This window comes from Rubidibacter lacunae KORDI 51-2 (genome assembly GCF_000473895.1).
GTDB lineage: Bacteria > Cyanobacteriota > Cyanobacteriia > Cyanobacteriales > Rubidibacteraceae > Rubidibacter > Rubidibacter lacunae.
This window is the reverse complement of sequence record NZ_ASSJ01000079.1, coordinates 115,343-172,299: the sequence shown is the minus strand read 5'-3', so window position 1 is coordinate 172,299 and position 56,957 is coordinate 115,343. Positions and strand designations below refer to the sequence as shown.

The window sequence follows — 56,957 nt, the reverse complement described above, 5'->3', positions numbered from 1 at the left end:
GTTCGACTGTTCGGTGCATTCAAACTAAGGTGCTTGAGCCTTAACAGCACTGCGATTGCCGGCCGCTTCTTCTAGGGCAGCCAACAGCACGGCTTCGCCTTGCTCGCGCCATTGTAAGTAAGTGGCGCGTCCTTGTCGGGCGGTGCGCTCGCGCTCGGCTGGGGCGAGCAGGGCCCGAAACGCAGCAACGTAATCGGCTAGCGTGCGACAGCTCCAGAATACGCCGGGATGGGGCGGGAACCCTCGCAGCGCTTCCGGTGCGGCCACAACCGGGAGCCCCGAGGCAATTGCCTCAACCACCTTCAGCTTGCAACCCCATCCGTAGCTTACGGGAACGCACATGATGTCGACCCCGGTGAGAAAGCCAGACAAGTCTTCAACGAAGTCGTGAATGTTCACATTGGGAGCGCTTGGAACGGGCAGTTGCTCGCGCGCGCACCGCCCCAACAAGTTGAATCGGAAACGCCCCGGCATAGCAGCCTCTACAGCCGGTGCGACGCGCTCGATGAGGTCCAGTGCCCCAGCCCGGTTGACATTGTTAGTGTAGACACCTCCGAGATATGCAACCTCAAGAACATCTTTTTCCGGCTTCACGGGGACCGGCGCGCGTTCCAGAAAAGGAATCACCCAATCGTTTGGTACGCGATTCCCGTACAGTTGCGTCATGGCACGGCGATCGCCCTCGGAGATAAAAAACAAGCGATCGGCAATACGATGCATCAACCGTTCGCCTGGATACACCAGCCGGATAGTCTGGATCCCATTGACGAGTGCGCGCCCAATCGCCACCGGCCACCCAACAGCATCGAGATCGCCTTTTCGCCGCGAAAGACGCAGCGTTGCGATGCTTTTGTCGAGCTTGTGAGCGGCTTCAAAGTTGTGTGGGCGGAACCATAAATGCGCGCCGCGGCGGTCCAGGCCAGCTGCCAGCCGGGCTAGATCGGCATACTCGCACCAGATTGCCTGGGGGCGCTCGCGATCGATCAGTGCCTGCAGCCGAGCGATCGCCTCGGGAAGCTCGCGCGGCGACCAGCGCGGTGCCCGCTCGATGAAAAAACAGTTTACCGGCCCAAGTGGGAGCGGTAGGGGCTGGTTTAGGTCCGCCTGTGACTCGGCCAGGTTTGCAGTCTGGCAAATTGCCAGCACGATCCGCCAGCCGCAGCGCTGGAAAAACTGCAAGCGGCCCCACAAATCCACCCGTGTTCCGTTATCTGGCGGATATGGGAAATAAGGCGTAACGAACAGCAGCGTCAGTGTCATGATGGCGGCGCGGGTTGCGGGCGACGCGCGCGGCGATCGGCGATCGCGCGTTCGAGAATCTGCAGGACGTCACCGCCGACTTTTTCCCAATTGAGGTCGCGCTCGGCTGTCTGGCGAGCGGCACGACCCATGTCCGGGCGGCGCGGCACGATGGCTTTAACTGCAGTGGCAATGGACTGAGGGTCCATGCGCGGAACTATATAACCGTTGCTGCCCTCGGTCAGGACTTCTGCCGAACCGACTGTTTCCGTAGCCACTACCGGGCAAGCACAAGCCAGTGCCTCGAGCAGCACGTTGGGGTAGGGGTCGAACCAAATTGACGGCACGATCGTTGCAATCGCACCGCTGTAAGCGCTGACCAGCTCCTCGGTCTTGAGAAAGCCCGTAAAGACGACGCGTTCGCGCAGCTTCAGGCGCTCGATGGTCGCGCGCGCGCGCTGCGTGTGGATGTTGTCTTCGTGCTTCGGTCCCGTGAATAAGCTCGAATTGCCGGCCAGCACGAGCTGAATATCGTCCGGCAACCCAGCCAGCGCCGCGATTGCCCAGTCTTGCCCTTTGGATTCGTGGATGCGGCTGGTGACGAGCACGTAACGCTCGCCGACTCCGTATTTCTGGCGGAATGAGCTGGCATCAACAGGACGAAACGTCTCGGTATCGATGCCATAGCGCGGCGCGTAGATCGGGCGATCGCCCCGGAAAAACTGCATCCAAGCCGGTGCTTGCACCACCAACGCGTCCGCACTTTCGAGCAGTGCTTGATAGCGGTCGTAGCGCGCGACGCGCTCACTCACTTGCTGGCGGATAGAGTCGGGACGAATGAGGCGATGGAGTGCATTCAATGCCGACCGCACGCCGGTCACGCGATCCAAGTTCGTCATTTCCCGGCGGCATGCCAGGCAGTTGTCGACGCTGCGCTCGTTGTAACACAAGGACTTGTCGGGTTTAAGGAAGCGGATGCGCTGCGGGCAAAGCAATCCCGTACCGTGGTAGCCGTAAACAACCGGTAAATCTAGATGGCGAGCGATTTCGATCGCCGCAACCGACGTGTGGTGGTTGGCAAAAATGATATCCGGCGCGATCGCCTCGACCAGTGGCACCATGTGCGGCCAGCGTGCCAGCACCGGAGCTGGGTCGCGGATAGCTCCGTTAAGCAACCTCGTCCGCACGACCTCGATTCCCTGCCAAATTTCGCGCTCGGGGCAACCATCATGACCGGCCGTCAGCATCGCGACGTCTGCACCGCGCCGTTGCAGTTCGGCGGCCAGCCCCTTGAGATATTGCTCTATGCCGCCGCCAATGGGATACCACTGGTCGCTAAATAACAGGATTTTCATAGTTGCTTTCACGTTAGCTATGCTGACCCTTCTGCTTCAGTATCTGCCCCTGAATCGGTCAGCAGCCACTCTTCGGCTGACTGTAACAACTCGCGATCGCGGGTCATCGCTACCCAAACCCCCCCCATAAATCCGATGATCTGGAACGGCAGGGCGCTTACCTTACCATCCCGGATCAAGATTGCCGCTCCCGGACTGGCCGAGCGGCCGAAGAACAGCTGGACGAATGCCCAAACGGGAAGCTTCAACCACTCCCGCGCCTCCAACATGGCTTTGACGGCCATGTAGCTATGCGCGGCAGCGTAGTCGCGCTGCACCTTACGATTGCGCTTAGTCGCGCGCGGGGGCAGAGAGCTGTCGCGTTGGGCGATGCGGTGCCAGAAACTGACATGGTTGGTGTAATAGAGTCGGAAGCCACAAGCTCGGGCGCGGACTAAAAAGTCCGTCTCCTCGCGCAGCGATCCTTTCGTTCCCACGCGCGTGTAGTTTCCATCCCAGTTTCCAGTTCGTTCTAGGACGACGCGGCGATAGGCCAAGTAGCAGCTGCGGCAGGCGTCGATGCGATACAGCCCTTCCGGCTGGCTGGCAATGACCGGCCAGCCGCGTGTCAGTCCGTAAAACCCGTCCACGCGCCCGATGCCTTTCTGATACTCGTCCTGCTTGTGGAGGTCTGCTGTCGCGCAGGCACCAAAACACGCTACCTGCGCTCGCACGTCGTCCAGGGATTGCCCCCGTAACTCCAGCCCGCCCAGCATATCCACGTCCGGGAAGCGATCGAAGATCGCAGCCGTGCGCGACAGCGCGCTGGTATCGAGCAGCGAGATATCGTCATCGACTTGGACGATAACGTTCCCGCGGGCCAGTAGATTGCCTAGGCTGCGCGCGTAGGTCACGCCAGCGAGAGTCGTGCGGTAGTATCGCACCTCCTGCGGATGGCGTCCGCACACGCGCTCCACCAGCGTGCGCGTTCCGTCCGTGGACGGTCCGTTATCGACGACGACAATTTCGTAGTGCGAGTAATCCTGCTCCAGTAGAGAGGCAAACGTCAGTTCCAGATCGGTGGCGCGGTTGAAGGTGGGGATGACGATTGAGAGGAATACAGTCAATGGTCGCGATCTCCTACGGAGCAATCTACGAGGCAACTTCGGCGTAGAGCTGCTGGCACTGACTGGCGAGGGCCTGCCAGTCATAATACCAGGCATCTTCAGCAGCCTGTCCTGCTAAGTCATGCCGCAGCTGGGGTTCGCGCGCGAGGCGTTGCATCCCATCTAAAAAGCTGGCATCATCGCGCTCGGGATAGACCAAGGCGTTGCGTTCGTGATGGAGGTACTCGTCCGTTCCGCCCGAAGCGGTGGCGACAATTGGCAATCCGGCTGCCAATGCTTCGAGATAAACCAACGGCATCCCTTCGCGATCGCTGCAAAGCACGAACGCGTCCGCCAAGCGATACAAGTGGGGCAGAATTTCAGATTGATATCCGAGGAGACGGATGTTGGTCAATTGGCGATCGCGAATCCAGGCGGCCGCGAGATCGCGGTTCGGACCGTCGCCGCACACCAGCAACTCGTAGTCGGAGAACTCGCGGGCAAACTCGACAAACATCTCCATTAGGGCAAACGTTCGCTTTTTATCCACCAACTGATGGACCGACAGCAGGTAATTCTTATCGGGCGACAAGCCCAACGTCTGCCGTGCCACCTCTGGGTCGCCTTCCCGGAAACGCCGGACGTCCACGCCATTGGGGACAATCGCGATCCGGTCGCCGTCGATACCGTTGTCGATCAGGCTATTGCGCGTGCGCGCCGAGATCGCCAGGATACGCTGCGCGCCAGCGAGCGTCTGGGCCCAATAGCGATTCAGTCGATCCCGGTACTGAAAGTAACGGCTGCAGTCCTGGGTCTGCAAGTCAACGATCGTGGGAATCTTGACTTTCAACCCCGCCCAACCACTCGGACCGTGGGCGTGGACCACGTCGTAGTCTTGTCGATGGCGCTGCAGCCACAATCGGCAGAGTTCGGTGAATGCCACTTCCGATCGCGCTTTCCAGCGCCATCCCAGGGAATATGGATGCACTGGTAACCAGAGATTGAGCTCGCGGAACTTCTTTGGGTGTGGGTAAGGTCCGGCCAGAGGCGATCGCGCGCAGAGCAGGTCCACGGATTCTCCGCACGCGCTAAGAGTATTGGAGAACTCGTGGGCGCGGCGCTCGACGCCACCAAAGAACAGGCGCGCCAGCCATGATATTGTTAGAACCCGCATGGCGCTAAGCGGCCGTGAGAACGAACGCCGCTTGCTCGAATGCCGGACAGTAACCCAGGCACCAAGCCGACACATTAGGATGTGTGGCGAGGTATTCCTGGAAAGCCTTGTACTCGTGCTCGCGCCAGTCCGGGTAGTTGAAGTACTCGTCGAAAACGATAATGGCTGTCTGGGCAAACAGCAGCGTATCGAACAGATATTTTGCCGACGAGTATAGGTCGCTGTCCATATGGCAGAACACGACCGGTTCCGGATGCAATTCTAAGAACCCCGGTACCGTTTCGTTAAACCAGCCTTTAACGAGTTTGACGTTGTCCTCGACATCCATATTCACGTCCTTGCCGAAGATCTCGCTCTGAGCCTCGATGCCGCTATAGGAGCCGCGCTTCCAGAACTCGGGCAAGCCTTCAAACGAGTCGAAGCCGAAGATCGTCTTGCCGGGAATGCGCTTGGCCAGCAAGTTGATCGATGCGCCCTTGCTAACGCCAAACTCCGCATACAAACCGTCGCCGAGTTTGTCGCGCGCGTAATCGACTGCCAGTTCGAGCAACTCAAAGCGATCGCGGCAGCGGGTAGCGCTGCTGCCAAATAGCTCGGTTTCGAGGCTTAACGATTCCAAGCGCGCGCTCAGCAGCTCCTGGTTCGTGCGATTTTTCAGTACTTCATCGATCACGACGCGGCGCGCGATCTGTTTGACACGCGACACAAACTGCTGCTTCAACGATGCCGGCACCAACTTCGAGAATCCTTGCCACATGGAGCACTCCTTCGCACGTTAGGCGGGCAGTTGGGGGTAATTATACTCGGCCAGGTTTAACTCGCGCGAGCGCGCGAGCGCCCGATTGTCCGCATCATAGTAGGCTGCGAGGCGCTTTTGCCAGATGGGCGACACCTGCGGGTCGGCTTCGCTGGCGAGAGCCGCTGAAAACGGATTGAGGCGATCGAGCGCCGTTTGCAAGCGGAATACAATGCGGGCGAGGGGGCTGCCGTCTATTCGGATGAGGCGGCAGCGGGTAATTGCTTCGGGGCCTTTATTTTCCCAAGCATCGGCAAGCAATGCTTGGGTTTCTTCGACATCGACGCCGATGAAATCGCACAACATTTGCACCGTTGCCGTGCGACGGTACTTGAAGTCCTCGAACAGCCAGACGCAAACGTTCTCTGCACCGAACTGCGCTTCAAAGGCCGCGATCGCCGGACCGTACTGGTAGCGACTTAGCAAGCCACCTAGGTCGCGCGTGTCCCACAAAAATTGGAGCCAGGACTCAAAGTCCACGAAGCGACCGGCGATCCCACTGACAGGAGGGATCCGGTAACCGTTGGTGTAGTTGGTGCGTGCGCGACAGCCATTTTTGAAATACATCGAAACAACGATATCGAGTTGATTGCGAATCGCGACGAGCACTTTCGCCGGGCCGAAGAGGTCGCGCAAGCGTTGGGCTGCCAGACCGCGATCGCCGATAGTGTTGCCCACGCCAATGCCTTCAACTGACAGAACAGTTGTTTTGCCGGACGCGATCGCGGGAGCAAGCGTGCGTTCGAATAGGTCACGGCTGACCTGCGGACAATAGAACAAACTTTCTTTGTGTAATAGCTCGCAGACGAGCTGATATACGGGATCGTTTTCAGTCACGGGCGGTCCGAAGTAGGCGATCTGGGAGTGGCAGGCAAACCAACACTTTTGCAGTGTTGAAGTAGCGGTGCGCGGGAAGCCGATGTGAATGACCGGCAGGGTAGTGGGCGTCGAGCTTGAGGTTGAGGTCATCGTACCCGGTGTCTCCCTTGAGTTGCTGGAGGGCAATCGCACTCTGCCGCTGCCCAAACGGGCGAGTTGGCGGGCCGGACCATTTACGGTTACTGCCAGTTCCCGGTGCCGTCGGCTTCTGGCGATCGCCCCATCAGAAGTTGGCTGGGAGCTATTATAGGTGCTTAAGTTTGCCGCTAAGCTGCATTGGGAATGCGGTCCACTCGCTCGCCACTTGTCAGCAGCGGTATGACAAAGCAACCTCGAATCTGGGTTGAAGAGTTGTTTGAAGACCTGGAAGCAATGGGTGGGATTTCGGTATTGCCTTTGAAAGAGGAGCAATCCTCGAGCCCTTGAGACCAAACCAGGGAATACAATCCCTGCTTTTCAGAGCTTCAGAACCGATGTGTCGCTGACTTTTCCAGTTATCTTTTGGCGAGTAAAATCGGCAGGTCTTCGGGGCGCTCGAAAGCCTTATTTTCCCGTTGTGCGATCTCAATTGACTCAGCTTGCTGGGAATCGCCACAAGGCTTGAAACCCTTGCTGTACAATAGTTGCAGACTTGGCGGGAAAAGTTAGATGTGTCGAGAGCAGGCTGTTGATTCGGAGATCGTCGAACAGGTGGCGATTTAGCGACCGCCGGCAGCAGAAGACAATGGGGGGATGCTGAGGGCTGGGTTTTCACCGATACCCTAAGGAGTTAGGCGCGTGAGGTCGCCTCGATCGAACTCAGCCTCGATGAAGATGAAAGCGTTGTTGGCATCGCACCAGCTCAAACACGACTACGTTTCGGCGGCGTTTCCTCTGCTTGCACGACGCCGGGGAACCCGAGGATACGCGTCACTTCCTGTTCGCTGAGGGGTTCGGGCTATAAGCTGTGTTGGTAGAGTGCCGCCCAAGTGTGCTTGCTGAGGACGCCACAGGCTCTCGTTGCAGTCGACGGCACGACCGGCATCTGGCGGCGCGTTTGCTGCCGTTCTGGAGTTGTCGGCGAATCAGGGGAGGGATTGGGGTTAGGCTCGGATATCGTCGGTGGCACAGACGGCGGAGCAGCTTTGCAAACGTCAAGGACGATCCGGTTGCCATCGAGCATATCCGTGAAACAGTCGGGCGGGTCTTGAGCGACGCAGGGCTCGCTGCCGCGATCGCACCGACGATTGCCCCCAGCCCCAATCAGCATAAGCTGTGGCGATGCGAGGAGTTCGACTCGTGGCAGCTCGGTCAAAAACGGTGATAATACCCTAGCTTGCCGGCACTGTAGCAAGCGGGGTTCGTGCTGGCAACTGCGCCTCACGACCGTCCGGCGTTGCAAAAGGTTGCGCTGCCGGTCCGAGCGACTGGGATGGGATTTAGATACCGCCTTACCGCTCGCGATGCCATTCCTTGCCCCGAACAAACACGCGCGCTGCCCAGGTCGGGTCGACGCGTGCGTAGTCGGTGCGGAAGTGTCCGCCGCGACTTTCCGTTCGAAAAACCGCACTCTTTAGGATCAAGTAAGCTGCATCGAGCAAGTTGCGCGTTTCGGTATAGGCGCGCAGCTGACAGGCTGCCGTCGGTACCAATCGCCGCGCTAACTGGGGAGCCAACTCGTCGAAGAACCGACCGATAGCCATCTCCGTACACTCATTCTGCCACGCCGCCACGTTGGCGAGCGCGCGCGCCAGATCCCGGCCATTGCGGCAGATCCCGGCACTGTCCCAGACCAACACGGGTAACTGCTGTCGGATTGCCGCCGCGCGATCGCTGTCGCGTTCCGGCCAAGGTGCGATCGGGTCGGCAGACGGAGCGATCGCGATCGAACGTCCCGTTGCCTCGCGCCCGAACTCAATATGTTGCAACTGCGCACCGAACACCAAGCACTCCAGCAGCGAGTTGCTTGCCAGGCGGTTTGCACCGTGGACGCCCGTACAGGCTACTTCCCCGACAGCATAAAGCCCCGGCACTGATGTCTGACACTCTAAATCCACCGCTACGCCGCCCATCCAGTAGTGGGCTGCTGGCGCTACTGGAATGGGTTCGGACTGAGGATCGACACCCCATCGCAAACAGTTGCGGATGATATTCGGAAATCGCCGACGCAAGCGCTCGGGAGCGATGACTCGCAGGTCGAGGAACGCCCGTGCTTCGGCTGGATCGGGAGCCGTCTTCTGCAAATGAGTATAGATGGCGCGACTGACCACATCGCGCGGCGCGAGCTCGCCGTCAGAATGGTAGGCAAACGCAAAGCGATCTCCCCGCGCGTCAATCAGATGCGCTCCCTCGCCGCGGACGGCTTCACTGATCAAAAAACGCGGTGCGCCCGAAACGCTCAATGCCGTTGGATGAAATTGCACGAACTCCAGATCTTGCAGCAGTGCTCCCGCCCGCCACGCTAAAGCTACGCCATCGCCCGTGCTCACTGCCGGGTTTGTGGTGTGCGCGAACACCTGACCGCCTCCACCGGTCGCCAAAACGATCGCGCGTGCCTCCAGCCACAGCATCTGCTCTTGCCACAGCAAACTGACGCCTCGACAGCGCGTTGGGACCTGTCCTAGGTGAGGCTCCTGCCACAATTCCAGCACCAGTGCCTGGGGAATAGCCAGAATATTCGGGCGTGCTAGCACCCGTTCTGTCAGCGTTGCCACGATCGCGCGGCCGGTCGTATCGGCTGCGTGCAGGACGCGCGGTCGCGAATGGGCGGCTTCCAGCGTCATGGCCAGCTGTCCGTGGTGGCGGTCAAACTCCACGCCGAGCCGTATCAGATGCTCAATACTGTCCGAGGCATGGTCGACCAGAAACCGGACTGCCTCGGGATCGCACAACCCTGCTCCCGCCTGCAGGGTGTCATCCCAGTGCAACTGCGGCGAATCGTCAGAACCGACGGCTGCCGCAATACCGCCTTGTGCCCAATCGCTGGCCCCGACCTGTAAAGCTTCCTTGGAAATGATCACCACCTGCAGTTCGGGCGGCAAACAAAGGGCAGCGTAAAGCCCGGCCGCGCCTGCCCCAACAACGATCGCATCGATATCAGCCGGCAAATCGGAAAGCTGAGTGGCAAGCAACGGCGATATCCCTTCCGGAAGTGAAACGCGCAACGCATTGCAATGGGGGTACATGCTGCAAATTGCCAGCAGCATTCACATCCAGTCCATTGTCGTCGGATGCCATAGGGCAAGACGCGCAGCAATTCTCTTGATTCTAACTAGTGCGTTTTCTAGTGCCGCGCCGTTGCAGGATGGGGATGCTCCGAAGTGCAAAAAATAAGGAGTTGCTAAAGCAACCCCTTTTAGGTTCCGCTCGCGCCGAACGAATGCTCGTTCGGCGCCCGGTTTTAGTAAATGGGCTAGTTGTAGATTCCGTTGTTAAGGCGATCGCCGCCTTCAATGTAGACATCGGCCGGAGGCGTCACGACAAATTCGCCGATACTTGCTTCCAGGCGCTGGCGCTGGCTATCGGATAGGTCTTCGATCTCGAGCACGTCCTCGACGTTCTCGTAGGGTGCGTTGAGAATCACTTTGCGCGCCAGCGTCGGATAGAAGCCGCGCAGCTTTCGGAACTGACGCAAGTTGGTGTTATTGAGGTCGATTTTATTGCCGATCGCCTCGCGCTTGGCATCGGCTGCATTCTGTCCCCCCGCTTGAGCCAAGATGGGAAAAGATGTGCTGTTAAAATCTCCAAGGTTGAGAGCTGTTGCTGCCTGGGTGCTGCCAATCGCAATCGCGACGGCAAACACGACAGCAACAACTGTGCGAACTAAAGTCTTCATGATGTCGGTCTCCTCCTGCAGTTGCTGCTTGCTCCGTTAAAGCCGAGCTCGCGTGAAGCTTAACAATGGCTTCATATTTTCTCATCATAACGGTGGAGCCAGCAAGAGCGTTGGAGCGCTAATCCAGGCGATCGCACGCTGGATTGGACTGTCAATCGCCTCCAGACCCGAGACGTATAATGAGAAAGACCGAAAACCCGACCGGAAAGCCGGGGATTAGCGGACCGCCTACCCGATGGCGTTCCGCAGATCGGCTTGCAAACGAACTGCTTACTGCTCACGGAGAAAATCATGGTTCTGCAACTTGGCGATACCGTTCCCGACTTTACCCAAGCATCGACGAAAGGGGAAATCTCCTTCTACGACTGGGCGGGCGATAGCTGGGTAGTGTTGTTCTCGCACCCGGCGGACTTCACGCCGGTTTGCACGACGGAACTTGGCGAAGTCGCTCGACTGAAGCCTGAATTCGACAAGCGCGGCGTCAAAACAGTAGCGTTGAGCGTGGATGATGTCGAGTCCCACGCGGGCTGGACGAAGGACATTGAAGAAACTCAAAGCGTGTCGCTCAACTATCCGATTCTGGCCGACGGCGATCGCAAGGTATCCGACCTTTACGGCATGATCCACCCCAACGCCAGCAATACGCTGACGGTGCGCTCGGTGTTCATCATCGACCCGCAGAAGAAACTGCGCCTGACACTGACTTATCCGGCCAGCACCGGACGCAACTTCCCCGAGATCCTGCGCGTTATCGACTCGCTGCAGCTGACCGACAACTATAAGGTAGCAACGCCGGTCAACTGGCAAGATGGTGGAGACTGCGTCATTGTCCCCTCAATCAAGGACGAGGCAGAGCTAAAAGAGCGTTTCCCCAAAGGCTATACCGTGGTTAAGCCTTACCTGCGGATGACGCCTCAGCCAAACAAGTAAGCCATCTGATTTCAGGTTGCTATTGCAGTGCGTCTGCAAGGTTGCATGTCAGCTATAGCACGTCCGCGAGCGGCGGTTGGCGACCTCACAATCTAGAAATTGGGGCAAAGCCACCTTGTTCCTGCTACATCGCCTGGGAGTAACCGATTGTGGTTGCTCCCATGTTTTTTCCTTGTGAATGGGAGTCGATGTGCTTGCTTAGCCCATAAGCGGAATAAGGGTGGCTTCATAGCAATAAAGCAACCCCTACCCGACGACGAACCGTAACGATCGTTTTGGGGGCAGACGGGATTAAGCGGCTGACTTTGCGATTTGGCATTTCCGAAGGGTCAGCGAGTCTCGAGGTTGTGTGCCACTTCGAGGGAGACAGCTTCTGACGGGTACGCTGTTTGTTAAAATATCGGGGTTCAATGCACGCGCGAACTCTGCAACCCCTTGAGTCAATCCGCAGAAATCCAACTCGACACGCTGACCCAGGAACTGGCAGCTATCCAGCAAACCGGGTCGAAGCGACTGGCATTACTCGGGTCCCGCCACGTCCCGATCACGCACCAACAACTGATCGAGATCATGAGCTATGCCCTCGTTCTCGGCGGTAACCGCGTCGTCACCTCTGGTGCCATCGGCACCAACTCTGCCGTAATCAAGGGAGCTATGCGTGCCGACCCGAACTTGTTAACGGTAATTTTGCCTCAGAGTCTGAAGCGGCAGCCACGCGAATCCCGCGAGCAGCTAGAGCAAGTCGTCCATCTCGTCGAAAATCCCGACAACGATTCACTGTCCTTGGGAGAAGCCAGCGCCCTGTGCAACCGCGAGATCGTTTCGCGCTGCCAACAGCTTGTTTGCTTTGCATTCCACGACAGTCGGACGTTATTACAAACCTGTCAGGAAGCAGAAGAGCAGCGCAAACTCGTAACTCTGTTTTACTTCGACTAAGAGTCGTCGTCACCGCTGTTCGCGATTGGACAGGTGGCTAGATAGTTGCCACCAAGCCATTTGGTATGGCGATCGCGATCGAGTCCAGCAACGATTAGAAGATTGCATTTTGCGCATCCTCACCGGGCGCGACCGTAACTCGACCGTTCTCACTCAACACGGCCATGAACCCAGACGCAGTCGTCCACAACCTACCAATTCCCCTACCCGCACTGCTACTGTATTCGATTGTCGGTGCGGTCCTGCTAGTTTACTTACCATACGGACTGGTTGCATTCGGTCGTTTCCAAGTTGGCTACGATGCCAGAGCGCCCCGCACGATGTTCGACAAGCTACCTGCGTATGCTCAGCGAGCAACGTGGGCGCACCAGAATGGCTTCGAATCTCTCACGATTTACGTACCGGCGGCGCTGATGGCCTACGTCACGCATGTCGACTCGTCGTTGGCGGCGATCGCGGCGATCGGATATTTGGGCGCGCGCCTGCTTTATCCGTTGGGCTATGTTGCCAATCTGCCGATCTTGCGTTCGCTGGCCTACGCGATCGGTGTGACGGGCATCGTCGTGCTCTTCGCTTTGAGTTTGCAACGGGCAGCAGCGATATGAACGCAATTAAGAGCGGCAGCGAGTTTCTAGACGATCGGTATGACGATCTGGCCGGCTCTAACAACGACCCAGATGCGTCCCTACAAGCGCTGCTGAGTGCTGTTGCTGCTGGCAAGATCGCGCCCGACGATGCGCGCGATCGCCTGCGTCACTTTGACTTCGAACCGGTCGATGACTTTGCCAAAGTCGATCACCATCGCAGTCTGCGGACGGGGTTTCCCGAAGCAATCTGGGGACCTGGTAAAACCCCCGAGCAAATTGTTGCAATTTTCCGCACCATGAGCGAGCGCGTCCCAGTGGCGCTAGCGACGCGCATCGAGCCCGAGGTTTTCCAACAGCTTCAAGTGCGGTTGCCCGAACTGCACTACCATCCGACAGCTCGCATCTGTGTTCTCCAAACTGCCGACCCGCCACAATATCCTGGCGCGATTGGCATCCTAACAGCCGGTACCGTCGATATTCCCGTTGCCGAAGAAGCCGCCGTCACGGCCGAACTCAGCGGCTTTGAGGTCCAGCGCCTCTGGGATGTGGGTGTTGCTGGCATCCATCGTCTGCTCAGCCATCGCACCCTGCTCGACCGCGTTGATGTGGCGATTGTTGTGGCGGGTATGGAAGGCGCGTTACCAAGCGTTGTTGCGGGGATGGCAGCTTGTCCGGTGATTGCCGTCCCCACTAGCGTTGGCTACGGCACAAGCTTCGGCGGCATTGCTCCTTTGCTGACCATGCTCAATTCTTGTGCAACGGGTATCGGCGTGATGAACGTCGACAATGGTTTCGGTGCAGCAATGCTGGCAGGGAAAATCTTGCGGACAGCTGCACGGTTGCATGCGTGCGAAGGGGATACGAAACGCCAGCGATCTCAGTAAAAGCATTCGGCATCGCGAACTCCTGACATTGGAGTTCGTGGGGTATAACTGAGGCAACTTGACCCGCGATCGCGCGTTCAGAATTGCTTTTGAGGAGTGCTATGAAGCTCGGCCAGTGGTTGGGACTGATGGGTCTGACTGTGTCCCTGTTCGTGCTGTGGCAGATCCGCGGACTCTTGCTGTTGATGTTTACAGCAGCGGTGCTGGCGACTGTGCTCAATACGCTTGTGCTGCGCCTGCAACGTTGGTTAAAAGTCCCGCGCGGCTGGGCTGTTGGTGCAATCGTCGTCGGAATGATAGTGCTCGCAGGCGTGCTCGGGGTGGCGCTCGTTCCACCGTTAGTCGAGCAGTTTCAAGAGCTGCTCAAGTTACTGCCGGTTGCTTTTCAACGTCTTGCGGGTTGGCTGGAAAACTTGCTGGTCTCAGACTTTTTTGGCTCGCCACCAAGCTTGCTTGACCCGAATACACTATTAAACGATATTCCAGCCCTTTTGCAGCAATCAATATCGCAGCTGCTTAGCTTTTTCTCCAATTCCTTAGCCTATGTGCTGCAGCCTATACTGGTACTGGTGTTCACGCTTATGCTACTGGCCGATCCACAACCCTATCGACGCGGAGCCTTGCGCCTGTTCCCGTCGTTTTATCGGCGACGTGCCGATGACATCTTGACGAAGTGCGCTCGAGGGTTGTCGAGTTGGTTCGCCGGCATTACGATTAACTGCGCGTTTATTGGAACGCTGAGCGGCATCGGGTTGTTGATTTTGCAAGTCGATCTCGTACTCGTCCACGCACTGCTGGCTGGCTTGCTTAACTTCATCCCGAATATCGGTCCGACGCTGAGCGTAGTGTTTCCGTTTTCGATCGCTTTACTAGACGCCCCCTGGAAAGCATTTGGCGTGATCGTCCTTTACCTCATTATTCAGAACATCGAAAGCTATTGGCTGACACCAACGGTCATGGCAGCAAGGGTGTCGCTGCTGCCAGCGGTGACCTTGGGCGCACAGATTCTATTTGCAAGCTTCTTCGGTTTAGCAGGGTTGATCTTGGCGCTGCCACTTGCTGTTGTCTCGAAGATTTGGATTGAAGAAGCCTTGCTTGGCGACGTGCTCGATCGCTGGGGTGGAAAGCGTGGTGGCAGTGAAGGTGCCGAAGGTGTCCAACCATCAGCACACCCCCATCAGGGGCAACACCTTGCCTCCAGGACGTGAATTCGACTGCGTGAGAGATGGCAAGTCCATACTTGAATTGCCTTGTTGGGGTCGCCCAATGGAATTGATTCTGCTCAAGAGTTGCCATTGGTTGCGAAAAGTAGTCTTTATTCTCGTCCCTCTTCAGTTCATTGATTAATTCAAGGGTCGGCCTAAAAAGTTACTCCGTTCTCCCTCCGTCTTCATAAAGATGTCCGAAACGACTCAAACGAAGATCTGTCGATGCAGCTATTCTCTTTCCGTAGCAGAAAAAAAACAGAGCTCGTGCCAACTCTAGGAAGAGCTGCGACAGATGACAGATTGAGATCCTCTTCTTTCGGGAATGTTTGCCTATTCTGTCTTAGGTATTGTGCAAATTGGTATCAAGCTAGCGATGCCCGAACCAGTCTTTAACTGCCATACCCATATCTTCTCGACGCTTGGGAGAATCTGCCTGCCTCAACTTTGCAGCCATTGCCGGTTGTTCGCTATGGCTGCGCCCAAAGCGGAACGTATTGCCAGGCTGCGCGTAACTCTGCCCGCCGCCGAGCACAGTCGGGGAGCTTTGCCTCCACAAGCTGCCAGAAGCGATGTGAATGATCCAAGTGGACGGTATGACACAGTTCGTGAACAAGTACGTAATGTACTAATGGGGCAGGTAGGAACAAAAGTTGCTGGTTGAGACTGATCGTCCCGCGAGCCGAACAACTACCCCATCGTGTTTTCTGATTGCGAATTGCCGCATTGCGACAGCTTAATTCGCACTCCTGTCCGACTCGTTCTAACCACGGCACTAGATACGATCGTGCCTGCCGGCTTAACCAATACTGCAGCAGTTCCCGACAGGCCCTAAGATCGTTTGTCGCGCCCCGAACGATCAACTCGCTATCGGACTCGTCGAGGCGGATGCGCGGCGTTGCTGCTGTAAAATAGCGCACTGACCGTTGCTGTCCGATCGCGAGGAGCGCAATCACCTCGGGTAGATCGGGCTGTGTGGCATACACCTGCTCCTGTGCGGCTGCATTTGCCAGTGCGCGTTCGATCCAGCGATGGCGGCGTGCGAGTAACTCCGGCAAACGCTCGATGTCGAATCCCTGAGGTACCACAACTTCGAGTCCGTCGCGAGCCGAAACCCGAATGCGGGCGTGGCGAGCGCGTGCGCTTACGCGAACTGTGTATGGGGGCAGCTCCATAATTGAGCGATCGAGCACTTACCGAATCGAGCTTATCTCGTACTCGTGCGAATCGCGATCACAAAGATGACTCTGCCGCTGCTCGGAGTAACCACCGCGCTAACGATTCTGGCAACGACATGCGCCACTTCTGCCGCGAATGCACGCAAACGTGACGTGTCTGTGCTCGCACCGCCAATCGTGCGGGCAGGAAAGTAACTTCATAACTGAGGGCAAATTCTGTCTCGTCAATCGATTGGGGCCGTAAGGAAATGATCAAGTCTTGGCCGTAAGTCAGTGGCTGAAGATAATCTGCTTCTGCACGAACTATCGGCAGCAAAACCGCCCCATTGCGGAGCATTTCTCCAATATCAATGCCAGCATCTGCCAGAGCTGCCTCGTAAGCTTCGTGGCACATTTCTAGGATGCGAGAGAAGTAAACGACCCCTGCAGCGTCCGTGTCGGCTAAACGCACGACCCGCCGGTAAATAAATGCCACCCTCAGCTGACCTAACGCGGATTGGGGGCAACTAAGGAACCTGCTTCCAGTTCGGGTAGAGCCAAGACCGGCCGATCCAAAGAGATTGCCAACGCTCCAGAGGACAGAGCCGGTTGGGGCGATCGCGCCAGACGTAAGACCGATGACTCGCCGCCCACGAGCCAAGCAAAAGTGCCTACCAGTAACGCGGCTGCTGCACTTCCGCCCCAGAGCCACCGACGCCGACGACGACACACAGTCCAAACGCGCCCTTCCAAGGCGGCGACCGACTGCTCGCGAGGCACCGCTACCTGGCGAAGGGCGGCTCGCAACTTCAGTTGCTGACGATAGAATCGCTCGGCTGCTGGAGAAGAAGCAATCAGGGCTTGCGCGCGGGCTTCTTCCTCTTGAGTGACCTCGCCATCGAGGTACGCACTAAGAAGTTCTAATACGAGCTGACTGCATCCACCGAATTCGTCTTCGTGCTGCACGTTCGTAGCCATCGAAATCCTCGGACCCCTACTAAAGTGTCTTTAGTGAGCGCCTCCGACCGTATTTGCTACTAGAGCCTAGCCAAGTCGGATGACTAACCCACACTCGTCTAAGCACGTCCGCTGAAACGAGCGCGTCCCTCTATAACCAACTTAGTCGATCGCGAGATAACTTTGCAGTTTTACTTGCAAGCGGGCTCGGGCACGAGCGATCCGCGACTTGACAGTCCCGAGTGAAACCCTGGTAACTTCGGCAATTTCTTCGTAAGCCAGACCTTCGATCTCGCGCAGGATGATCGTCGTCCGGAAGACTTCCGGAAGATCGGCAATCGCCTGCTGAAGTTGTTCGTAGAACTCCTGAGTCGAGAGATCTTCATCCGGGCTTGGTGCGTCGGACGGCACCTCCCAATCGAGAAAGCCGTCCTCCATCTGGCGTGGAGCATCCAGAGATAAAGGGTTACGAACGCGCTTGCGCTTGCGCAGCTCGTCGTAGAACAAGTTAGTTGCAATCCGACTGAGCCAGCCGCGGAACTTAACCGGTTCGTTCAAACGCTTAATGTTGCGATATACCCGAATCCACACTTCCTGAGCCAAGTCGGCACGATCCCCCCAATCGGGGGCAAGGTGATACAGGATTTTCTCGACGTGAGGCTGGAACCTCCGCAACAACTCGGAAAAAGCATCGCGTTCCGGTTTTGCCCCTTCCTGACAACGGGCGATCAGCTCGGTGTTGGAGAGTTTATCTGGAGACACGGATTCCAAAGGCAGGCCGAGATCGGCCGCCGGCCAGCAGACTGCAAGGGAATGGCTCATGGATCTTTACTTACGTCCGGGTTTGGTGGGCGTTACCCCTAAAGCCTAAAGGACCGCGGACATCCGCATAAGGTTTCCATTTCCACCCATTTGCGAACTTTGCCAAGGTTAGGGGGACATCCTCAGCATCCGCAATAAATGCACGTCAGTGATTTAGAACTCGAGCGAGTGAGCGACAACTTCCTTGTTCCCAGAGAACAAGCTTGTCGATGTCAATACCGAGGGACTCCGTGGCAGAGAGCGATAGCATTGGGTAGAACCCCGCACAGCTGGTTTCATTGTACGCTAGATGTGGCTCGTAAATCTTAAGATGCGTTACATTTAGCGTGCCCTGGGTACCAGGAGGGAATTTTCTCGAGCCAGTAGGTAAGCCCTAGCCTGATTTGCAATGAGTTCGCGCCCAGTGCGAGCGGAATCACGCCGAAATCTGCCGCCAGGGTATCAGAATTGTTAGCTCGCAGACCTTATTACTCTCGTGGGGGAGCCACCGGTGTTAGTCGGTGGTGCCAAAGGCATTGGCTTGCGAGCAGCTGCCTTGAACTTCTTCTGTTGTCTAATGCTCGAGCTTTTTTGGGCTTTGATACCGATGACGAACCTAATGACTCTGGAACGCCGCCAAGTCCATCTCGACATTGCCACCGAGGCCGCTTCAACTGCTGGCGCAATCCTGCGCGAACACTTCGGCAAGCTAGCCTCCATCGAAGACAAACGTCCGGGCGATCTCGTTACAGATGCCGATAAGGCCTCTGAAGCGGCTATTCTCGAAGTTCTGCAGCGCCACTTGCCCGACCACGCCATCCTCGCCGAGGAATCAGGTCGATTGGGCAATCTCGATAGCAACTATTGCTGGGCAATCGATCCCCTCGATGGCACGACTAACTATGCCCATCAACTGCCGATTGCTAGCGTGTCGATTGCTTTGCTTGTCGATGATGTTCCCTGCGTCGGCGTTGTTTACAATCCCTTTCGTAACGAATTATTCCGTGCGGCAACGGGGCTGGGGGCAACGCGCAATCGCCAGCCGATGTCAGTCACGACAACGGCTTCATTAGATCGGAGTCTGTTAGTGACGGGATTTGCCTACGACCGCCGTGAGACCTCCGATAACAACTATGCGGAGTTTTGCTATCTGACGCATTTAACTCGCGGAGTCCGGCGCCTCGGATCGGCGGCACTCGACCTGGCCGATGTTGCCTGCGGTCGCCTTGACGGTTATTGGGAGCGAGGACTGTCGTTGTGGGATATTGCCGCTGGTGTCGTCCTAGTGCGCGAAGCTGGTGGTTGCGTTACGGCCTACGATGGTAGCCCAGTCGATTTGGCAAGCGGGCGCTTGATGGCAACCAACGGAGTGCTTCACGTCGAACTCGGTAATGCCTTGGCACGCGCTCCTCAGGAAGCAAGTCGCTTAGTTTACCGGTCATAGATAGTTTAATCTGGCTAAGTGGGAACACTTACCTTCAAAGCGATCGAGGTCGCAGTCAAAGCGGAAGATTTGCGGGTAAGCATCCCGCAACTGTGGATTTTCGCGAAACGCCGATTGCTCGGGATATAGCATTACCGACGTCTTGGAACCAAGTCAGCCTCAAATGGTTATGAGGGCGGCTCGCGTCGTTTCCACGGCGATCGAAATGTGTTTTTGCGGATAGCACATACTAGTCAGAAGCTCGGACGCTTGAAGGCAGCTTGCACGGAATTTATCTCTCATGCCTATTACTGCTATTAGAGTTGAGCGTGGTTTATTCAAGTACGACATCATCGATTACCATGCTATCCTCGGGCTGCCCATTGGGGCGAAAGTGGACGTTGCCCGCAAACAGTTTCTGAGAATCACGCGCATTTTATACCCCGATATCCGCAAGATTGCGGATCCAGAAGAGCAGCGGCTGGCCGACGCTCTTTTGTCTAAGCTAGTCAATCCAGCCTACGAAAATTTGTGCAAAGGCAAGGAGCGTCGCCAGGAGCACATCCTGATTCTGAATCAAATGAGGGCGCGTTTAGCAGCAGAGGGCGGCAGCCTGGCAGTGGAAAGCGATGCGGCAAAAGAGCTGATGGTTGCTCGCGGCCCATTAGAGCAGGCCTACTTCAAGCTCATGCGGCCGATTACAGCAGAGCTTTACGAACGGATGCACCAAGTGCCGGATCGGATTGCAACGATCAGCGAACTGAATTTAGTTTATATGACGCGCAAGCCCGCGCATTTAAATGCGGCGAGCAGTCGAACACCGCAGAACTTAGATAGTGGTATCGGCATTAACGGCAACAAGCAAGCTGCAGTGGCGACGGAGAGTCAGGCGAATAAGCGTCGCGCAAGTTCTCCGATGGAGCCCTGCCGTCGTCGCGCGCAAGGGTATCTCGAAACAAAAAACTACGTCCTAGCAATTCGGGAATTGCGCGAGGCCCTAGAAGTGGACAAGCACGATAGCAGCTGCCATGCCTTGCTCGGCATCGCATATCTGGGTCAGAAGTCGTTTGGCATGGCGCGCGTTCATATCCGCAAAGCAATTGCGAGCGATCCCAATAATCCCCAGGCAAAAGTGGCCCAACAAATGATCGACCAGCTCGTGGATCGCCAGAAACAAACGATTCAGCAACCGCTACCGCCGTCATCGACTAACGTTGACACGGATAGTAAGGGCAGCAAGCGCAGCTTCCTAGGGGGTTTATTTGGCAACGGTAAGTAGGGCTTGCTGAAAAAGGCTGGAATCCCTGCAATGAAAGGATCTCAGCGTTTTCTATGCCAGAAAAGTGCAAGGTTATAGGCACCAGAGCCTCAAAACCCTTGCACTTGGGCCGAGAATCCGAGGCAAAAAGCTGGGGATAGATGGTAAATGCCAGATTCCATAAGCTCTCTGCCTCCTAAATTCGTTTTGTGTACTTTTTCAGCAAACCCTAAGTAGGTAGGGCAGAGGTATAAAGGGAACTTACTGCTTTCGAACTCGCTGTCCCGGGATAGCATCACGATCGGCTCTTGTGATTAACTGAGTAGCAGTAAATTTCGCTGTTCTGCCGCAACCGAATAAAACGGTGCGACATTGAGTTGCCTTTGACGCGTTGCCATTGACAACGTGGGTTTTATGACTGCTACTCCTCAGCCCCCGGCCAGCGCTCGCGACTGGCTGCCCCTTGAAGTCGAACAAAAACTTTGGATCGGCGATCGCTTGCAGCAGGTATTTCGGCAATGGGGCTATCAACGCGTGGTGACCTCAACCCTAGAACGCTTAGAGACCCTAGAGGCAGGCGGCGCGATCCAGCCACAGACCGTAATTCAGGTTCAGGATATATCGGAAGGCATTCTGGGGTTGCGGCCGGAGCTGACAGCCTCGCTGGCCAGAGCTTGTATGGCGCGCATGGCAAACAAGTCCTCGCCACTGCGACTGTACTATGCTTCGAATGTGTTTCGGCGGTCGGTCAGCCACCACGGACGGCAGGTGGAGTTTTACCAACTTGGCGTCGAGCTGCTGGGTGCTGGCAGCGTTTTAGCAGATGCTGAAGTGTTGCTATTAGCAATTGCTTGCGTGCAGGCAGTAGGCCTGCCGAACTGGCAAATCGTGCTCGGTGAAGCCAGCTTAACGCGGGCATTGCTGCAGCCGTTTCCGGAGCAGCTGAGATCGCGCGTACGCTATTGTTTGGCACACCTAGATCGCGTCACGCTGGCCCAGTTACCGTTAGATCCGAGCTTGCTCGATCGTGCACTGCGGTTGTTCGACTTGCGCGGCCGACCGGCTGAGGTGCTGCAGCGCGTAGCCGGTCTAGAACTCGATGTAGAGGCACGAGCGGCAACCGAACGCCTCAAATCCTTGATCGAAATCTTGGCACAGACGACAACGGAAGTAACGCTCTTGCTCGATTTAAGCCTCGTGCAAACGATTGACTATTACACCGGGGCGACGTTTGAAGTGGCAGTTCAGACAGCAACTGGCGCGCGCGTGCTGGGTTCGGGCGGGCGCTACGATCGCCTGCTGGAGCTGTATCATCCGCGCGGCGAGCGGCGAGCGGGGATGGGGTTCGCTTTTGGCTTGGAAGAATTACATGCCGCATTGTTGCCAACCCAACAGTTGCCGCAGATGGCAGCAACGAGCGATTGGTTGGTAGTCCCGCTGGAATCTGCAGCCGAGGTAGCTGCGTTCAAACGCGCGCGCGCCCTGCGGCAAACGACGCCTACCTCGAAGGTGGAACTGGAGCTGGACGCAAGCACGCAAGCAGAGGCACGCGATCGCGCACGAATTTGCGGCATCAAGAATATTGTATGGGTTGGAGCCGACGGTTCTTTCGAAACAGAGGCGATCGCCGTGCAGTAAAAATTAAATAACTTGATGTGTTGGTTGCCCGCTTGGAGGAACCTTCGACCGTCTAAACACAGTCTGGACTGGCGGAGCTGGACTCCAGAGGGACCACGCTGAATCTGTAGGGACTATACTCACAGAACCAGCGTGGATGTATCGGCGTTTCTGACGCAAACCGCCCCTTCAGTTCCAGAAAATGAGTCACTCCTGTCCAGGGGGCGGCAACCACGCCAAAAGCGTGACCGCTGAGCAATCAATCTAGAGTGCTGCCATTACTTCGCGGGCTGCTGTCAGCGTGAGATCGATATCCGCATCTGTGTGCGCTAGCGACATGAAGCCGGCTTCGAATTGGGATGGTGCTAGGTAGATCCCGCGCTCTAACATGCCGCGATGAAAGCGACCAAACTTTGCCAAATCCGAAGTTTTTGCATCTTCGAAGTTGTGAATCGGCCGATCGGTAAAGAACATTCCAAACATGCCGCTGATGCTACCGCAAGTTGTTGCCTGACCCGTTTCCTGGGAAATTTCCTTTAGTCCGGCAATTAGCTTCGACGTCACTCGATCCAGATGCTCGTATACGCCCGGACGTTGGAGAAGCTCCAACGTCTTGATGCCTGCTGTCATGGCTAGCGGGTTGCCCGAAAGCGTCCCGGCTTGGTACATCGGCCCGGCCGGTGCCACCATTTCCATAATTTTTTTGGGACCGCCGTAGGCACCCACCGGCAGGCCGCCACCGATGATCTTGCCTAGCGTCGTCAGGTCGGGCGTAATGCCGAATTTCTCCTGCGCTCCGCCGTAGGCAATGCGAAATCCAGTCATGACCTCGTCGAAAACCAATAGCGCTCCATTCTCCTGGGTAATCTCGCGCAGTCCTTCCAAGAAGCCTGCATCGGGGACGATGAACCCGGAGTTGCCTACCACTGGCTCCAGAATTACGCCGGAAATCTCGTCGGGGTTCTCCGCAAACAGAGCTTTCACCGCTTCGAGGTCGTTATAGGGCGCCGCCAGCGTGTTGCTCGTTGCGGCTTTTGGAACGCCAGGTGAATCGGGCAGCCCCAATGTTGCGACACCTGAGCCGGCTTGCACTAAAAACATGTCGCCACTGCCGTGGTAGCAACCTTGAAACTTAATAACCTTGTCTCGACCGGTATACGCACGCATAAGGCGCAGTACCGCCATGCACGCTTCGGTGCCCGAGTTGACGAATCGCACCATCTCGACGCTGGGCACGGCGGCAATAACCATCTCGGCTAGCACGTTTTCTAACGCGCACGGCGCGCCGAAGCTAGTACCTTTGTCGAGGACGTTGTGGAGGGCGGCAATCACTTCTGGGTGGGCATGACCGCAAATTGCTGGGCCCCAGGTACCCACGTAATCGATGTACTCGTTTCCATCGACATCCCATATGCGGCTACCCGACACGCGATCGAAAACGATCGGTTGGCCGCCGACGGATTTGAAGGCGCGCACTGGCGAGCTAACGCCGCCGGGCATAAGTTTTTGGGCAGCGCTAAAAATGGCTTCTGATTGAGTGGTTTTAAACGCAGCTGTTGTAGTCAAGGCCTTCTCCTATGCAAACGCAAATGGGCTGGGCAAATGGGCTGGCTGCAATCTCGGCAAGCGGGGCGAAGTAAACCCAACTGCAATGCTCGCCGCACGACTGCAGTGCGCGACTGCTTGCGCTCCCCATGTCAGCCATAAGTTCTTCCTATCCTAATTGAGCGATCGCGGCGGGAAAGACGGCCGAACGTGAAGCAAATCTTAAAAACTTTCTTTGGAACTGTCAGTTCGGACGCGTCGAAGGAACTTGCAGCGACCCGTTCCGCCCGCTAAATTTGGACTTCCCTGGCAAAGCTGGTACGTCGGACGAAGTGAAACGGCCCGGCAATTGTGCCCCAGACGCGCTCGTCGGTCTCCAGGTCGCGGCCGCGATCGAGGTTGACGAGCTTATCGGCATCGATCTCGAATGTGCTATCGAGATAAGTTTTCTTTCCGTTTCGAACCACAATACAAGCTTTGCCGGGCTCCACCTCACCCTTGAAACTGTCCCCGGTCCAAGACACAATCGAGTTACAGCCAGTAAGTTTGTCCAGTTGGTCCGCGCGTAGCTGACCCAACCGGTCGCGATCGCGCGTAGCACCGTGGAACTTCTCGGGCTCGCGAAGTGTATAGTTTTCGATTTCGATGCGATCGTCAGTGACGACAAACTTAAGGGCGCGAATACGATAGGGTTGGCTCACCATGTAGTCGTAGGCCTGCTCGAGCAATAGGCTCGGCCCTGACAGCAAGTCCAACGGTAGGGGTCGCATGCACACTCGAATGTGTGCGAAGAACGGTGGATTTTCCAGTGCTTGGGCCTGATTGCTGAAGTCAGCGGCCATCCACTGCACTAGTGTTCTGAGGTCGGTCGCATGCGTCATAAGTCTTGGTTGTTAGCTGTGCTTGGTTAGATGTGTTTGGATGTGTCTAAACAACTATTGGTCTCTTATCCTTACCGCCGCAGGAGCGTGGGCGCGCTCATCCCTTTACTAGACGCAACAATAGTAGTTGCGTGGTTTGTTTCTCGCTGAAATTGTCGTCGCTAATCAAGAGTAGGCTTTGGGACCCGTCCGGTAGCAGGGGTCCGAGGGTCATGCCTTCGAGGTTGTCGAGCGGATAATCGAGCGTGCTGAGGTCGAGCAGCAAGCGTTTCTTCAATGGCACAATCTGCCCGAGGCTGCTGCTGAGGCTTCCAACCTGGGACGTATCGGTGGCGTTGCCCACTGCTATCTGGAAAATCTTCGCGCCGTTCCCTTGCAGCGGACTGTAAGTGCGCTCCAAAGATAGAAAGTACCCTTCAGTGGGAAGAGCAACCAGCTCTGTCAGACCATTGGCTGCCGTTCCTAGCGGTGCGAGGTCGAGTAAATAAACGTGTTCGGCTACCAGGGTCGGCGCGCTGACGGAGTTGATGGCATAGTGCAAGACCCGCACGCGTGCGGGTATATCGCTCGGCGCGTCTAGGGGCAATTCGTCTTGCTCAAGTGTCGACTCCGTTGCTGCGAAGACGCGATAGGGGTCGACGTCGGACAGTCCCGTCGTTCCCAGCGTTAGTGCCTCGAAGCCGCGGTTTTCCTTGATGCCGCGATCGCCTTCGATACGAGGAAGATAACGCTCGGGTAGAGGCAATTGATCGAGCTGCCGGCCGGTGGCAAGATCGAAGCGCGCGATGAAAGGCTCGACGCCATCGCGCGGGCTGCCTTCGCTGGAAATATAAAGACTGTTGCCGGGCGCGATCGCCAATCCTTCCGGGTCGAGGCTTCCGGGGGCAAACAGCTCGCCTTCAGGCGTTTGTAGGTATTTCACTCCAGCGATCTCCACCGCTTGAATCTGGGTGCGGTCGGGACTGAGATCGATCTGCAGGGTGTAGAAGCGCGCAGGCGCGCGATTGCCGCGATCGTCGGAGAGGGCGTAGTAAATGCCGCGCTGGCGGTCGTAGGCGATCGCGGAGAGTCCGCCTACGGGCGTTTCGGCAAAGGCTTGGCGCGGCAAGGTGACCGCATCGAGGAATTCCAGCGACCGATTGAGAAATAGCCGGTCCTGAGCCAGTACTCGCCCGGAGGAACTACAGGCGATAGTCCCGAACAGGCAAATAAAAATTATGAGGATCGGGGCAATTGGCAATCGCAACCAGGACTTGGACGAGCACATGACGGCAATCGCACGACACAACCCTTGGATCGTACTGGCTCGACATGTGAAATCGGCAGCAATTACACCCCGATCGCATCTCTTCTGGCACACGATGCAGCACGAGCCATTGCCTCGGCAGCTTTGCGCCGGCGCTCCCCACTAATTACGCTGAGGTCCGACAATTCCTCAATACGAGTGCGTTCCAGCCAAGCAGACTGATATCATTGCTGACGGAGAATATTTGCGCGCTCTAGGTTCAGGGCACCGCGATTAATTCTCTCAAGACAGAAGGTCTGCACGCCAACACGTGCATTTCAGCCGCTGATAACGCATAAAACGGCAATTTTTCAGGTGCCCTTCAGAAACTTCTAAGGGTTGTAATGGTCGCCAGTGGATACCATAGGAAGCCTCGAGCGAGGTCTGCTAAGACGGTGACAAGTCGATCGAGTATGTTTCGGTATCTGCCACCTTACAAACCCAATCAGCTTGCCTGTGGGACGGGACAGACGGCGGTGGTGACGGGTTGGACGCTCAAACAAGCCGTCATCTCGCATTTGCAATCGTACGAGTATGCGGTCGTCGGGCAGCTGTATTCGCCGACGCGAGGGCTTAACGTCCTGATTCGCAACTTGCTCGCCAACCCGCACGTGCGCTATTTGGTAGCGCTGGATGCTACGCGCGAAGATCGCAATGCAGGTGCCGTGCGATGTTTGTTGGACTTTTTCGAGTCCGGTTTCGAGCGCGGCGAGAGCGACACGGGTCGCGAATGTTGGATCGTGCGATCGCCGGTTGCAGGCTACCTCGATCCAGAACTGCCGGCAACAATCTTGGAGCAGGTCCGCGCCGCGATCGCCTGGGAGCGTGCCGAGGCGATCGCGGCAGCGGTGGAGCGGGTGCAGGCGATCGCGCAACTAGATCCCCTGCCGGTTTGGGGCGAGGCGCGGGAATTTCCGATGGCGGAGGGGGTGCCGAGCGTCCTGCCGGGTCCGCGATACGGGCATCGTATCGAGGGCAAAACTATTGCCGATACGTGGGTCAAGATCGTCCACCGCATCAAGACAACAGGTGTAGTTCGACCGACGGCATACGACGGGTTCTGGCAAGAGTTGGTGGACTTGGTGGCCGTAGTGACGGACGAGCCGCCTGCGTTTCATTTCCCCGAGCCGAATTATTTGCCCATCGATCGCGCGTTTCTAGACAGTTACATCGCCCAAGTGATGGACGATGCGCCGCACCGCGACGGCGTGAAGTATACCTACGGGCAGCGCTTGCGTTCCTGGTTCGGTCGCGACCAAATTGAGCAGGCGATCGCCAAGCTCGTCTGCGATTCGGGGACGGCGCGGGCGGTAATGTCGCTGTGGGACGTGCGCGATCACGATGCCGGCGACAGTCCGCCGTGTCTCAACCACATTTGGGTGCGGATCGGCGATCGCGAACTGTCACTGACAGCAACATTTCGCAGCAACGATATGTTTTCGGCCTGGCCGGCAAATGCAATGGGGTTGCGCGCGCTGCAGCAGCACATCTGCACCGAGGTAGCGCGGCGCGGTGGGCTGGAGCTGCAGCTCGGACCGTTGGTGACCGTCTCCCAGAGCGCACATATTTACGACGACTGCTGGGACAATGCCGAGCGCTTGGTCAGCAACCATTACGCAAGCCTGCACGCGATCCGAGACTACGACGACCCGAGCGGTAGCTTCGCGATCGCTCTCGACGGCGATGGTGCGATCGTTGTCGAGCACCTGACGCCAGGCAGCGGCGAGGTGACGCGTAGCTATCGCAGCCGGACGGCAATGCAGCTCTACCGGAAACTGGCAGCAGATTTCCCAGCACTGGACGTGGAGCACGCCCTGTATCTCGGTACCGAGTTGCAAAAGGCCGAAACCGCCGCGCGGACGGGGCAAAGCAATCGCTACGTGCAGGACCGACCGCTGCGGCTAGATTTTCCAGTTTGAGAACGCCCTCGTCCGACACCAGACGATGGGGTCGAGCACTAACGCTTGCTCGCCCGGTTTAATGAAGTTCGTTATCGCCTGTACCGGCTGGCTTGCAATCGAAGTCGTCGTTGGAACCATTCATCGACGAGCACGGCAGGATTCGAACCTGCGACACCCAGAACCGGAATCTGGTGCTCTATCCACTGAGCTACGCGCCCGAATGTGCCCGCAAGCACCCCACTACGATAGCGCGAATGCCGAGAATTCCGACGCATAGGTCCGACGCGATCGCGTTGCGTTGCCCCGCAAGCCACTTACCCAGCCTCGGACCGATGCCGTGCCCGTACCACTGCAGGTTTGTCCTAGGACGAGCCCGCTGCCGCGGACCAAAACAGCAATCAACGATCGCGATGGGTGACGCCGTCGATCGCACCCAGCAGCAACCAGGCAATCGCGTTTGCCCGCAGGTCGAATAGCGTCACATCAAGTAAGTTAAATAACGTACAGCTACTAAACGCCACGGCAAACCCAAACAGCACCAAGCGATCTCGATGCCACGGTCGTCCTGAGCCCGGCATCGGGGCCAGCGCCGGCCAAACCCACAGCAAGCGTACCGTCCGTACCATTACCGATCCCACCATTGCCACCAAAAGCAATGTTGCCGGAATTCCCGTTTCTGCAAACAGCATCAGCGGTAAATTGTGCGGGTGCCCCAGCCACACGTCCGTCCGATCTTGATAGAGCGGTGTGAAACTGCGCAACCCCCAGCCCGTCCACGGTCGCGCCCGTGCCAACTGCCAAGCAAACTCCCACTGCGTCGAGCGTAACAGCGCTTCCGGTCGATCGGGATGCAGGCGATCGGAGAGCCGCAGCCATACATAGTCCGGCACGATCGCGCGCAGTCCTTGCTGCAAGGGCGACGGCGGTGCAAATGAAGCCCCTGCAACTACAGCAGCGATCGCAATTGCTGCCGCCACCAGCCAGCGCCATCCAAGGAAAACTGCATATGCCAGCCCCACTAAAAGCCCTAACGCCCATGCATTTCGCGACGCTGTAAGTCCCAGTGCCGCTGCGATCGCCACCGTGCCGCCGAACGCCGCAACCAGCAACCACCGCTGCAGTTGCTGCCAGGCATCCAGCACTAGCATGACTCCCAGTGCCAGCCCCACGAGCAGATACACCGCACAAATATTGGCGTACATGAACGCTGAGGCAAGCCGTCCTGGCGGATTGCCACCCGCCACTAGCGTCCAGCCCAGAACCGGTTCCCATGCTGGTGGCGTCGTCCAGCCGGCCCAGATCTGTCCCAGTCCCAGCACCGCCGCGATCGCTGCCGGGGCTGCAATTGCTACAGCCAATACCCGCAACTGCTCGGGTCGCTGCACGAGGGCGCTCGTTGCGGCATACATGGCGACGAACGGCAACACGTTTGCCAAGCCCAGCCAAGCTGCTCCGCGATCGCTCGCACAACACGCCGTCACTATCAGCCACGCGGCCAGCAGCGCCCAACCCCACATCAACGGCCGCCCCAGCAACCGCCGCCAGTAGCGCGCCCATACCGCCACTACTACGCCCACCAGCGAGAGCGCCCCCCATGTCGGTAGCAGTGGCAAGATCGCGGTCGCACCCACCTGCCAATGCCAAGCGCGCGTGCGCCAGCGCTCGTCGGTCTGCAGGCGATCGTCCATACAGCTGTCCGCTCGGTTGTCCTACATTCGACAGTTCGCTAACCCGCGCAAACCTGCTAATTTGCCGGCACAGGCTGCCAGCATGCTTCGCGCGTCAGTCGGATTTGCGCTAAGGCAAACACGGTGGGTATCACGCGGCTGTAGTTCGTCGCGATCGCGCGCCAGCCCAAGTCGGCAAGGAACCAGCCCCATAGCGCTGGACCGAGTACGGCAAATGTCGTCCGCACGGCACCGTAGCGGGCTGCATTGGCGATCATGCCGCGCTGTGCTGCCCGCAGCGCCACCTGACTTTGCAAGTGGGCTGCTGCTGCCGCTCCCCCGTGCGCGATTGCCGCACGGGCGGTCTGGTAGGTGGCAAAGTGCAGGGCAAACTGCCGTGCAGTTTCCCGCAACAACCACGACCGTAACAGCGAGCTGACCGCGATCGCACTTCCGCCTTTAAGAGCAATGTCAAAGGGATTGTGCTCCAATTGTGGCGGCAGCGGCTCTGGAGCTTGGGCGCGGGCCAGCGATCGCCTGACGCGAAACAGCGTCGAGCGTCGTTCAGCGGCAGGCAGGCGCTGCCAGGCTTTCTCGACCAAATTTAAAAAAACTTCGGCTTCTAGATCGACCGTGCCGAGATCGGTCGCTACCGGGATTTTGAGGTATTTACAGACGCGCATCAATACTTGGCGGTAGGTCAGGGCATCGGTTTGACGGCGCAGGATCGCTACGCCATCGGCAGCCAAGAACCGGAAGCGTTCCTCGATCGCGTCGAGCCAAGCGCTGCGATCGCGTTGTTGCAGTTCCTCGGGGGCCGGCATCGCGAAATAGTCGAGCGGATTAAATTTTCGGCAAAACAGGATCTGCGTGATCTGCTGCAGCTCCTCGCAATTCGCCAACTCCAGCGCAGCTCTGAGCTCGTACACGGGCGTCTGTCCTCCACGACCTGGATGTGGGCGCTATCGAAACTACAAACCAGCCGTTAAAACAAGCTTCGATTATTTTAACGATCGATCCACATTACCCGGCCTCGCAGCGAGGTCCGTTGAGAGGCAATTGCCAGTAGCGGTGCGCGTGCTTCTTCAATCGTGCGTTTACCCTAAAGCTCAAAAGAACCAGTAATGGAGAAATATTGGGTGCTCTCGGCCTGTCGCGACGCATTACCCGGCATTCAATGCGCTCGATCCGCTACGGGCAGTCGACAGTTGCTTGTAGCTGGGATGCCGGTCGGTTCTGCTCGTCTACGCAAACGACGCGGGCAGCGTGGTTGTCTGCTTCCCCAGCATTGAGCCAACCATAGCTCATAACGATCGCGCGATCGCCGGTTGCGCCCAGCCGCGCTGCTGCCCCATTCAACTCGACGCGCCCCGACCTGGCTGGAGCGGCGATCGCGTAGGTTTCCAACCGAGCGCCTGTCGAAATATTGACCACCTGCACTCGTTCGTAGGGTGCGATGCCGGCCGCATCCAGCAGTGCGCGATCGATGCTAATGCTGCCGTCGTATTCCAGATGCGTTCCCGTCAGCGTACAGTTATGAATTTTTCCGAGTAAAAACGAGCGCATGACCATACTTTTTCCCGCGCAATCTCAAATTCCCTGCTTGATTGGAGCTACGGCATAACCCGATTGCCCAAAATTTCTGCGTTTGCGTCCGGTACAAACCGTTAATGCCCGCGCGTCTTGTTAATCGGAAGCATTTCGCAATCGTTTTCCTGCAGTTAATGAGACGAATACTTACTATCCTCCATCAAACCACCTCCGAGCCGGGATGAGTGGGACACCACTTGCGCGCCAGGATTTCCCCTCGACCAACGTACTTCTTTTGCCGGCGATGCACGTCCGTCCCCCGACGGCTATGCTGCCAAGGTCATCTTCAGCGGACCGATGAGTGAAAACGACGACCATCTCCCTTGCATTCGCTCCGAGCTGGACTGGATCGAGCGCGCGTTGCTCGGCGGTCACACGCTACTGGGAAGTTTCTTGGGAGCACAAGCGATTATAAGCGTTCTCGGTGCCGAAGCGGCTCCGCACCCCGATGGTGAAGTAGAGTCGGCTATCGTCTCATCTACCCTGCCGTGAGGGACAATCGAGGGGTCTTCTCCACGCCGATATACGTTTACCAGTGGCATCAAGAGGGCTTTACCGTTCCCAGTGGAGCGACGTTACGTGCCACCGGCACGACGTTCCCTAACCGAGCGTTTTGCTAAGGCTCGTCGGTCTGGGGTTTGCCATTTCATCCCGAGATGTTCGACACGATGCTGCCGCGTTGGCTTGAAGCTGGAGCCGAGCATCTCTCCCATCCTAGCGAGCACGCACCAGTCGATCGCTTGTAAGCTCGCATCCAAAACGCCCCCGTCGTCGATTGCTGGCTGGATATATCCCTAGATAAGTGGCTGGATGCCAACGCGATCGCGGCATGAGCGTCTTGCCTTTGTCCGGGCGCAAAAGTAGCCGCTGACGTCAGAGATCGTTTCGCTAACGGGTGGCTACCGTAGCTGGGGTCATATCGACGGACCGGAGGTAGCGTTTGCTCCGCTCGACTACGGACGTCGATACTTGATAAGCCGGTCGGTGTATGCGTTCAGGGTCGATTCGGCGATTCGCGATAAGCTTATTCTTACATTCTTTACCGCGCCCCCCACTCATGCGCTACCGAGTTCTGGCAACCCTCGCGATCGCGGCGTGCTTCTGGCTCTCCGGTCTGCTCCCTGCGGCTGCCCTTACGCAAATCAGGCTGTTCGACCTAAGCTACACAGATTGTCCTGCAGAGTTCGACAACATGGTAACCAGTGGCGGCTCTAGTCGTGCTGCAACCTGTTACCTGATCGAGGGCAAAGCCGATAATCACTCGGGCAAATACGTTTACGATGCCGACGTGTACGGCCGTGTTTACGATGCCAAAGGCAATCCGACCATGCAAAATCGCACGCGGCTCGGATCAATCGAAGAAGTTCCGCCCGGCGTCAGCGACTTTACACTTCGCATCACCGTCCCGGCCAGCCAAGAATTGCCGCTCCAGCTCAAGCAATTCAAGGCGTCAGGATTCTCGGCAAAAGTCCGTCGAGCATTCCTAAACTAGGTGATAAGTGCGCTCGGTGCATCGGCGCGAATGCGACATCGGTTCGCGCCATCAGCAATCGCGATAAAACGCTAAACCCATAGGATGCAAGATTACGTTGCTTCGCGCAAAATTGAGCCAATGCTCCTGGGAGTGAATGACTCTAGCTCGTCATTTCTAGTAACGTCTTTGTTTCACAGCTTAAGGGCTATAAGAGCTAAGTTAAACTGCGCCACCGAGGACCCGCGCAACTGTGCTGAGCACGAAAAGGGCCAACATAGGCGAAAAATCAATGCCGCCGAGGGGCGGAATAAATGAGCGGAAAACGTTGAGATAGGGGTCGGTAACCGGGCTGAGGAATGCCATCGCCTGCTGTGCCCAGCCTTCTCCTTGCAACCAGCTCAGTAAAATTCGAGCAAAGATCAAAATCGTGTAAAGCCAAATAAAGTTAACGAGACTAGTTACCAGTAATGTAGTTGCGTCCATGGCGCAGTCGTTCCTCAGGGATATTGACTTGTCTTGCCCTTTATCTTAACGGCAAGTAAGAGTTTGACGGAATGTTGGCTGACAACAAGAGTGCCTTACTCCTAAGCTCCAGCAATGTCGGGTGAGAGTTCGTCACCGCTCGTCTTCACCTTCGATTCATCCGGATGCAAATTTAAAGAGTAGGGCCAAGTCCCTTGCTTCGAGTCCACTTAGGGACCGTTGTCTATCCCCAGCGGTTCGGATGAAGTTAAGTGATTCATTCCCAATTTGCCCGCTTGCCGGCCAAAATGCTGTATTGCATCTCCGAGAATTGCCGTTAATGAGTCGCGCGTTTTGGCGTGGTTGACCTGCTCGGTTCGCAGCGTGGCGAAAAGGCGATCGCGTTCCTGCAGCACGGCTACCAACTTGACACGGAGGGCTTCTAGTGTATTGAGTTCGACTAATTCGGCCGCGATTGCCGCACGGGCAGCGGGAGAATCGGGTAGAGACGGCTCGCCCACCTGAGCAGTGCGATCGCGTTCGGCTTGCAAGCGCGCAATACGCTCTTCCGCCAAGCGAGCTTCACTGCGGCGCTGTTGGGCTTCGGTAGAGTAAAGGTTGCGCCAATGCGCGGCACTTTCATTGGCTGCATCGCGCTCGCGTTCGAGCTCGAGCAGTTGCTGGTAAAGAGTTTGTAGCTCGGCTCGCAGTGCTTGGGACGAATTAGCATTGCTGGTTTCGAGTGCGGAGTGCGAAGGAACGGCATCCGGCATGGCATCCGAGGAAAAAGAACGAGGAGCGAACGGTTGATATGACATTAGGCATGCAGGCGCGGTCGCCAGGCGGAGCTTCTGTCTCTGTATGACGTGAGGATGGGTGAAACGCTCCCCTCGATCTTGACTCAGGACAAGTTATTCCAAAGCGTACTCAAGCGTGCTCCAGTGGCACCTTGCTATCGACCGACTTTCCTCAGAGTTCTTGAAAGCCCAGGTGCGGATCGGGCTCCCGATGCAAAACCAGCTCTAGCTCAGTCCTTGCACGATTTCTGCAGTTTAACAACCACACACCCTGCCACCAGATGGTTGCCGAGAGTCCAACTCATGGAGTCTGACATCTCGACGTGCACGTGCTTCCATCTGGCGACAGAGAGCCGGCCAGCGAGACAATCTCGAACGTTCCGGCAAACATCAGCTTAGTCTTTTGTCCGGTTAGACCAAATCCGGATCGCTTAAAGCAATCGACCCCCATCCCGACAATCCCCACCCGGACGTGGAGCAAACGCAACCGGTTTTTTAATCGGCTTGAGATTGCTGTCAAGCGGTAGGTGCAGTGTCCGGACGTGCAGCATAGTTGTAAGGCAAAAGCAGCCGGGCAGTGCGGAGACCATGCGGCAGCGAGCGGGGAGCACGTGACTCTAGTGGCTTGGGACGCTGCCAAGGCAAGTCGGCCAAGGCACCTTAGAACGGAATGTCATCGAGTTCTTCGGGCGTATACTCGGGCGCGCTACTGGGGGTTGGGGTGGGTTCGGGTGCGAAGCTCGGTTCTGGGGTTTGGGGTGCGGGCACTGGCGTCGCACGAGGCAGAGAGGCTACAGCTGCCGAGTCACTGGCAATGTCACCCTCCAAGCGATGGACGCGTGCGACTGTAAGTTCGGCGCGTTTTTCCTTGTATCCATCGAGTTCGAGAACGTTCATGCGCAAGCGACCTTCAAGCAGCACCCGATCGCCCTCGGTGTAGCTATCGGCAATCTCGTTCGCAAGATTGCCCCAGCCGACGACTTTCAACGTTGCCGGTGGGTCTTCCGCGCGCAGTCCCGGAAACTCCACCATCATCTCCGCGATCGCGGTTTGGTTGTCGGGGGTATAACGCAACTCGGGGCTGCGAACGATACGCGCCAGCAAAACACAGCTGTTCATCGGTGCATCTTGAAAAATAGCTTGATGGCAACAAGTGTATCGGCTCATCCCACAACCCGCTAGCAGAATGTTCTAGAAAGCAGTCGTGCCATCTCCTTACTGGCATGCATCGATCGGAATGCTCTCTGCAGCCATTTTTTGAGGCATGGAGTCCGAATGCGTCTAGTTACCGACGAATTCAACCCCTTGTTCGCGATCGATAAACTCCTGCACGCGCTGCCGGTACTCTCGAAGGGATTCGTCTACCCAGTCGCGATCCTCGCTATTGGCAAAGATATGAACCTGAGGCTCGCCTGCATCCGGCAGCACCAGTACCCAGCTATCGGTGAGCGGGTCGGTTATCTTGACACCGTCGATGAGCTGCAGGTTTTCCTCTAAATGGGTTTCCACCAAGTGGCGCATTAGCGCACCTTTCACCGACCACGGGCAGCGCATGGTGTAGGACTTGTGGGACACGCGCGGCAGCTCGTCGCGGATTTCAGCCAGCGATCGCTCCTGTACCGTGAGCATTTCGATCAGCTTGGCAATGCTGAACATGGCGTCATAGCCTGGATGCAGTTCCGGGAAAATAAATCCCGTATCGCCGCTCCCTCCGAGGACGACATTTGGCTCGTCCTGGGAGGCTTCCATTAGCGCTGTAGGATTGGCCTTCGTGCGGATAACCTTACCGTCATGTCGGCGGGCGATCGCCTCAATCGCGCTGGAGGCATGTACGGGTACGATCACCGTACTGCGGGGCTGAGCGGTCAGCATCATGTTGACCATCAGCGCCGTCAGCTGCTCGCCGCGAATCGGAATTCCAGCCTCATCGACGAGCACTAGCTGCTCGCCATTGGCAGCAACTTGCACGCCCATGTTGGCGCGTAGTGCCTCGACCACGTGCCCGAGCTGCGTCAACAAGCCTTCGCGTTCTTCACCTGCCAGGGGCGTTGGGCTGAGGCTGGCATTGAGCACCACGGCATCGCAATCGAATTTGGCCAGCAAGCGCGGTAGGACGGCTCCAGAAACCGCGTAAGCGTAATCGATAACGATCTTCGAGCGACTGTTGCGGACGGCTTCTACATTTAGATGGGTTTCAAAACTGCGACTGTATTCTTCGATTACCTGAGCAGGATAGAACACGCGCCCGATATCAGGGATGTGTGCTCGGCGGAGATCTTCTTTGAAGTAGGCACCTTCAATTTTCTTTTCCTTGGACTTAGAAATATTGATGCCGTTCTCATCAAAGAATTCGATTAATACGCAGTCGTTGCGGTTGGGCTGCAAGCGCACGTGAATCCCACCGGCCGCCGACATGGCCGGTGCAACCGTCCGCGCAATTGGAATGGCAGTGGCTTCCAGGTTTTGCACGTCGATACCGGCGGACATCAATCCGGCAATGAGCGCGCGGCTGATCATGCGCGAGACACTGCGCTGGTCGCGGGATGCACAAACTGTTGCACCGGGTTTGAGCGTGGAGCCATAGGCCGTGCCCAGTTTGACAGCGAACTCCGGCGTGATATCGATGTTGGCAATACCGGAAACCCCTTGCTGGCCGAAAAGGTTGCGCTGCGCCATGTTGCCCCAGATCAAATTGATATTCAGGATTGCCCCGGATTCAATTTGTTTGCTCGGCCAAACGCGGACGCCTTGCCCGATCTGGGCTTCTTCACCGACAGTGCATAGCGCGCCGAGGACTGCGCCTTCCATAACATGCGCGCGGCGATCGATCCGCGTGCCCCGCGCGATCGAACACGCCCAAATATGAGCTTGCTCGCCGACGATCGCGCCGTTCCAGACGATCGGGCGCTTGAGGTCGGCTTCGGCACCGATAGTCACATTGTCCCCGATGATGGATCCGGGCTCGATGCTGGCACGAGGGCCGATGCGGCAATTACTGCCGATGAGCACGGGCTTGTGAATAGCTGCTTCTGGGTCGATCGTGGTGTTTTCGCCAACCCAGAGACCGGGTTGAACTTCAGGGTAGGCAAAATCAACTTTGACTTTGCCGTGCAAGGCATCATACTGAGCTTCACGGTAAGCGTCGAGGTGCCCAACATCGCACCAATAGCCGACGGCGACGAAGCCATACATGGGGTCGCCGTGTCTCAGCAACAGTGGAAAGAGATCTTTAGAAAAATCGCTCTCCTCACTAACTGGCAAATATTTCAGCACCTCGGGTTCGAGGATGTAAGTGCCGGTATTCACCGTATCGGAGAATGTTTCACTGGCCGAGGGTTTTTCTAGAAAACGCCGGATTCGCTGTTCCTCATCGGTGATAACGATGCCGAAGGCAGCAGGGTCGGGTACGTGCTTGAGAACGAGTGTTGCCTTGGACTGCTTTTGGCGGTGAAAGGCTAGTGCAGCCGTCAGGTCGAAGTCGGTGAGGCTGTCACCGCTGATGACGAGGAAGGTTTCGGTGAGGAGTTCTTCGACATTCTTGACGCAGCCAGCCGTACCGAGGGGTTGTTCTTCTTCCACGGCATAGGTCATTTGCACGCCGAAGTCGCTGCCGTCGCCGAAGTAATCGCGCATGACATCAGGCAGGTAGTGCAGGGTGGCAACGACCTCTGTAATCCCGTGACGCTTGAGTAAGTTAATAATGTGCTCGGCGATCGGGCGATTGAGCAACGGTACCATTGGCTTTGGCAGGTCGCAGGTCAAGGGTCGCAGTCTGGTTCCTGAACCTCCAGCCATCAGCACTGCGCGCATAAATCCTCCTTGCCAGTAATTCGATAAGTAAGGGAGCTAGCGTTAACGCATCGCTGCTTCCAGCGGACGTGAATGCGAGGTGCGAACCGTGCGAACACTCGGCTCCCGTAGTTCAGCCCGCACTTAAACGTAGGTGCCTCGTCCCGCCTCCCAAGGGTACTTGATGGAGTGGCGGCGTTCATCCTTCCATGTGCTGGAAGTTAACAGTGGGCAGGGGCATAGTAGCAACCCGGACCGCGCGATCGTAGCGTTGCGCCTAGTTCCCGAACAGCTTGTGGCTGGTGCGCATAATACTAGTAACATGGTCATCGGACTGCAGTGTGCGATTCGACACCGAAGCAAGCGCGCGGAGGCGCAAGCAATTGACAAGGTGAATTTGCTAACCTGCAGCTTGCTAGCGACCGGTAAGCTTGGTGCCGCCTGCCCGTTCGTTCCCGAGGGAAATAGCCATGAATTTTTTTGTCCTGGTGTTCATTGCGAGCTATGGATTTGGCGTCTGGAAGTTTGCACGCGGATTCGCGCGCACGCAGTACGAAAATAGCACTGGCAATCGCTTGCGTCTGGCTTTGCTCTGGCCGTTACTGCTGCTGCTGAGTAAGTCGTATCGGACAAACTTCCAGCGCGCCCTTAAAGGCAGGTAGGATGTGCGTGACAAGCTTTGGCAACAGGGGATGTGGACTGTGGCGCAAGCGAGGAGCGCCAACGCGCAGCGCAACTTGAGATGTCTGAATCAGGGCGGATCTGGCTGATCGGCGGTACAAGCGAGAGCGCAGCGATCGCCCGGGAATTCCTAAAGCTCGGAGTTCCATTCGTTGTGACAGTAGCCGCTCCCGAGGCTGCAAGGCTATATCCCCCAGAAACTCAAGTGAGGGTCGGGCGGTTGCGGTTTTCTCAGTGTGAGAAATTTCTCCGCGCCGAAGGTACGATTGCAATCGTCGATGCATCGCATCCCTTCGCAGCGGGGGTGTCTGAGATGGCAATTGGCGCAGCACGGATGGCGAGTTTACCGTATTTGCGTTTCGAGCGGCCAGCAGTTGCGCTAAACGGAAGTGAGCGTGGTATCAACCTGGCAAACTTCAATTCGCTGCTCGCGGGTAACTACCTGAGCGGGCAACGCGTTTTGCTGACCGTAGGCTGCCGAATACTGCCGAGCTTTCAACCGTGGCAGGCGCGTTCGACCCTGTTTGCGCGAGTACTACCGCGACCAGAATCGCTGGACGTTGCGTTAGCTTCTGGGTTTACATCCGATCGCCTCATCGCGCTGCGGCCACCAGTGCCGCTCGAGCTGGAGCTGGAGCTATGTCGGGCCTGGGCAATTTCACTACTGGTAACTAAGGCGTCGGGGACAGCTGGAGGCGAGGCAATTGCCCGACAAGCTGCCGCGGCGTTAGAGATTCCGCTTGTCACGATCGCGCGCCCCGCAGTGGCCTACCCACAGCAAACAGATGCAATCGCAACCGTAGTGGCATTTAGTCGGCAAGCGGTCGTCTCGTCGAGTTGAATTAGAGTTCAGTCTATTAGCAGAACGGTGGCGTGCTGCTGGTAGGTGGCTGAATACATCATTAGCGTTTTGGTCCTATGGAGAATCTGACATCTGACCTCCTGCCGGGCGCGTGCAGCTACCGTAGCGATGCCGGCCGCCCGGCAACGGGATTAGTCCGAGCATAATCGGTTGGATGGCCGAACTGGCGATCGCGATAGCCGTTGAACAATCCAAACAGACCGCCGACGAACCCACCTGTCGTCCCAATAGTCAACAACCCCCAAAAAGGACAGCCCGATCCAAAAATTGCCAAAAACGCCTCCAAGCGCCAAAAGCCTGCTTGACCTGCGGGCTCAAACCCCGGCACGTATCGCGCCCCCGCCATTGCTGCTAGTGCCAGCGCGATCGCGGTTGTCGGAACCGTAAAGCTCAACAGCACTGTCAGGAGCACGGACTTTATCCACTGCGGACCTGTCAACATCGCTCCACCCCGCTTCAGACTTGACTGATTCACTGCCTTACCCAAGTGGGACTTGCCCCCTGTTGAAGAAGAAAAGTAGGGATGGTCGTCCCATGTCATGGGAGCGTCCGAGGCTCGATTGCCCAGCCGAAGGAACTCGTCTCCGTCATCCCTACTGCCTCAACAGGTAGAGGCTAACGTTCACAATAAGTGACGGGACTCAGCAATCCCGGCGCAATTCCTCAAAACTTGAGAAATCTTAAATCTTTCTTAAGAACCGGTGACAATTCCTCTTTTATACCGATTTGCCCGGCGATTTGTCCAAACTGATGGGATCGCCGGCGAGGTTCTTCCGTGTCTGGGGTTCGGCAGAACGGAAGGGTCGCTTCGGTGATAATGTGTAGGGTGGCGATTTTTACAATAGGTTAAGCTTTCGAGCCTTCGCCCGGAAAAACAGCAGCAAGCCATAATGAGGTAGGCATGGTCAGCACTGCAGAAAAGACAAACGTGGGTCGGATCGTGCAGGTTATCGGTCCGGTTGTTGACGTAGAATTCTCCAGCGGCGATCTGCCGCGGATCTACAATGCCCTTCGAATTGAAGGAAAAAGCGAAGCCGGCATTGAAGTAGCCGTCACCTGTGAAGTCCAACAGCTCCTCGGCGATAACCAGGTGCGCGCTGTAGCTATGAGCGGTACTGACGGTCTCGTCCGTGGCATGGATGCCGTCGATACGGGCGCGCCGATTTGCGTGCCAGTTGGCAAGGCAACACTCGGTCGGATTTTTAACGTGCTGGGTGAGCCGGTGGACCAGAAGGGCGAGGTTGTTGCTGAGTCGGCATCCCCCATTCACCGCCCTACTCCCAAATTGACCGACTTGGAAACCAAGCCGTCGATTTTTGAGACGGGCATCAAGGTTGTCGATCTGATTGCCCCCTATCGTCGCGGCGGCAAAACCGGCCTTTTCGGCGGTGCTGGTGTTGGCAAAACTGTCATCATCATGGAGCTGATCAACAACATTGCTAAAGCACACGGCGGCGTGTCGGTGTTTGGCGGTGTGGGCGAGCGCACCCGGGAAGGAAACGACCTCTACAACGAAATGGCCGAGTCCAAAGTGATCGACGAGGACGAACTCGCCAACTCGAAGGTCGCACTGGTATACGGTCAGATGAACGAGCCACCGGGCGCGCGCATGCGCGTCGGTCTGACAGCTTTGACCATGGCCGAGTACTTCCGGGACGTGTCCAAGCAAGACGTGCTACTGTTCATCGACAACATTTTTCGTTTCGTGCAGGCGGGTATGGAAGTATCTGCACTGTTGGGTCGCATGCCCTCGGCAGTGGGCTATCAGCCCACGCTGGGCACCGACATGGGCGACCTGCAAGAGCGCATCACATCTACCAAGGAAGGGTCAATTACGTCGATCCAAGCGGTTTACGTACCTGCAGACGACCTTACCGACCCCGCTCCGGCAACTACCTTTGCGCACCTCGATGCAACGACGGTGTTATCGCGCGGGTTGGCTTCAAAAGGCATCTACCCGGCGGTAGACCCCCTCGACTCCAGCTCGACGATGCTTCAGCCGGATATTGTGGGCAAGGAGCATTACGAAACCGCGCGCAACGTGCAAGCTACGCTGCAGCGATATAAGGAGCTCCAAGATATCATTGCAATTCTGGGTCTCGACGAGCTTTCTGAAGACGATCGCCTTACGGTGGACCGGGCGCGCAAGATCGAGAAATTTCTGTCGCAGCCATTCTTTGTGGCGGAAGTGTTTACGGGTTCCCCCGGGCAGTACGTCACTCTGGAAGAGACGATTGACGGTTTCAATCGCATCCTGTCCGGCGAACTGGACGACTTGCCCGAGCAGGCGTTCTATCTGGTGGGCAACATCGACCAGGCGATCGCAAAAGCCGAGAAGCTTAAGAGCGAAGCCTAGTAACAACACTCTCTAGCGCTGTCTCAAAGTGCTAGCGGGACGCGCAGCGTCCCGCTTCTCCTCCACCCTCGTACACGCGACTTCATTGAGAACGACCTATGAGCTTGACTGTACGCGTCCTGACCCCGGCCAAAACGGCGTGGGATTCGACGGCGGAAGAAGCAATTTTGCCGAGTACTACCGGTCAGCTGGGCATTCTTAGCGGACATGCTCCCCTGTTAACGGCTTTGGATGTCGGCGTTATGCGCGTGCGTCCCGGCAAAGACTGGGTCACGCTGGCGATCGGCGGCGGCTTTGCCGAAGTCGAAAATGACGAGCTGATTGTCTTGGTTAACAGTGCCGAGCGCGGCGATAGCATTGACGCAGAAGCTGCCCGCGCGGACTACGAAGCCGCGCAGCAGCGTCTGAGTGCGGCGGGCGAGAATCGCTCCGAGCAGATCCAAGCGGCTCAATCCCTCAAGCGCGCGCGCGCGCGCTTCCAAGCAGCAACAGGGAAAACACCGTAGTTCCAAACGTTTCCAGCAGTTGTGGCTTTATTCCACTCGGCTTCTTGCACCGATAAGTTTCAGTACCGGCAACATTGAGCGGGCAGTTCCGTTGAGGAACTGCCCGCTTGTGCATTCTATCTGGCATATGAGAACTCAACGGCCCTCAACGTGGTTAGTTGTGGTTAGTTACTACCTGCAAACACGACGAGGGGGAACTTTTCCTGTGCTTGTGCCATGGAGGTACGTTTGCCGTTCTCTTGCCAGAAATTAATGACTTCAGTGGCGCGATTGAGAAGTTCGATGCGCTCGGCTTCAGAAAACCAGTGCTTGGCTTCGAGTTCGGCTTTCAACTGCTCCCAAGCATCATTGCGCGGCCAGAAAAAATACGCGGTCAGCGGACTCGTGCCTTTGCCGACCACTTGATCGACGGCGATCGCGACATTTTTGTCGAGCCACAATACCTTGAGTATGAATCGCGATTGCGGCTCTGTAGCGGGAGGCACCTCTGCCATCATGTAAACTACCCGACTCTCATCTAGCTTAGTGTCCAGTCACTCATTCTAGCTCACGGTGAACCCGAGCTGACCGCTAGCGTGATAGCGCCAAACTGGACGCCCCGCGAGCATCTTGTAATGAAGGCGTCGGAGTGGAGTTTTGGCCCTCATGGATGCTAGCTAGATGAGATTAGGGTGATTGATAATTACGTCAGGAGTCGATCTTGATGAATTTGTCGAGTGCGGCAACCATGCCCGGCGGCCAGCGCCGGACGCGTTCGACCCAATCGATGTCGCGATAGCGCTTGTCGATGCCCATCGCGGCAACCCAATTGCTTTCGGCTTCACCCTGTTTGCCTTGGGTCCAAAGCACGGCCGAGAGGGCGGCGCGCATATCCGGAAACATCGGATATTTGCGAACGAGATTGCGCATTTCGCGCTCAGCCTTTTCTTCATCGCCAACCTGGTAGTAGATCAATGCAGCGTTGGCACGAGCAAAAGCAAAGTTCGGTGCAATGTCGGCAGCCTTTTGGTAGTCGGCTAGCGCATCGTCCCACCGTTGCAGACCGGCTTGAGCATTTCCGCGGTTGTTATAAGCCATCGGGTCGTTTGGGGTGAGAGCCAGCACGTGGTTGTAATCGGCGATCGCGTCCTCCCAACGTCCCTGACCTTCGTAGGCTATGCCGCGATTGAGATAGGGGTCGGGAGCGTCTGGATCCAGACGGATCGATTCGTTGAAGTCGGCGATTGCCGCGTCGAGTTTGTTCTGGCTAACTCGGACGTTACCGCGGTTGCTCCAGACTGCAGGATTGGTCGGGAACACCTCGATCAGCTCCGACCAAAGGCGTTCGGAGCGCGTGAAATCGCCGCTTTCGGCCGCCGCGAAGGCATCTTGTGCTAGTTCGCTGCCGCGCTGGAGCTGCTTGTCAGCGAGATTTCCCTGTGCAAGTGCCGGTGATGCGGTCAACCACACGAGTAGAGCACAGAGCGTACAGATAAGTCTTATCATTGTGGCCTGGAATTGTCGCATTGGGCGTCATCGTGCTGGGGACTATTGGTTTGAGTCAGTGCAAGCAGCAAATGGACCTAAGCCGTCTGATTTGTAGGCGAGCAACTTCAACGGTGCTAACGTCCATTTTCGGGAGGAGGTGCTAGATGCAGTGCATGCCACTCGCACCCTATACCGATGCTGCTTTCCAGTGCAGTCGCATTTACGTCAGCTAAGTTGTGACCACTCGCCACTGAGCAATGGAGTCTCTGAGGGGGGCAGCTGTAAAGGCAGCTTAAGATCCTTGCTTTACTCAGAGCAACTGTCCTCGGAGTCACGGATAATTGCGAATTCCGTCTAAAACCTGCACAGCGCGAGCGAATGGGGTTGGTCGGGATAGCAATCGTTGGGCTGCATCCTGTTTGAGAGATAGAGTCGGGCAAGAGCTATCTATGGGAGATTGAACCGTGTCGGTACCCACCTTCTTGAAGGGACTCAAGTTCGAAGCTTTTGTGTCGCCGGCGCAGACCGGTGCTCCATACGTACTGCTCGAACATGCCAGCACATGTAGATTTTTGTAGACCGCATGTATACGCGCCCTGAAGGGAAGCAGAAAGGCAAGACGCTGCTGGGGTGGCAGTCGCGGCCCGCCAAGTCTTGTCGTTCGGAATTTCCGCAAGCGCTCGCTCTAGGGTATGGCGTCAATTACATACTTGCGCATTTGCCGATAGGATTTCCACCACGTTGTCCACAAATTCGCAACCTGTCAGATCTAACCGGCTCGCAGGGGGGTGTAGATCGTTGCAATGGTGTGCTGTTGGTCGCTAATGAGGGATTCAATTTACTAATGCCATCAACCCTGCAGGCGATCGCCGCTCTCCCTATGCCTGCCAAGAACTCTACGGAGAGGTCGCGGGAACTTACTGGAGAGAACAATTTCATGTACTTAGGGTTTGCTGAAAAAGTCCACAAAACGAATTTAGGAGGCAGAGAGCTTATGGAATCTGGCTTTTACCATCTAGCCCCAGCTTTTTGCCTCGGATTCTCGGCCCAAGTGCAAGGGTTTTGAGGCTCTGGTGCCTATAACCTTGCACTTTTCTGGCATAGAAAACGCTGAGATCCTTTCATTGCAGGGATTCCAGCCTTTTTCAGCAAGCCCTACTTAAGATTCCAGGTCTGCCATCTGTTGCAATAGTTCCTTGAGTTGGCATGAGAACCCCGAGCTCCGAGGAGCGGTAGCGACAGGAGGTGATATTTTCCTCAATATTGTCATGCGATCTAGTAGAGCAAGGTAATTATTGGCAGAGCGACATGTTCTTTCAGCGCAACTCGGCAACTGGGGAGTTTTCTAGGAGCGGGCGCTGAGTTAGAAGGTCCTCGACTGAGATACGAAGCAAGCGTTCGGTGTCGACTTGGAAGCGCACGCGGACGCGGTCGACCCCGGGCTGACCGGGCGGATCGAGGACGGCCACGGTCCGCGCGCCGTCGCGATCGTTGAGTGGTTGAACTACCGTGCTGCTGCCGACTGCACGGGTCATGAGGCGATCGTCGGCGAAGTAAACTTCTGTGCGACTATCGCTTGCGGCTCCTAGTTCGCCAATGGCGAGTTCTATGCTGGGTTGACCGGCTACGGATGCGCCGAGGACGAGTTCTACAGGCTGGGCAAGGGGGTAGGGTTGGCCGGCGCGAATGAGCGGATGCCAGCTATGGCAATTGTCGCGGCGGTTCCAATAGCGAATGCCGTAGCTGTGATATAGGAAGTCCTGAAGCTCAATGCCCTGCGCCAAACGAAGCGCGCCAGTGGCAACGGCACTTAAGGGGCGATCGGCGCGCACGCGGTCGGGGGTAAAGATCTCGCGCGCCCAGGTTTGAAGCGCGGGGATGCGCGCGGTGCCCCCCACGAGCAGGACGGCAGCGAGGTCGTCGAAGTCCCGACCGCTGCGTCGCAATTGTTGTTGGATTTGCGCGCTCAGACGATCGAGTTCCGCAAAAAGGCCCCGCTCGCGCAACAGCGCTTCGAAGCGCTCTCGCGTCAACTCCAAAACATGGCTTTCGAGCGATGCGTCGTCGAAATATGCTTCACTCGCGTGAGGACGATTAGACAGGGCAACTTTCAGGCGCTCGACCAGGCGCGCGGTCAACGACGAGACCGGCAATCCGCATTCGCGGGCGAACAGATCCAGCAGCCAGTCGTCAATGTCGGTGCCCCCCCAATTAACAGCAGCTTTAGCTAGAACTCGCGCCGTACGGACGCTCTGACCGGACTGCTCGCCGATGAGTTTATCACCCCACTTGAGCAGGAATCCGAGCGGCGCTCGATCGCTGGCGCACGAAGCGAGCTGCACGCAAGCAAAGTCAATTGTTCCTCCCCCACAATCAATCACCAGCAGTAGGTCGTCAGCGGCGGCGTCGTACCCGAGAGCTGCTGCTGTCGGTTCGTCGATTAATCGCACCTGCTCGAAGGGCAGGGACTGGCAGATGCTGCCCAACCAACGCCGGTAGGCTTCAAAGCTATCGACAGGGACGGTTAGCACCAGCGAGTCAACCGTACCGACGCGATCGCCCACTTGCTGTAGAAGCGTTTGCAAGAACCATGCGCCTGCCTGTTCGAAGGATACGGTTCGACCGTCGAGTTCGGGAATGAAGCCCAGTCCCTCTAATCCGATCGCGCGCTTGAAGCGCTGAAAAAAACGTGGATTGCCGGCGCGATCCAAACCCCGATCGCGGACGAGCTGACCGATAGTGACGGTGGCGGTGGCAGCATTCTCGACATAAATTAGGCTAGGGACGACAGGAGCATCGGGCGTATCGGGTGCGGGTGCGACTGCAACTTCACCGAGGTCGAGGACTTCCGGTGCATTGGTGCTGGAATTCCACCGGGCGACTGCCGTGTTACTTGTCCCGAAATCGATCGCGATCGCCATCAGCTTATCTCCCCTTGAGTTCCTGCCGTCAACGGTGCTAAGCATATGCGCTCGCGCCACTTCGAGCATAGCTTGGCAGTCTCCTGGTGCAAGTGAGAAGCCTGCAGGCACGCTGTCGGGACTGACACAACAGATGTGGGGATTGACGGCTGAGGGGTATAAACCGAGTCAAAGATTGACAGCGTATGGCTTCCAGCCGCTAGCCTCGGCTCTCAATATAGCTCTCATGCTGAGTCACCAGAGCTGTCCGCGGAGGTTCTGACTCTGCGTCACCCTCTCAGAGCAGCGCCCAAAGCAATGCCGCTCGGCCACGATGAGTTGGCAATTAGCTATCAAATCTCGTCCCTCACGCTCGAACCTGGGTTTCGCGAACTCCGTGCTTGAAGCAATTGCGGTCCTCACACTGCGATGTCTTCGGATAGAGTCTGGCGCACCCTATCGCGCTTTAACTGCGAAACAGCCGCGAGTATTGAGTTTCGTGGGTGCTGCTGGCTAGAGCCAATCCCCAACTGCAACTTTCAAGCTCGTCATCGCCTAACTGCCCGATTGTCTGGGCGGTTTCCACTAACGGCTGCTGCAGCGATCGCAGGACTTGCTGCCCAGCAGTTTGTCCGAGCGGCACTAGCTTGACGCCGGCTCCGATCAGATTCGTCGCCCAGCCGTGGAGGAAGCCGAGAGTAGCTTCATTTGGCGCGATCGCCCATCGAGCAGCGGCAATACCATATGCGATCGCCCACTGGCAGGGCGCCACGAGTGCGCTCGCGTTCGTGCCGATATCCGGTTCGAGATCTTGCAACAGCCGCAGCAGTGCGCCCCCCATTTGAGCACTCTGGCGGTGCAGTTCGTCGGTTTCGCGAGTGGCAGCCAGCCAAACATTCCACGAATTGAGGCGATCCATATCGCTGCAGTCGGCAGCTGCACGGGCACGCAGCATCACTGCTGCTTCGACACGAACGGCTCCCGTTTCTAACTCGTTCGATAACCATGTTGTCAGGCGATCGCGACTGTCGATCGTGCCGCTGGCAACCAAGGCTTCCAATCCCTCGGAATAACCAAAAGCTCCCACTGGCAGAGCCGGACTAGCGAGTTGCAGTAGCGAGAGAAGTGCAGGCGGAGGGAAGTCCATTGGCGATCGCCTCCATTGCGAACCGAGTGAATAGGGTGGGGGAGCGCGATCGAAACAAACGCGATCGGTCAGTTCGGTTGAATTGCAGACAAGGTTATTTTCGGCGGAATTATCGGCGGACGATCGCGGCAGAGCGTTTGCAAAATCCCTGGAATGCAGGTGGAGAAAGAGAGTCTTGAAAGAGAGCTACTGGAGTTCGGCGAGGATTACTTGGCTGTAGTGTCAATGGGTGGCATACGCTCCGGGTTCGGGACGGAACGGCAGGGTTTCCTCGCATACCTCAAGTCCGAGTTGGATGAGAAGCGATTGTAAAACGGGATCGGGTGATAAACGCAGGTAATCAGTTGTGATTTCTAAAGGAACGTGCCGGTTGCCGAGGTGGTAAACTGCGCGCAAAAGGTCCAGTGCATGGGGTGCCGTTGCGGTTAAAACGGGCTCGGGCTTAGCGATCGCACGCAGCACTTCGCCAGTTTCTGCCTGCAGAAGGTCGCCATCTTTGAGCACAGTCCCCCGCGGCAAGTGCAAGCGGAGGAAACGTCCGTCCGGCAGCTGATGCTGTTGGCGGCTGCGGGTGCGTTCCTCCGCGGCTAGTGGTAAGGTTAGATCGACGGATGCACGTTCATTCGGGGGCAGGTAGCGCACGAACGTGAGAGTATTTGGCGCAATCATGCTGCCAATTTTAGCGCAAAAAATCGGTCTTATGATACGGTTTCAATAGTCTTTCAACCTGAAACCATATGCTGGAAAGCAGTGAAGTCGTTCGACTGAACCCATCAGTTTGATGCAGCTAAGTTCAAAGCATATCTTGTAGTGCTCGTTGGATTTGTTGGCGCAGTTCGCGATCATTTTCGACGCGCGAAGTTATTCCATTAAATTCGTCAATTGAGAGCCCGTATTCTTCGACGATTGCGATTGAATCGGTACAATATTCGACGACTAGCGTACGAACGTCCCGCGCAAGACCGTTAAACCCACGCCCTTCGTTACAGACAATGCTCGGAACCGACCCCGATCCGATTAACGCGCCGATTTCATCGTAGGTTGCTTTACGCTTTTCCTCGATCTCCAACACCGAGCGAGCATAGCGGTTCACCTGCTCTTGCGTGTATTCAATCGAGCTGCCTTGTGCCCGAGCATGAGGCGGTGCGATTGCCCACCAATTGCCGGTAGATGCAGGAGCAACAGCCCAGATCGAACTAGCTGCAAGGATGCAGCCAGCAACGGCGATCGCCTGGAGCCTCACCGGTTTCTTCAAGCGAGCCAACGAGAACTTCGATGCAATCATGGGTGCTATCGGCAGACTTAGCTAAGAAAGAGCTGGCAGCGATATCGTGCAAAAGATCGCAATTTGTAACGATCTTTATTGTCTTTGATGCGAGTCTGACGGACAACAAAGTCAGTCAGCTACTGTTGCCAATTTTGCCAGTTTGTAACAACCGCAATGCAATCGGCGATGGTGCAAACGAGTGATGAGAAAGAATATTACTGTCCTCTTCGACTCACCTGCAGTAGCTTGGACTGCTTCCCAATTAGAGATGTTCCGCATCATGCCTGCATGTGACGGAGATTGCCAGGGGGACGTGTCGGGGGTGATGCACACCAGCGACAGGCTGTGATGGCCCCGCGTTGAAGAGTTGCAGCCGACTCGCTCCCCCGCTTGAGTGCGAGCTCCAACTCTAGAAATAGCGCCAATGTCCCTCTTAATTGATCTATAGATAGCGGTTGAACGTCTTGACGTAAGAAATATAATCGCTTGGGATTGCCGATCTCCGCTGCCGCCGCCACTGCTCGATCGTCGCGATCGTCGCAGGCGATTGCCAGCTTGACCCGCAGCCATATTCGGAAGCGGCCGGTGAGGGTTGCCAGGATGCGCAAAGGCGGTTCGTTCCGAGCCAATAAAGCTGAAACTAGCGTTAGGGCGCGAGCGGTGTCGGCGCTGCGGATGGCGTCGGCCAGCTGAAGGCTGTTGTGGGTGTTCGTGGAGACGAGGGCGGCTACATCGTCGGCGTCGAGAGGGCGATCGCGACCGAGCCCGTATAGATGCAGCTTCTCGAGTTCTTGGGCAAGTTGACGCGAGTCGCTGCCTGCAGTCGCTGCGAGGTGCTCTAGGGCAGACCGATCGAGGCGGACGTTCGCTTCGGTTGCAGCCTGGCGGGCTCGCTGCAACAGGGCTTCGGTCTTCCAGGGCGGAATCGAAGCGAATTCTGTAAATCGAGCGTGGCGTTGAAGCAGTTTAGTGGACTTGAGGCGACCGTCTGGCCTCTTCAGTGTCGAGAGCAAGAACGTGGTCGTCGGCGGCAACTGTGGGAGCGTGCGCGTCAGCTCGCTCAGCAGCGGTTCCGGACAACGCTGGCACCAGTCGGTGTCAGCCAGCCAAACAAACCGACCGCCGTTTCCGAAAGGGGGGGTTAGAGCTTGGGCGATTGCATTGGACGCAGCCTCGGGGTGGCGACCGTCAAGTTTGTTGGCATTAAAGGCACTCCAGGCAGGGTCGAGGACGCGCTGTTGGAGAGTTCTGGCCGCCCGGGCGATCGCGTAATCGTCATCGCCCCAATAGAGATAAATGGGCATGATAGCGAGTAAGCAGACGTGGGGAGCGAGTTGAGTCTTCGGTCGGTTTAAGTTCTGGGGTTGGGTCGAGTTTTAGTCTATGGTTGGGATAGAGCGTCCTGCGGAGGCAGCAATCAGCTTGGACGAAGCGTACGGAACCTATGTCGAGCGAGCGGGCCGATTGACTCAGAAAACCGTCTATCACGCGCAGCTTGATAATATCCAGGAGTCCCCGAAGTACGAGCGTGACGAACGCGGTTACTACCATCCAGCCGCCTTTCCCGGTTTTAGCATCGTGACGCCACTAGCGGGAGAGGACGTCGATAATCCTAAGTTCTACGGACAATTGCAGGATGCCCAAATCCAGCTCCTGCGCCAGGTTAGTGAAGACTTATTAGTGCCAGTGCCGCCAGCAAGTCTGCATTTCACTTTAGCCGATTTAATCTGGGCCGATGCTTACCGCGAAGCAACCGCCGCCAGCCAAGAATTCGACGAGCAAATTCAAGCGTGCGTTGCCAAAAGTTTTGCCGAGTTCGCGCGCCAGCCGGGCGAGCGCGGAACGTTGCAGTGGCAAGTGTTGGGGTTGATGCTTCGCCCGCGAGCAATAGTGGCCGTTCTGTTGCCGCGCGACGAGCGGTCCTACGAACGCTTGTTGAGCCTGCGGCGAGCCATTTACCAGAACGAAGCATTGCTAAACCTCGGCGTGGAACAGCAATATTTATTTACCGCTCACGTTACGCTTGGCTACTTCGGCGCGATCCCTCCCGAGTTGGACCGGGTCACCCTTTGCGAGCTCTTGGCTGCCACGAACGATCGGTGGTTGGAAGCCGAACCCCAAGTGTTCGATATTAAGCGAGCGGAGCTGCGTCGCTTTACCGACATGGAGCACTTCTCACGCACGGAGAAATTTCCCACGTTGGAGTTTTAGCAAGACTCATTTGCGGGATAGATGGCAATTGCCTGCCGCCGATTGCGTCTTAAGTTGTCGAACTTGCCGGGAAGGCAAAAGGAATCGAGATCGGAACTATCGCATCCGGTTTCTTGTAAGTAAACTGCTCGTGCAGGTGCACGTTCGCCGTAATATTACTGAGATCTTGATGTAGGGATGCACCCGATCGAGTACTGATTGCGCAAGTGAACTCCGTCACATCACTTCATCCTCCTAGCGCGTAGTTTAATGAAGGGGAAAGTGTAGCGAATCGAACGAATGTCTCAGCAACACGGACGTCATTACACGAAGCCAAGCGATACCGTTCCTGACGCTGGTAACGGTCGCGTGCTCGAGATCGAAGCCGACGCGCTGATGGACGGCTTATTCTCTAGCATCGATCGCGTTTTGGGCGGCGAACCGCAGTCCCAGTCCGAAGGCGAGCGCGATATCTCTTCTGTCGACGGCTCGGCGATTGTTGCGCGTGCGGAACTCCATGCATTGCTCCACGATTACGTGCGAGCGGTGCGTCCCGAAATGCCGCCCGAGCCTGCCCCGGCTAAAGCTCCAGCGGCGGCGGCACCGCCGGCTCCTGCCCGCTCCAATCGCTTGCTTTTTGCAGCTGCCAGCGCCGCGCTGGTGGCAGTCGCGCTCGGTTGGACGCCGATACGCGGCCGCATCGCACCTGTGACGGAAACGCCAGAAGTCGTGCCTGCCGAGCCGATGCCGATTGCCGACGTATCCGAAGCCGAATTTGCCGACTACGTGCGGCGCGCCCTCGACGCGATCGCCTACCGCGAAGAGGCACGTGTGGCAGCTGCGGAAGCAGCGGTCCGCCGCGAGCGCGAAGCGGCAGGTGAGACTGCTGCCGTTGAGGCGGCTGTCACTAGCCCTGCCATTGCATCCTCTGCAACGTCAGCAAGTGCTCGCCCGGTAACAGCTACTCCATCTCCCGCCCGCCCGCGGAGCCCGGAGCGGACCCTCGCGATCGCTCCGCCACCGGTCGATCTGCCACCGCCACCGCCGCTCCCATTGCTGCCCGCTCCATCCACGTCGGCTGTCGTTGCCGCTCCACCAGCTTTGACGCAAGCAACGCCCGGATCGGCGACCCCCGTGACAACTGCCGCCGCACCGTCGGTGGCGCGCGTTCATACGGTTGTCGGTTTGCTGGAGTTGGGATCGGAGTCGGCCGCGCTGCTAGACGTCGCGGGGAATACCCAACAATTCTTGGTTGGAGAGGCGATCGGGGCCAGTGGCTGGCGCTTGCTCTCGGTCGACGCACGGCGCGCGACGATCCAGCGTGGCGGCCAGCTGCGGTCGATCGCGGTTGGCGATTCTTTCGAGTGACGCAACGCACCCGCTGACCGAACCTGCCAATTGACCCTGTCCGTTGTCAGTGCGGTCGATCCGGGAGCGATCGGGTCAAACGTAGGCTCTGGGGACTCGCCCGCGATCTTGCTTAAGATAACAGCATCCCGCGAGATCGTATCGAGTCGGGCGGCAGCACAAAAGCCAGCATGAGTATCTTCGACGATGTCAATCAGTTTCTCGAGACGCGCTTGGAAGAATTTCTGCGCGACCACCCGCACTTGGAATTGCAAGCGTTGGAAGAACAATTACGCGAGCAAGAAGCCGATACGCTGCGCTTAATACGCAATTTAGAAGCCGAAGAAAAGCGCGCACAAGATGCCATTCTCGCGCTCAGCGCAGAGATCAAACTCTGGCACGGTCGCATCGACACCGCCCGTGCGGCCGGACGAAGGGACTTGATGCAAGCTGCCCTGGACAAGGAGGCGTCCCTGCTCCGCGAAGGCAATCAACGTTGGGGTCAGATGCAAGGTACCCAACAACGCCTTGCCCGCGCTCAAGAGCTGCTCGCGCAAGTACGACAGCGCCGCCAAGAAGTTCACCGCAAAGCCGAGCAGGTCCGATCTAAGCAACAAGCACAGCAGCAGCAAGCGCGCGCGCAAACTGCCTCTAGTTGGGAGTCGAGCGACTGGCAACCGCGCGCGCAGGTCGGGCGCACGCCCGCGTCCGCCTTCGATCCACTCGAAGCAGAATTCCAGCGCCTGGAAACCGACAGCGAACTCGACGATTTGAAGCGCAACCTCGGCAAAAGGTAGTCGCGATCGCCTCGGGCCTCGCGGTATGGGGATACGAGCCGATTCTCCAAATCAGTGTTCACTTGCCCGGTCTCGCGCTCTTCGGTCCCACCGTTGCCGACATGCAGGGCAGCAAGCCGCATCGCCCCGACCGTTCCTAAATGCCGAGTGCCGAGATGACAGCATCGTGGATGGGTCCGTTACTGACAACCACGCCTTGATTGTTCAGCATCTTTGCTCCTTTGTGCCATTCCAGCGGCTCGCCGAACATGTCGGTTACGCGTCCTCCGGCCTCCTCGACGACGATCGCCCCGGCGGCGTGATCCCAAATATTCTCGCGGTAGCCTGGGGTTTTCGGCGATGGCAAACGCAGATACAGCGCTGCTTGCCCGCTCGCTACTGCGCCATACTTGCACTGGCTGTCAATGCGCAAAGAGGGCGATGCAATGCCTGCAGCTTTAGCGATCGCCGCTTGCCGTGCGGGATCGCCATGAGCGGACTCGACGCTCTCCACAAACCGCAAGTTCGCTGCATCGTCCGGATCGACGACTCGAATCGGGCGTGCTGCCTGGCTGCCAAACGGCAGCAGCTGAGCACCTTTGCCGCGCACTGCTAGGAACAGCAAACCGCGCGTGCCCGCTCCCGTCTCGATATCCTCGGTTAAATTCGGGCATCCAAGCACGCCGACTTTGATCTCGCCTGCTTCCACCAGCGCCAGCGCGATCGCGTACTGTTCGCCCCGCAAAAATCCTTTCGTGCCGTCAATCGGATCGAGCGTCCAAAAGCGATCGCCAACCGTGCCGTTGCCGCGATCGATCCAGTTCAACACGTCCTGGGTCCCGGCGTCAGGCACCAACTCTCTCACCTGCTGAGCGACATGCACCAAGGTATCTGCTTGCTCTGCGGAACGCAGCGCGACTGCATCCTCCTCGCCAACAATCGCGTCGTTGGGAAACGCAGCAGCGATCGCCCGGCAAATTAGCGCCTGCGAGCCGTAATCGGCGATCGTCACGGGCGTTCGATCCTTCTTCTCCAGTGCTTTGGGAATCTCAGCTTGTACTTTCTGGCAGAGCTTGGCAGCCGCTAAAGTTGCCGCCATTGCTACCTGCAGTTCTGCTTCGTATGCCATACCTGTTGTGCCGTTCCCAACCCAATGACTGATGACTGTTGCGGCAGTTTGCCGGCGATTTGGCCCACGTTGAGTGGCGATCTGCTTACCCTACATCATTGTTGCGCTAGCGCAACAGCGGCAATCCGAGCAACCGCATTATACAGTTGCCCGCGATCGCCTGCCGGACCGCCCGCCGAGCCATCGTTCGGGAGGCGGAATTTGCGAGTGGAGCGCTAGCATCGGCTGCCAAAACTGCACTGCTGAAGCTGCGGTTGGACAGTCACAGAAGATTAAAGCCCCTAGGTTAAAGCCCCTCAATGCTTTCTAGGTGTCTTTCAATTTCCGCGCCGGGCCTGAGGTCCGAAGCGCATGCAGGCCAAATCTAGTCGCTTCACGATACGGGAGCGTGGAGATAACCGTTTCCTCTCAAGTACCCCAGCACCTTAGCGACGCTCTCGTCGAGGGACTCGAGATCTGTGCGACATTCGATCTCGGATTCAAGTGGCGGCTCGTAGGGATCGTCAATGCCCGTGAAGCCCTTGATCTGGCCAGCCCGCGCGCGCTTGTACAGTCCCTTGACATCCCGTTGCTCGCAGACTTCAAGCGGGGCGTTCACATAAACCTCAATGAAGTTTGCGCCGATGCGATCGCGCACCGCCTCGCGCGTTTCGCGATAAGGCGAGATGGCCGAGACCAAAACGAGTACGCCGTTGCGTGCCAGTAAATGAGCGACGAATCCGATGCGGCGAATATTTTCGTCGCGATCCTCTTTACTGAAGCCCAGTCCTTTGGTGAGGTTTTGTCGGACGACGTCGCCGTCGAGCAGCTCGAAGCGAGCCCCGCCCCCGCGCAACTTTTGCGCCAACGAGCGGGCAATTGTCGATTTACCCGAACCGCTCAACCCCGTGAACCACAGGGCCCCACCGCGTTGTTGTGCCACAGTTTCCGTCTCCTTCTCTAGGTTGGTGAATAAACTTGAAGAACCACAAAAGCACAAAAGCAATCAAGACTAGCGAACAGTCGACCGATAATTTGAGACCGATCGCTGTAAGCACGCTTTGCAACTACCGTCCATGCAACTACTGCTTCGTTATGCCGTGCGTCTATAACCGATCGTTGTTATGAATGCACGCGACGAAGCATTTCAAGGGAGTCGCCACGATAAAAAAAATTACACGGCATGTCCGGCAGGTCAAGCTTGCTTCAGCATCCATCCGTATCAGCTCCGAAGATCGAGATTCAGCCTGGCAGCGGGACAACAACTACCTTGCCATCCGAACCGAGTGCTATCGGCTAGAGTTGCGGGTGTTGCATTGCCTGCATCACTGCAAGGAACTGCCAGCGAAACTTAGCGAGGGATGTCAATTGACCGAGACATCGACTAGTATGTCAGGATTAAGGGCGTAGTAGTCCTAAAGAGTGATGTTCGTGCTGGATTAAGAGCATCTCTAAGTGAGGGTCCCGCTCCTTAGGCATCCTTAACAGTGCAGGGCTACAAAGGACGAAAACAGATGGTTTGCCTCGTCCGCGATGCACCGAGAGCGAGATAGCGATGAGAGTACTGCGCTTCTTCGCCGATTGGCCGGGCAGATCTCCAACAGGATTGTCTGCGCGCAGCCGCAGTTCGCGAGCGCGAGGCACATCGCCTTTTCTCTTTGTAGCTGCAGCGATCTCTCTGACGGGTGCGAACGGCTATCACTTGTACGACCAGCCGCGCCTTGCGGAGGGCACACAAGCGCCTCAGACTATCCGCGCGCCTTATGACTTAGAGACAGTTGACAAGGCTGCCACAGAAGCGAAGCTTCGCGCTGCCCGCGACAGTATTACTCCGGTTCTCCAGCTCGATCCTAAGATCACGCAGCAGATCCGCAGCGAGCGCGATTCAGCACTTGCCCAGCTCCAGCGCTTGCGCTTGCAAGTCGGCCCATTTCCATATGCAGATGAATCAGCCTTTTCGCTCCAGTTGCAGGCAGATTTGCGCCGCCGCACCGAGCAGGAATGGCAAGCAATCGTTGCTTCAGCTCGCAAGGACCCCGATACCGCCGATGCAACTGGTGATGCTGGCCCGCCAGCTGCACTGAGAAGAGCGATCGCTCAATTGCGCCGGCAGCGCCAACAGCTCGATGCCGGCGAGTACCGAGCACTCATCGAACAGATTTCCAGCGCGCGCGAAGCCTATGCAGCCGCCGCCGGACAGATTGCTGCAACCCGCGTTGCCAAACTGAGTGCTGCCGACAAACAGGAAATGCTCGATTTGAGCGATGAGGTTTGGGAGGAAGCTCAGCAGGGGTTGCGCCGTGCGAGCGAGCGAGTTCTCGCACAAGGTATCGCGCCGGGCCTGCCTCCCGAGTTGTTAACCCGTGCCGTCCAGATGCAGCTAGCGGCAGACGTTCCGGCCGCTGCACGCTCTCTAACGAATCGAGTATTGCTTGGCGTCTTGCGTCCGAATTTGAGCGAAGACCGCGAGCAAATGATTTTACGTGCTGAAAGCGTTGCCGATACGATCGAGCCCGTAACAGTTAGCGTGCGGCGTGGTGAGGATATAGTTCGGTCGGGAGAAGCAATTTCGCGCGTCGACTTCGTGTTGCTGGACGCCTTCGAGCTCAGCCGGCGTGGTGTAAATTGGGCTGGACTGGCTGCGCTCGGTGGAGCAGTGACCATCGCAGTGGGCGGGTTCTACCTCATCCAGCAACGAGTTCGCCCGCGCATGCGGCAGCGCGATCGAGTATTGGTGTTGCTACTAAGTTTGAGTACGCCGTTGCTGGCAATTGTTGGTGTATCGCCAGCGAACCTGCCAGCAATCGGGTTGCTATCTGGTGGTTTCTACGGACCAGTATTGGCAACATCTCAAGTGTTGCT

Annotated in this window: 56 protein-coding genes and 1 tRNA gene (1 of these 57 cut by a window edge); 22 read left to right on the top strand and 35 right to left on the bottom strand. The window is 57.2% G+C overall.

Features of this window, described 5'->3' with window-relative positions; all coding sequences use genetic code 11:
- Positions 1-24: 24 nt before the first annotated feature.
- Genes KR51_RS14850 through KR51_RS14825 form a run of 6 tightly spaced genes read right to left on the bottom strand, consistent with a single transcriptional unit; the run spans position 25 to position 6,486 of the window.
- A complete protein-coding gene (locus KR51_RS14850; RefSeq protein WP_022608902.1) occupies positions 25-1,260 on the bottom strand; it encodes a glycosyltransferase in 1,236 nt (411 codons plus the stop codon).
- A complete protein-coding gene (locus KR51_RS14845; protein WP_156915138.1) occupies positions 1,257-2,606 on the bottom strand; it encodes a glycosyltransferase family 4 protein in 1,350 nt (449 codons plus the stop codon). The genes KR51_RS14850 and KR51_RS14845 overlap by 4 nt, the downstream gene beginning before the upstream one ends.
- 5 nt (positions 2,607-2,611) lie before the next feature.
- The gene (locus tag KR51_RS14840) at positions 2,612-3,700 is read right to left on the bottom strand and encodes a glycosyltransferase family A protein (protein WP_022608900.1); all 1,089 of its coding nucleotides are present in this window, start codon (positions 3,698-3,700) and stop codon (positions 2,612-2,614) included.
- A 25-nt stretch (positions 3,701-3,725) separates the two neighbouring features.
- Positions 3,726-4,853, bottom strand: a complete 1,128-nt coding sequence (locus tag KR51_RS17720; RefSeq protein ID WP_022608899.1) for a glycosyltransferase family 4 protein — start codon at positions 4,851-4,853, stop codon at positions 3,726-3,728.
- Between the two features lie 4 nt (positions 4,854-4,857).
- Positions 4,858-5,610, bottom strand: a complete 753-nt coding sequence (locus KR51_RS14830) for a TylF/MycF/NovP-related O-methyltransferase (RefSeq protein WP_022608898.1) — start codon at positions 5,608-5,610, stop codon at positions 4,858-4,860.
- An 18-nt stretch (positions 5,611-5,628) separates the two neighbouring features.
- Complete coding sequence (locus KR51_RS14825; protein ID WP_156915137.1) at positions 5,629-6,486, bottom strand: hypothetical protein; 858 nt, start codon at positions 6,484-6,486, stop codon at positions 5,629-5,631.
- A gap of 88 nt (positions 6,487-6,574) precedes the next feature.
- On the opposite strand from KR51_RS14825, the gene KR51_RS19900 reads away from it, so the two are divergent.
- Positions 6,575-6,778: a hypothetical protein gene (locus KR51_RS19900; RefSeq protein WP_156915136.1), complete on the top strand. Its 204-nt coding sequence runs from the start codon at positions 6,575-6,577 to the stop codon at positions 6,776-6,778.
- A 687-nt stretch (positions 6,779-7,465) separates the two neighbouring features.
- Here KR51_RS19900 and KR51_RS14820 read toward each other — a convergent pair.
- The 3 genes from KR51_RS14820 to psbU form a co-directional block, all read right to left on the bottom strand.
- The gene (locus KR51_RS14820; protein WP_040656415.1) at positions 7,466-7,822 is read right to left on the bottom strand and encodes a hypothetical protein; all 357 of its coding nucleotides are present in this window, start codon (positions 7,820-7,822) and stop codon (positions 7,466-7,468) included.
- A 136-nt stretch (positions 7,823-7,958) separates the two neighbouring features.
- Positions 7,959-9,638, bottom strand: coding sequence for an L-aspartate oxidase (gene nadB, locus KR51_RS14815; RefSeq protein ID WP_051358241.1), 1,680 nt, complete (start codon positions 9,636-9,638; stop codon positions 7,959-7,961).
- Between the two features lie 281 nt (positions 9,639-9,919).
- Positions 9,920-10,342, bottom strand: coding sequence for a photosystem II complex extrinsic protein PsbU (gene psbU, locus KR51_RS14810; RefSeq protein ID WP_022608894.1), 423 nt, complete (start codon positions 10,340-10,342; stop codon positions 9,920-9,922).
- A 291-nt stretch (positions 10,343-10,633) separates the two neighbouring features.
- Here psbU and KR51_RS14805 point away from each other — a divergent pair, with 291 nt between their 5' ends.
- From KR51_RS14805 to KR51_RS14785, 5 genes are all read left to right on the top strand, one after another.
- The gene (locus tag KR51_RS14805; RefSeq protein WP_022608893.1) at positions 10,634-11,272 is read left to right on the top strand and encodes a peroxiredoxin; all 639 of its coding nucleotides are present in this window, start codon (positions 10,634-10,636) and stop codon (positions 11,270-11,272) included.
- Between the two features lie 435 nt (positions 11,273-11,707).
- Positions 11,708-12,208: a hypothetical protein gene (locus KR51_RS14800; protein WP_022608892.1), complete on the top strand. Its 501-nt coding sequence runs from the start codon at positions 11,708-11,710 to the stop codon at positions 12,206-12,208.
- Positions 12,209-12,372: 164 nt separating this feature from the next.
- A complete protein-coding gene (locus tag KR51_RS14795; protein WP_022608890.1) occupies positions 12,373-12,813 on the top strand; it encodes an MAPEG family protein in 441 nt (146 codons plus the stop codon).
- Entirely contained in the window at positions 12,810-13,679 is an 870-nt protein-coding gene (larB, locus tag KR51_RS14790) for a nickel pincer cofactor biosynthesis protein LarB (protein WP_022608889.1), read from the top strand. Before KR51_RS14795 ends, larB begins: the two co-directional genes overlap by 4 nt.
- Positions 13,680-13,780: 101 nt before the next feature.
- Positions 13,781-14,887 (top strand): AI-2E family transporter, encoded by a 1,107-nt coding sequence (locus KR51_RS14785; protein ID WP_022608888.1) that lies wholly within the window; start codon positions 13,781-13,783, stop codon positions 14,885-14,887.
- A 467-nt stretch (positions 14,888-15,354) separates the two neighbouring features.
- Here KR51_RS14785 and KR51_RS14780 read toward each other — a convergent pair whose 3' ends face one another.
- From KR51_RS14780 to KR51_RS14765, 4 genes are all read right to left on the bottom strand, one after another.
- Entirely contained in the window at positions 15,355-16,077 is a 723-nt protein-coding gene (locus KR51_RS14780; protein WP_051358230.1) for a M48 family metallopeptidase, read from the bottom strand.
- A 40-nt stretch (positions 16,078-16,117) separates the two neighbouring features.
- The gene (locus KR51_RS20330; protein ID WP_022608885.1) at positions 16,118-16,537 is read right to left on the bottom strand and encodes an acyl-CoA thioesterase; all 420 of its coding nucleotides are present in this window, start codon (positions 16,535-16,537) and stop codon (positions 16,118-16,120) included.
- Positions 16,538-16,548: 11 nt separating this feature from the next.
- Positions 16,549-17,019 (bottom strand): anti-sigma factor family protein, encoded by a 471-nt coding sequence (locus KR51_RS20325; RefSeq protein WP_022608884.1) that lies wholly within the window; start codon positions 17,017-17,019, stop codon positions 16,549-16,551.
- A gap of 141 nt (positions 17,020-17,160) precedes the next feature.
- Positions 17,161-17,820: a sigma-70 family RNA polymerase sigma factor gene (locus KR51_RS14765; protein ID WP_022608883.1), complete on the bottom strand. Its 660-nt coding sequence runs from the start codon at positions 17,818-17,820 to the stop codon at positions 17,161-17,163.
- A gap of 586 nt (positions 17,821-18,406) precedes the next feature.
- Between KR51_RS14765 and KR51_RS14760 the strand changes: the two genes are divergently transcribed.
- From KR51_RS14760 to KR51_RS14750, 3 genes are all read left to right on the top strand, one after another.
- Entirely contained in the window at positions 18,407-19,243 is an 837-nt protein-coding gene (locus KR51_RS14760) for an inositol monophosphatase family protein (protein WP_022608882.1), read from the top strand.
- A 280-nt stretch (positions 19,244-19,523) separates the two neighbouring features.
- Positions 19,524-20,501, top strand: a complete 978-nt coding sequence (locus tag KR51_RS14755) for a hypothetical protein (RefSeq protein WP_022608880.1) — start codon at positions 19,524-19,526, stop codon at positions 20,499-20,501.
- A 393-nt stretch (positions 20,502-20,894) separates the two neighbouring features.
- On the top strand, positions 20,895-22,118 hold the full coding sequence (locus KR51_RS14750; RefSeq protein ID WP_022608877.1) for an ATP phosphoribosyltransferase regulatory subunit: 1,224 nt from the start codon (positions 20,895-20,897) through the stop codon (positions 22,116-22,118).
- Between the two features lie 243 nt (positions 22,119-22,361).
- Here the strand turns inward: KR51_RS14750 and hemL are convergent, their stop codons facing one another.
- The 3 genes from hemL to KR51_RS14735 all read right to left on the bottom strand — a co-directional run bounded on the left by hemL (position 22,362) and on the right by KR51_RS14735 (position 25,790).
- Entirely contained in the window at positions 22,362-23,663 is a 1,302-nt protein-coding gene (gene hemL, locus KR51_RS14745) for a glutamate-1-semialdehyde 2,1-aminomutase (RefSeq protein WP_022608876.1), read from the bottom strand.
- A 269-nt stretch (positions 23,664-23,932) separates the two neighbouring features.
- Positions 23,933-24,523, bottom strand: a complete 591-nt coding sequence (locus tag KR51_RS14740) for a chromophore lyase CpcT/CpeT (protein ID WP_022608874.1) — start codon at positions 24,521-24,523, stop codon at positions 23,933-23,935.
- A 97-nt stretch (positions 24,524-24,620) separates the two neighbouring features.
- Positions 24,621-25,790 (bottom strand): esterase-like activity of phytase family protein, encoded by a 1,170-nt coding sequence (locus tag KR51_RS14735; RefSeq protein ID WP_022608873.1) that lies wholly within the window; start codon positions 25,788-25,790, stop codon positions 24,621-24,623.
- A gap of 431 nt (positions 25,791-26,221) precedes the next feature.
- On the opposite strand from KR51_RS14735, the gene KR51_RS14730 reads away from it, so the two are divergent.
- The gene (locus KR51_RS14730) at positions 26,222-27,727 is read left to right on the top strand and encodes a thymidylate synthase (RefSeq protein ID WP_040656413.1); all 1,506 of its coding nucleotides are present in this window, start codon (positions 26,222-26,224) and stop codon (positions 27,725-27,727) included.
- A 127-nt stretch (positions 27,728-27,854) separates the two neighbouring features.
- Here the strand turns inward: KR51_RS14730 and KR51_RS14725 are convergent.
- From KR51_RS14725 to panD, 5 genes are all read right to left on the bottom strand, one after another.
- Positions 27,855-27,927, bottom strand: a tRNA-Arg gene (locus KR51_RS14725).
- A 22-nt stretch (positions 27,928-27,949) separates the two neighbouring features.
- Positions 27,950-28,111, bottom strand: coding sequence for a hypothetical protein (locus tag KR51_RS19895; protein WP_156915135.1), 162 nt, complete (start codon positions 28,109-28,111; stop codon positions 27,950-27,952).
- Positions 28,108-29,397, bottom strand: coding sequence for an O-antigen ligase family protein (locus KR51_RS14720; protein ID WP_022608871.1), 1,290 nt, complete (start codon positions 29,395-29,397; stop codon positions 28,108-28,110). Before KR51_RS14720 ends, KR51_RS19895 begins: the two co-directional genes overlap by 4 nt.
- Positions 29,398-29,453: 56 nt before the next feature.
- Positions 29,454-30,305: a YaaW family protein gene (locus tag KR51_RS14715; protein ID WP_022608870.1), complete on the bottom strand. Its 852-nt coding sequence runs from the start codon at positions 30,303-30,305 to the stop codon at positions 29,454-29,456.
- Between the two features lie 262 nt (positions 30,306-30,567).
- Positions 30,568-30,948: an aspartate 1-decarboxylase gene (gene panD, locus KR51_RS14710; RefSeq protein WP_022608869.1), complete on the bottom strand. Its 381-nt coding sequence runs from the start codon at positions 30,946-30,948 to the stop codon at positions 30,568-30,570.
- A 315-nt stretch (positions 30,949-31,263) separates the two neighbouring features.
- On the opposite strand from panD, the gene KR51_RS17715 reads away from it, so the two are divergent.
- From KR51_RS17715 to KR51_RS14700, 3 genes are all read left to right on the top strand, one after another.
- Complete coding sequence (locus tag KR51_RS17715; protein WP_051358229.1) at positions 31,264-31,458, top strand: type 1 glutamine amidotransferase family protein; 195 nt, start codon at positions 31,264-31,266, stop codon at positions 31,456-31,458.
- Positions 31,455-31,586, top strand: coding sequence for a hypothetical protein (locus KR51_RS21040; RefSeq protein WP_269634918.1), 132 nt, complete (start codon positions 31,455-31,457; stop codon positions 31,584-31,586). The genes KR51_RS17715 and KR51_RS21040 overlap by 4 nt, the downstream gene beginning before the upstream one ends.
- Positions 31,587-32,023: 437 nt before the next feature.
- Complete coding sequence (locus KR51_RS14700; RefSeq protein ID WP_022608868.1) at positions 32,024-32,458, top strand: hypothetical protein; 435 nt, start codon at positions 32,024-32,026, stop codon at positions 32,456-32,458.
- Between the two features lie 201 nt (positions 32,459-32,659).
- Here the strand turns inward: KR51_RS14700 and KR51_RS14695 are convergent, their stop codons facing one another.
- The 4 genes from KR51_RS14695 to KR51_RS14680 form a co-directional block, all read right to left on the bottom strand.
- Positions 32,660-32,923, bottom strand: coding sequence for a YggT family protein (locus KR51_RS14695; RefSeq protein WP_022608867.1), 264 nt, complete (start codon positions 32,921-32,923; stop codon positions 32,660-32,662).
- A 209-nt stretch (positions 32,924-33,132) separates the two neighbouring features.
- On the bottom strand, positions 33,133-33,720 hold the full coding sequence (locus KR51_RS14690; RefSeq protein ID WP_232214626.1) for a hypothetical protein: 588 nt from the start codon (positions 33,718-33,720) through the stop codon (positions 33,133-33,135).
- A 639-nt stretch (positions 33,721-34,359) separates the two neighbouring features.
- Positions 34,360-34,818: a single-stranded DNA-binding protein gene (locus tag KR51_RS14685; RefSeq protein WP_022608865.1), complete on the bottom strand. Its 459-nt coding sequence runs from the start codon at positions 34,816-34,818 to the stop codon at positions 34,360-34,362.
- Positions 34,819-34,980: 162 nt separating this feature from the next.
- A complete protein-coding gene (locus KR51_RS14680; protein WP_022608864.1) occupies positions 34,981-37,509 on the bottom strand; it encodes a mannose-1-phosphate guanyltransferase in 2,529 nt (842 codons plus the stop codon).
- A gap of 449 nt (positions 37,510-37,958) precedes the next feature.
- Between KR51_RS14680 and KR51_RS14675 the strand changes: the two genes are divergently transcribed.
- On the top strand, positions 37,959-38,150 hold the full coding sequence (locus tag KR51_RS14675) for a hypothetical protein (protein ID WP_022608863.1): 192 nt from the start codon (positions 37,959-37,961) through the stop codon (positions 38,148-38,150).
- Between the two features lie 80 nt (positions 38,151-38,230).
- On the top strand, positions 38,231-39,010 hold the full coding sequence (locus KR51_RS14670) for a cobalt-precorrin-6A reductase (protein WP_022608861.1): 780 nt from the start codon (positions 38,231-38,233) through the stop codon (positions 39,008-39,010).
- A 118-nt stretch (positions 39,011-39,128) separates the two neighbouring features.
- Here KR51_RS14670 and KR51_RS14665 read toward each other — a convergent pair whose 3' ends face one another.
- Positions 39,129-39,572, bottom strand: a complete 444-nt coding sequence (locus KR51_RS14665; RefSeq protein ID WP_022608860.1) for a hypothetical protein — start codon at positions 39,570-39,572, stop codon at positions 39,129-39,131.
- A gap of 360 nt (positions 39,573-39,932) precedes the next feature.
- Between KR51_RS14665 and atpD the strand changes: the two genes are divergently transcribed.
- Both atpD and atpC read left to right on the top strand, forming a co-directional pair.
- A complete protein-coding gene (gene atpD, locus KR51_RS14660) occupies positions 39,933-41,387 on the top strand; it encodes a F0F1 ATP synthase subunit beta (protein ID WP_022608859.1) in 1,455 nt (484 codons plus the stop codon).
- 98 nt (positions 41,388-41,485) lie between these two features.
- The gene (gene atpC, locus KR51_RS14655) at positions 41,486-41,893 is read left to right on the top strand and encodes an ATP synthase F1 subunit epsilon (protein ID WP_022608857.1); all 408 of its coding nucleotides are present in this window, start codon (positions 41,486-41,488) and stop codon (positions 41,891-41,893) included.
- A gap of 164 nt (positions 41,894-42,057) precedes the next feature.
- Here the strand turns inward: atpC and KR51_RS14650 are convergent, their stop codons facing one another.
- The 7 genes from KR51_RS14650 to holA all read right to left on the bottom strand — a co-directional run bounded on the left by KR51_RS14650 (position 42,058) and on the right by holA (position 49,978).
- Positions 42,058-42,378 (bottom strand): 30S ribosomal protein PSRP-3, encoded by a 321-nt coding sequence (locus KR51_RS14650; protein ID WP_232214625.1) that lies wholly within the window; start codon positions 42,376-42,378, stop codon positions 42,058-42,060.
- 202 nt (positions 42,379-42,580) lie between these two features.
- Entirely contained in the window at positions 42,581-43,378 is a 798-nt protein-coding gene (locus KR51_RS14645) for a tetratricopeptide repeat protein (protein ID WP_022608855.1), read from the bottom strand.
- Positions 43,379-44,676: 1,298 nt separating this feature from the next.
- Positions 44,677-46,281 (bottom strand): Hsp70 family protein, encoded by a 1,605-nt coding sequence (locus KR51_RS14635; protein WP_022608853.1) that lies wholly within the window; start codon positions 46,279-46,281, stop codon positions 44,677-44,679.
- Positions 46,282-46,726: 445 nt separating this feature from the next.
- Positions 46,727-47,407, bottom strand: a complete 681-nt coding sequence (locus tag KR51_RS14630; RefSeq protein WP_022608852.1) for an urease accessory protein UreF — start codon at positions 47,405-47,407, stop codon at positions 46,727-46,729.
- A 222-nt stretch (positions 47,408-47,629) separates the two neighbouring features.
- On the bottom strand, positions 47,630-48,076 hold the full coding sequence (gene ureE, locus KR51_RS14625; RefSeq protein ID WP_022608851.1) for an urease accessory protein UreE: 447 nt from the start codon (positions 48,074-48,076) through the stop codon (positions 47,630-47,632).
- 124 nt (positions 48,077-48,200) lie between these two features.
- Entirely contained in the window at positions 48,201-48,692 is a 492-nt protein-coding gene (locus tag KR51_RS14620) for a DUF4168 domain-containing protein (RefSeq protein ID WP_022608850.1), read from the bottom strand.
- A gap of 260 nt (positions 48,693-48,952) precedes the next feature.
- Positions 48,953-49,978: a DNA polymerase III subunit delta gene (holA, locus tag KR51_RS14610; RefSeq protein ID WP_022608848.1), complete on the bottom strand. Its 1,026-nt coding sequence runs from the start codon at positions 49,976-49,978 to the stop codon at positions 48,953-48,955.
- A 118-nt stretch (positions 49,979-50,096) separates the two neighbouring features.
- Between holA and KR51_RS14605 the strand changes: the two genes are divergently transcribed.
- The 3 genes from KR51_RS14605 to KR51_RS14595 all read left to right on the top strand — a co-directional run bounded on the left by KR51_RS14605 (position 50,097) and on the right by KR51_RS14595 (position 53,008).
- The gene (locus tag KR51_RS14605; protein ID WP_022608847.1) at positions 50,097-50,885 is read left to right on the top strand and encodes a hypothetical protein; all 789 of its coding nucleotides are present in this window, start codon (positions 50,097-50,099) and stop codon (positions 50,883-50,885) included.
- Between the two features lie 279 nt (positions 50,886-51,164).
- Positions 51,165-52,232 carry a hypothetical protein gene (locus KR51_RS17710; RefSeq protein ID WP_022608845.1) on the top strand — a complete coding sequence of 356 codons (1,068 nt, stop codon included), beginning with the start codon at positions 51,165-51,167 and terminating at the stop codon, positions 52,230-52,232.
- Positions 52,233-52,402: 170 nt separating this feature from the next.
- Positions 52,403-53,008 (top strand): TIGR04376 family protein, encoded by a 606-nt coding sequence (locus tag KR51_RS14595; protein ID WP_022608844.1) that lies wholly within the window; start codon positions 52,403-52,405, stop codon positions 53,006-53,008.
- 136 nt (positions 53,009-53,144) lie between these two features.
- Here KR51_RS14595 and KR51_RS14590 read toward each other — a convergent pair whose 3' ends face one another.
- Complete coding sequence (locus tag KR51_RS14590) at positions 53,145-54,116, bottom strand: 3'(2'),5'-bisphosphate nucleotidase (protein ID WP_022608843.1); 972 nt, start codon at positions 54,114-54,116, stop codon at positions 53,145-53,147.
- A 73-nt stretch (positions 54,117-54,189) separates the two neighbouring features.
- On the opposite strand from KR51_RS14590, the gene KR51_RS14585 reads away from it, so the two are divergent.
- Positions 54,190-54,426 (top strand): hypothetical protein, encoded by a 237-nt coding sequence (locus KR51_RS14585; protein WP_040656409.1) that lies wholly within the window; start codon positions 54,190-54,192, stop codon positions 54,424-54,426.
- 63 nt (positions 54,427-54,489) lie between these two features.
- Here the strand turns inward: KR51_RS14585 and cysC are convergent, their stop codons facing one another.
- Complete coding sequence (gene cysC / locus KR51_RS14580) at positions 54,490-55,095, bottom strand: adenylyl-sulfate kinase (RefSeq protein ID WP_269634919.1); 606 nt, start codon at positions 55,093-55,095, stop codon at positions 54,490-54,492.
- A gap of 555 nt (positions 55,096-55,650) precedes the next feature.
- Here cysC and KR51_RS14575 point away from each other — a divergent pair.
- A protein-coding gene (locus KR51_RS14575) for an HD family phosphohydrolase (RefSeq protein ID WP_022608841.1) crosses the window boundary here: on the top strand, positions 55,651-56,957 show its 5' portion. Its footprint extends 1,093 nt past the window's final position; the window shows 1,307 of its 2,400 coding nt (coding positions 1-1,307); its start codon is at positions 55,651-55,653; its stop codon lies beyond the right edge, outside the window.

Bases quoted from the DNA above. Each gene is read 5' to 3' on its own strand.
- KR51_RS17720 (WP_022608899.1), bottom strand. From the start codon at position 4,853: ATGCGGGTTCTAACAATATCATGGCTGGCGCGCCTGTTCTTTGGTGGC.
- KR51_RS14750 (WP_022608877.1), top strand. From the start codon at position 20,895: ATGACTGCTACTCCTCAGCCCCCGGCCAGCGCTCGCGACTGGCTGCCC.
- KR51_RS14670 (WP_022608861.1), top strand. From the start codon at position 38,231: ATGTCTGAATCAGGGCGGATCTGGCTGATCGGCGGTACAAGCGAGAGC.
- KR51_RS14795 (WP_022608890.1), top strand. From the start codon at position 12,373: ATGAACCCAGACGCAGTCGTCCACAACCTACCAATTCCCCTACCCGCA.
- KR51_RS17710 (WP_022608845.1), top strand. From the start codon at position 51,165: ATGTCTCAGCAACACGGACGTCATTACACGAAGCCAAGCGATACCGTT.
- holA (WP_022608848.1), bottom strand. From the start codon at position 49,978: ATGCCCATTTATCTCTATTGGGGCGATGACGATTACGCGATCGCCCGG.
- atpD (WP_022608859.1), top strand. From the start codon at position 39,933: ATGGTCAGCACTGCAGAAAAGACAAACGTGGGTCGGATCGTGCAGGTT.
- KR51_RS14735 (WP_022608873.1), bottom strand. From the start codon at position 25,790: ATGTGCTCGTCCAAGTCCTGGTTGCGATTGCCAATTGCCCCGATCCTC.
- KR51_RS19900 (WP_156915136.1), top strand. From the start codon at position 6,575: ATGACCGGCAGGGTAGTGGGCGTCGAGCTTGAGGTTGAGGTCATCGTA.
- KR51_RS14690 (WP_232214626.1), bottom strand. From the start codon at position 33,720: ATGTCATATCAACCGTTCGCTCCTCGTTCTTTTTCCTCGGATGCCATG.
- KR51_RS14620 (WP_022608850.1), bottom strand. From the start codon at position 48,692: ATGATTGCATCGAAGTTCTCGTTGGCTCGCTTGAAGAAACCGGTGAGG.
- KR51_RS14590 (WP_022608843.1), bottom strand. From the start codon at position 54,116: ATGGCATACGAAGCAGAACTGCAGGTAGCAATGGCGGCAACTTTAGCG.
- KR51_RS14755 (WP_022608880.1), top strand. From the start codon at position 19,524: ATGCCTATTACTGCTATTAGAGTTGAGCGTGGTTTATTCAAGTACGAC.
- KR51_RS17715 (WP_051358229.1), top strand. From the start codon at position 31,264: ATGAGTGAAAACGACGACCATCTCCCTTGCATTCGCTCCGAGCTGGAC.
- KR51_RS14730 (WP_040656413.1), top strand. From the start codon at position 26,222: ATGTTTCGGTATCTGCCACCTTACAAACCCAATCAGCTTGCCTGTGGG.
- KR51_RS14700 (WP_022608868.1), top strand. From the start codon at position 32,024: ATGCGCTACCGAGTTCTGGCAACCCTCGCGATCGCGGCGTGCTTCTGG.
- KR51_RS14595 (WP_022608844.1), top strand. From the start codon at position 52,403: ATGAGTATCTTCGACGATGTCAATCAGTTTCTCGAGACGCGCTTGGAA.
- panD (WP_022608869.1), bottom strand. From the start codon at position 30,948: ATGGTCATGCGCTCGTTTTTACTCGGAAAAATTCATAACTGTACGCTG.
- KR51_RS14630 (WP_022608852.1), bottom strand. From the start codon at position 47,407: ATGGACTTCCCTCCGCCTGCACTTCTCTCGCTACTGCAACTCGCTAGT.
- KR51_RS14675 (WP_022608863.1), top strand. From the start codon at position 37,959: ATGAATTTTTTTGTCCTGGTGTTCATTGCGAGCTATGGATTTGGCGTC.
- psbU (WP_022608894.1), bottom strand. From the start codon at position 10,342: ATGAAGACTTTAGTTCGCACAGTTGTTGCTGTCGTGTTTGCCGTCGCG.
- atpC (WP_022608857.1), top strand. From the start codon at position 41,486: ATGAGCTTGACTGTACGCGTCCTGACCCCGGCCAAAACGGCGTGGGAT.
- KR51_RS14830 (WP_022608898.1), bottom strand. From the start codon at position 5,610: ATGTGGCAAGGATTCTCGAAGTTGGTGCCGGCATCGTTGAAGCAGCAG.
- KR51_RS14850 (WP_022608902.1), bottom strand. From the start codon at position 1,260: ATGACACTGACGCTGCTGTTCGTTACGCCTTATTTCCCATATCCGCCA.
- KR51_RS14695 (WP_022608867.1), bottom strand. From the start codon at position 32,923: ATGGACGCAACTACATTACTGGTAACTAGTCTCGTTAACTTTATTTGG.
- KR51_RS14785 (WP_022608888.1), top strand. From the start codon at position 13,781: ATGAAGCTCGGCCAGTGGTTGGGACTGATGGGTCTGACTGTGTCCCTG.
- KR51_RS14760 (WP_022608882.1), top strand. From the start codon at position 18,407: ATGACGAACCTAATGACTCTGGAACGCCGCCAAGTCCATCTCGACATT.
- KR51_RS14805 (WP_022608893.1), top strand. From the start codon at position 10,634: ATGGTTCTGCAACTTGGCGATACCGTTCCCGACTTTACCCAAGCATCG.
- KR51_RS20325 (WP_022608884.1), bottom strand. From the start codon at position 17,019: ATGGCTACGAACGTGCAGCACGAAGACGAATTCGGTGGATGCAGTCAG.
- KR51_RS14665 (WP_022608860.1), bottom strand. From the start codon at position 39,572: ATGACATGGGACGACCATCCCTACTTTTCTTCTTCAACAGGGGGCAAG.
- KR51_RS14635 (WP_022608853.1), bottom strand. From the start codon at position 46,281: ATGGCGATCGCGATCGATTTCGGGACAAGTAACACGGCAGTCGCCCGG.
- KR51_RS14720 (WP_022608871.1), bottom strand. From the start codon at position 29,397: ATGGACGATCGCCTGCAGACCGACGAGCGCTGGCGCACGCGCGCTTGG.
- KR51_RS14685 (WP_022608865.1), bottom strand. From the start codon at position 34,818: ATGAACAGCTGTGTTTTGCTGGCGCGTATCGTTCGCAGCCCCGAGTTG.
- KR51_RS14680 (WP_022608864.1), bottom strand. From the start codon at position 37,509: ATGCGCGCAGTGCTGATGGCTGGAGGTTCAGGAACCAGACTGCGACCC.
- KR51_RS14765 (WP_022608883.1), bottom strand. From the start codon at position 17,820: ATGAGCCATTCCCTTGCAGTCTGCTGGCCGGCGGCCGATCTCGGCCTG.
- KR51_RS14740 (WP_022608874.1), bottom strand. From the start codon at position 24,523: ATGACGCATGCGACCGACCTCAGAACACTAGTGCAGTGGATGGCCGCT.
- larB (WP_022608889.1), top strand. From the start codon at position 12,810: ATGAACGCAATTAAGAGCGGCAGCGAGTTTCTAGACGATCGGTATGAC.
- ureE (WP_022608851.1), bottom strand. From the start codon at position 48,076: ATGATTGCGCCAAATACTCTCACGTTCGTGCGCTACCTGCCCCCGAAT.
- KR51_RS14645 (WP_022608855.1), bottom strand. From the start codon at position 43,378: ATGATAAGACTTATCTGTACGCTCTGTGCTCTACTCGTGTGGTTGACC.